Origin of the sequence: Pseudomonas sp. A-B-19, from assembly GCF_019947515.1 — a bacterium.
In the GTDB taxonomy this organism is placed as follows: domain Bacteria; phylum Pseudomonadota; class Gammaproteobacteria; order Pseudomonadales; family Pseudomonadaceae; genus Aquipseudomonas.
Map to the genome: position 1 here is coordinate 1 of NZ_JAGYGN010000039.1, position 44,144 is coordinate 44,144.

At 59.6% G+C, this 44,144-nt stretch carries 33 protein-coding genes; 19 read left to right on the forward strand and 14 right to left on the reverse strand.

What is annotated here, in order from left to right:
• Positions 1 to 659: 659 nt before the first annotated feature.
• From KGA81_RS27790 to KGA81_RS27855, 14 genes are all read right to left on the reverse strand, one after another.
• On the reverse strand, positions 660 to 1,694 hold the full coding sequence (locus KGA81_RS27790) for a hypothetical protein (protein ID WP_223550483.1): 1,035 nt from the start codon (positions 1,692 to 1,694) through the stop codon (positions 660 to 662).
• 10 nt (positions 1,695 to 1,704) lie between these two features.
• A complete protein-coding gene (tssM, locus tag KGA81_RS27795) occupies positions 1,705 to 5,325 on the reverse strand; it encodes a type VI secretion system membrane subunit TssM (protein WP_223550484.1) in 3,621 nt (1,206 codons plus the stop codon).
• Between the two features lie 88 nt (positions 5,326 to 5,413).
• A complete protein-coding gene (locus KGA81_RS27800) occupies positions 5,414 to 6,646 on the reverse strand; it encodes a T6SS immunity protein Tli4 family protein (protein ID WP_223550486.1) in 1,233 nt (410 codons plus the stop codon).
• On the reverse strand, positions 6,634 to 8,439 hold the full coding sequence (locus KGA81_RS27805; RefSeq protein ID WP_223550488.1) for an esterase/lipase family protein: 1,806 nt from the start codon (positions 8,437 to 8,439) through the stop codon (positions 6,634 to 6,636). Before KGA81_RS27805 ends, KGA81_RS27800 begins: the two co-directional genes overlap by 13 nt.
• Positions 8,436 to 8,630, reverse strand: coding sequence for a hypothetical protein (locus tag KGA81_RS27810; RefSeq protein ID WP_223550490.1), 195 nt, complete (start codon positions 8,628 to 8,630; stop codon positions 8,436 to 8,438). The genes KGA81_RS27805 and KGA81_RS27810 overlap by 4 nt, the downstream gene beginning before the upstream one ends.
• Complete coding sequence (locus tag KGA81_RS27815) at positions 8,627 to 9,784, reverse strand: T6SS immunity protein Tli4 family protein (RefSeq protein WP_223550492.1); 1,158 nt, start codon at positions 9,782 to 9,784, stop codon at positions 8,627 to 8,629. Before KGA81_RS27815 ends, KGA81_RS27810 begins: the two co-directional genes overlap by 4 nt.
• 116 nt (positions 9,785 to 9,900) lie before the next feature.
• Positions 9,901 to 11,154 (reverse strand): T6SS immunity protein Tli4 family protein, encoded by a 1,254-nt coding sequence (locus KGA81_RS27820; protein ID WP_223550495.1) that lies wholly within the window; start codon positions 11,152 to 11,154, stop codon positions 9,901 to 9,903.
• Complete coding sequence (locus KGA81_RS27825) at positions 11,142 to 12,938, reverse strand: esterase/lipase family protein (RefSeq protein ID WP_223550496.1); 1,797 nt, start codon at positions 12,936 to 12,938, stop codon at positions 11,142 to 11,144. The genes KGA81_RS27820 and KGA81_RS27825 overlap by 13 nt, the downstream gene beginning before the upstream one ends.
• Positions 12,935 to 13,129, reverse strand: a complete 195-nt coding sequence (locus KGA81_RS27830; protein WP_223463500.1) for a hypothetical protein — start codon at positions 13,127 to 13,129, stop codon at positions 12,935 to 12,937. Before KGA81_RS27830 ends, KGA81_RS27825 begins: the two co-directional genes overlap by 4 nt.
• Positions 13,126 to 14,379, reverse strand: coding sequence for a T6SS immunity protein Tli4 family protein (locus tag KGA81_RS27835; protein ID WP_223550497.1), 1,254 nt, complete (start codon positions 14,377 to 14,379; stop codon positions 13,126 to 13,128). Before KGA81_RS27835 ends, KGA81_RS27830 begins: the two co-directional genes overlap by 4 nt.
• Positions 14,367 to 16,163 carry an esterase/lipase family protein gene (locus KGA81_RS27840; protein WP_223550499.1) on the reverse strand — a complete coding sequence of 599 codons (1,797 nt, stop codon included), beginning with the start codon at positions 16,161 to 16,163 and terminating at the stop codon, positions 14,367 to 14,369. The genes KGA81_RS27835 and KGA81_RS27840 overlap by 13 nt, the downstream gene beginning before the upstream one ends.
• Positions 16,160 to 18,682, reverse strand: a complete 2,523-nt coding sequence (locus KGA81_RS27845; protein WP_223550501.1) for a type VI secretion system Vgr family protein — start codon at positions 18,680 to 18,682, stop codon at positions 16,160 to 16,162. Before KGA81_RS27845 ends, KGA81_RS27840 begins: the two co-directional genes overlap by 4 nt.
• Before the next feature lie 5 nt (positions 18,683 to 18,687).
• Positions 18,688 to 20,106: a type VI secretion system protein TssA gene (tssA, locus tag KGA81_RS27850; protein WP_223550503.1), complete on the reverse strand. Its 1,419-nt coding sequence runs from the start codon at positions 20,104 to 20,106 to the stop codon at positions 18,688 to 18,690.
• The gene (locus KGA81_RS27855) at positions 20,094 to 20,627 is read right to left on the reverse strand and encodes a type VI secretion protein (RefSeq protein WP_263293483.1); all 534 of its coding nucleotides are present in this window, start codon (positions 20,625 to 20,627) and stop codon (positions 20,094 to 20,096) included. The genes tssA and KGA81_RS27855 overlap by 13 nt, the downstream gene beginning before the upstream one ends.
• A gap of 456 nt (positions 20,628 to 21,083) precedes the next feature.
• Here KGA81_RS27855 and tssB point away from each other — a divergent pair, with 456 nt between their 5' ends.
• The 19 genes from tssB to KGA81_RS27950 form a co-directional block, all read left to right on the forward strand.
• Positions 21,084 to 21,587, forward strand: a complete 504-nt coding sequence (gene tssB, locus KGA81_RS27860) for a type VI secretion system contractile sheath small subunit (protein ID WP_223550507.1) — start codon at positions 21,084 to 21,086, stop codon at positions 21,585 to 21,587.
• Positions 21,588 to 21,624: 37 nt separating this feature from the next.
• Positions 21,625 to 23,097 (forward strand): type VI secretion system contractile sheath large subunit, encoded by a 1,473-nt coding sequence (tssC, locus tag KGA81_RS27865; protein WP_223550539.1) that lies wholly within the window; start codon positions 21,625 to 21,627, stop codon positions 23,095 to 23,097.
• The gene (gene tssE, locus KGA81_RS27870) at positions 23,098 to 23,514 is read left to right on the forward strand and encodes a type VI secretion system baseplate subunit TssE (protein ID WP_108216851.1); all 417 of its coding nucleotides are present in this window, start codon (positions 23,098 to 23,100) and stop codon (positions 23,512 to 23,514) included.
• Between the two features lie 7 nt (positions 23,515 to 23,521).
• Complete coding sequence (gene tssF / locus KGA81_RS27875; protein WP_223550510.1) at positions 23,522 to 25,288, forward strand: type VI secretion system baseplate subunit TssF; 1,767 nt, start codon at positions 23,522 to 23,524, stop codon at positions 25,286 to 25,288.
• Entirely contained in the window at positions 25,252 to 26,274 is a 1,023-nt protein-coding gene (tssG, locus tag KGA81_RS27880; protein ID WP_223550512.1) for a type VI secretion system baseplate subunit TssG, read from the forward strand. The genes tssF and tssG overlap by 37 nt, the downstream gene beginning before the upstream one ends.
• Complete coding sequence (gene tssJ / locus KGA81_RS27885; RefSeq protein ID WP_223550514.1) at positions 26,271 to 27,620, forward strand: type VI secretion system lipoprotein TssJ; 1,350 nt, start codon at positions 26,271 to 26,273, stop codon at positions 27,618 to 27,620. The genes tssG and tssJ overlap by 4 nt, the downstream gene beginning before the upstream one ends.
• Positions 27,621 to 27,657: 37 nt before the next feature.
• On the forward strand, positions 27,658 to 29,004 hold the full coding sequence (gene tssK / locus KGA81_RS27890; protein ID WP_223550516.1) for a type VI secretion system baseplate subunit TssK: 1,347 nt from the start codon (positions 27,658 to 27,660) through the stop codon (positions 29,002 to 29,004).
• A complete protein-coding gene (gene icmH, locus KGA81_RS27895; RefSeq protein ID WP_223550518.1) occupies positions 28,997 to 29,803 on the forward strand; it encodes a type IVB secretion system protein IcmH/DotU in 807 nt (268 codons plus the stop codon). The genes tssK and icmH overlap by 8 nt, the downstream gene beginning before the upstream one ends.
• Before the next feature lie 106 nt (positions 29,804 to 29,909).
• Positions 29,910 to 30,422, forward strand: coding sequence for an Hcp family type VI secretion system effector (locus KGA81_RS27900; RefSeq protein WP_223550520.1), 513 nt, complete (start codon positions 29,910 to 29,912; stop codon positions 30,420 to 30,422).
• 70 nt (positions 30,423 to 30,492) lie between these two features.
• Positions 30,493 to 30,750, forward strand: coding sequence for a PAAR domain-containing protein (locus KGA81_RS27905; protein ID WP_115948442.1), 258 nt, complete (start codon positions 30,493 to 30,495; stop codon positions 30,748 to 30,750).
• 27 nt (positions 30,751 to 30,777) lie between these two features.
• On the forward strand, positions 30,778 to 32,901 hold the full coding sequence (locus KGA81_RS27910; RefSeq protein ID WP_223550522.1) for a type VI secretion system Vgr family protein: 2,124 nt from the start codon (positions 30,778 to 30,780) through the stop codon (positions 32,899 to 32,901).
• Positions 32,898 to 33,782, forward strand: a complete 885-nt coding sequence (locus tag KGA81_RS27915) for a DUF4123 domain-containing protein (RefSeq protein WP_223550525.1) — start codon at positions 32,898 to 32,900, stop codon at positions 33,780 to 33,782. Before KGA81_RS27910 ends, KGA81_RS27915 begins: the two co-directional genes overlap by 4 nt.
• Positions 33,779 to 36,298, forward strand: coding sequence for a T6SS effector BTH_I2691 family protein (locus tag KGA81_RS27920; protein ID WP_223550527.1), 2,520 nt, complete (start codon positions 33,779 to 33,781; stop codon positions 36,296 to 36,298). Before KGA81_RS27915 ends, KGA81_RS27920 begins: the two co-directional genes overlap by 4 nt.
• Complete coding sequence (locus KGA81_RS27925) at positions 36,298 to 37,287, forward strand: DUF6708 domain-containing protein (protein WP_223550529.1); 990 nt, start codon at positions 36,298 to 36,300, stop codon at positions 37,285 to 37,287. The genes KGA81_RS27920 and KGA81_RS27925 overlap by 1 nt, the downstream gene beginning before the upstream one ends.
• A 27-nt stretch (positions 37,288 to 37,314) precedes the next feature.
• Positions 37,315 to 40,560, forward strand: coding sequence for a T6SS effector BTH_I2691 family protein (locus tag KGA81_RS27930; RefSeq protein WP_317850832.1), 3,246 nt, complete (start codon positions 37,315 to 37,317; stop codon positions 40,558 to 40,560).
• 55 nt (positions 40,561 to 40,615) lie between these two features.
• Entirely contained in the window at positions 40,616 to 41,500 is an 885-nt protein-coding gene (locus KGA81_RS27935; RefSeq protein WP_223550534.1) for a DUF6708 domain-containing protein, read from the forward strand.
• Between the two features lie 114 nt (positions 41,501 to 41,614).
• Positions 41,615 to 42,418: a DUF6708 domain-containing protein gene (locus KGA81_RS30120; RefSeq protein ID WP_317850830.1), complete on the forward strand. Its 804-nt coding sequence runs from the start codon at positions 41,615 to 41,617 to the stop codon at positions 42,416 to 42,418.
• A gap of 311 nt (positions 42,419 to 42,729) precedes the next feature.
• Entirely contained in the window at positions 42,730 to 43,335 is a 606-nt protein-coding gene (locus tag KGA81_RS27945) for a DUF6708 domain-containing protein (RefSeq protein ID WP_223550536.1), read from the forward strand.
• Between the two features lie 463 nt (positions 43,336 to 43,798).
• Positions 43,799 to 44,144: DUF6708 domain-containing protein (locus tag KGA81_RS27950; protein ID WP_317850831.1), on the forward strand; the 346-nt coding region annotated here is incomplete at its 3' end.

Consider the following 44,144-nt stretch of genomic DNA (forward strand, 5'->3'; position numbering starts at 1 on the left):
CTGCCGCCAGCGTTCAATCTGAGCCATGATCAAACTCTTCAGTTCAAACATCTTTGGGTTTTGAGAAAACCCTAAACTTGGCTCAGCAATCGTTGGTTACATCTTTGATTTCTCGCGGAGTAACTTGTGATGCTGATAATCTGTTGACTAGCAGTCTGATTCCACAAGCACCCACACGAATTGCTTGATTCAGTTGTTAAAGAGCGGTTGGTTAAGAGCTTTCGTCTCAACCGAGGCGCGCATCTTACAGCGCATCATTTCAAATTGCAACCTTAAAAGTTTCTGATTTTTCAACAAAATCAACTACTTAAGCCAAGAACAACATCAAGCTGCTCGTTAGCGGGAGGCGAATAGTACAGTATTAAAAAGCGTGGTCAACCCCCCTGCCTGAAAATTCTTTCCCCTGCCAAAGCGCCTGGGCCGCCACCATGAAAACCCCTAGCATCTACATAAAGCATCGAGGCAGCCTATGCGCGGGGAGACCTTTTCGAAGAGCGTCGGGTCATGATGGAGCATTGGGGCAGGTATTTGAGTGAAAAATCAGAATTAGCTTAAGCCCATGCTCGCAGCGCAGACTTGGGTATTCTGCTGCGCCGATCATCATGCAGCTACTATTCGAGCTGTTTCCCAAGCAAAGTGCTCTCCCCCACAACACACGCCTAGCCACCGGAAACCATGGGTGTGATGGAGTACTCTTTCTCCACCTGCCCAACCGCCGCCGCTGCCCCAGCATTAACCATCGCCGGCCGTACCCACACAGTCTTCTCCTCCAACCTTCGAACATGCCCACGCCGCAGATGCGCGCGCGGCGAAGCATGCTGTCCACCGCCACTTGAAGTGCCGGTTGCACGTGGAGCGCTGATCTGAAGTACGCGATAGCTGAAGAACGGCGGCTTTCCTTTTCCCTGGCGCTTGCGATTGATCAACTTCGGTGCGGCGATCTCTGCTGTGGTGACATTGGCGCAGTTGAGCACCACGCCTGTCTGCAACAGCATTGATACTTCATCACGGGTATCGGACAGGACTCTCGCGGCCACCTCTGCTCCGCAAGAGTGTTCCAGCGCTTCTGCTGCAATCTCCGGCAACAGCAGGAACGGCGATACGCGAAACTGGCGCAGTTTGCTTAGCGGCAACCCGGCGGCGATGTAGGGTTCGGTCAATAGCTGATTGGTCAGGCCGGCCTCGCCAGGGGAGTAGTCACTGACTTCGTTGTCATGGGGCACAAAGGCGCCGCCCATGGGCAGCTTCCAAAGCCCGGTACGATCCTCCCAGTACAGCGGGATAACGATCACCCCGCCGTGCTCTTCCTGTAGGAAGCCCCGGGTATCCGGCAACCAATTGGCGACTTCCGGGGACATGGTCAAGCACAGGGCGATACGCTTGGATGAGCGGATGCCACCGTGCTTGTTACCACCGGCTCCGTCCGGCCAGACCCAGGGGGCTTCAAGGGCTACCACTGGATACGGCAGGCGAGCCATATCGACATGCGCCTGGCGCAGCTCGCTCATGTCGACCAACTCGGCACAGTTGGGTAGCAGGAACTTCACGCTGTCATGCAGTTGCTTCGCTACAAACGTGTGGGCCATACGAATACCGGGAAGGTTCTGGCTCAGCAAAGGCAGGCACACTTCCAATTGCTCCAGGGCCTGAGTCGAATAGTTCAAGCTGCGGACTCGATCGGTCTTATCCATCATGCGGAACTCCTTACCGTTGCGTGACGCTGTCAGTAGCTTTTTTTCTGCCGCGCTCTTCCAGCAACGTCCTCGGCAACACAAATCCCTCAAAACTGCGCTGGGTAATCGGGTTGTTAGCCTTCTCCGCCCCAATCCGATAACGCATCAGTCCCTCGGCGACAGAAAAGGTCAGGTCCACGCTGGTGTCGGTTCTTCCATTGAGGTGCCCGCGACTGAGCAGGCGGAACAACGACCACGGCCCGCGATAGCTCAGGCTGGCGGTGTTGCCGGTGCTGTGCACCAGGGTCAGTTGGCTGCCATTGGTGTTGCCCAGGCTGTTGGGCCACACCAGCCCGGTGCGTTGCGGCGCGCCGTGTTGGTAAGGGATGAGTTGGCCATCAACGCTGAGCATGCTGCTCAGGCGGGTGGCGCTCAGGGCCAGGGGTTCGATGGTGAGTTGCACGGCCAGGTGGCCGCGATGGTTGAAGAAGGTGTCGCGGATGCGCTCGACCTTTTTCAGCTGTTCCAGCACGTCACTGCGCACCAGGTAGCCGCCGAGGCTGTCGGAGTACAGCACATCGAGGTTGTCCTTGAGGAACACGTTCAGGTACTGATCGTGGAATTGCTGCAGGCGCCCTTGTGGACCAAAGAACGCCTCAAAGTCCTCCAGCGAGGCGTCCTCGCCGCTGGCCTTGAACGGGTAACGGCCCGCCAGGCGGTCGCGGTAGAAGCTATAGATCTCACTGTCCCAGCGTTTCTCCAGCTCGCGCAGGGCGGCAATCACCAGCACCTGCGAGGTCTGGTCGGCGAGCTTTTTGACCTGTTGGTTCAGCGGTTCGGGCAGACCCACGGCGACGCGTTGCAGGTTGGCGATCGGGTCGGCACCGCCCAGGGAGAAGCGATTGAGCACGGTTTTAAGGGCGGCTTTACCGGGGTCGGGATTGTCGTGCACGGCCTTGGCATAGTCGTAGACGGCGCTGACTGAGCGCAGGGTTTCTTCGTAATAGGACGGCTGTTCGCCTTGCGCGGTGATCAGTTCGGCCAGGCTGGAGAACGCGCGCCGAATACCAGCGGCCTGCTGTTGGCCGTCCGATACCTTGTCCAGCGCCAGCGGTGCTTGTCCTTCGGCCAAAGGCACGGCCGGGTAAATCACGCTGTTGTCGCGCAAGGTTTCCAGTAGGCGCCGCAGCGGTGCGGCCGGGCCGGTGACTTGTTCCAACACGGCCACACCGTGGCTGAGGTCGCCGAAATCGGTGACCGCGAACTGATTCAGTGCCCGCCGCCAGCTGTCCACATAGTCGGCGCTGTACAGGGCGCGAATGCGCTGGGTCAGAATTTTGCGGTCTTCATCGGAGTAGTCCAGGCGCTGCCGTTCGCCGAGCACCCATTGGTCGATCATGGCCAGTTCGATGATGCCGTCGGTGCCGGGCTCGAAGTAGTCCTTGAAGCCCTTGGCGGTAAGCAGCGGTGGCAACTGCAGGCCGCTGCCCTCTTGATCGGTGTTCAGCGGGCGGTAAACGATATCGAACGCTGGGCCGACCTCATTGCGCAGGTCCAGCGGGCGATGCAAGCGCTCCAGAGCGTCCTGTTTCAGGCTCATGTAGACCCGTTCGGCCATGGGCAACTGGCGCAATTGCTGTTGCACCTGGGCAATGCGTTCACGGTAATGCGGCAGGTCGGCGTCGGCGTATTTCAGTGCGTAGCCCAGGTGGCCCATCAGATCGACCTGCAATTGACCCTGGCCTGGATAGGCGCGCTGCCACTGCTTGGCGACCCACTCTTCGACAATGGCCGGGCGGCGGTTTTGCCGCTCTTCAAGCATGCGGTAGACGCGCAAGGCTGCCAGTTGCTGATTGCTGCCCGCAGGCGCGGTATTGATCGCATCCAGCACACCGCTGGCAATCGCCGGCAGGAAGCGCTTGGACAGCAGATTCAGGTACGCCTTATCCACGGTGGGGCCGATCGCCCTCCCCTGATACAGCCCCATATCCGACAACAACGGCCACGCTTGGCGATAGTCGCCGTAGACCAGCACTGCATCGCGAATCTGGTCCAGCGGCACCAGCAAGTTGCGGCCGGTGGTGTCGACCTTGGCGTCGATGTCCCGCTCACTGAACTCCTGGCTCTTGGCCAATACGGTGGCCGCTTTGTCGCGGTTGATGTTGAAGTAAAACTGCCAGGTGCCGATGGTCACTAAACACCCGAGGGACGCGACGCTGAACCCTGCGATCAGCAGCCGCCGTTTGCTGCGGGCCACCTTGATGTTGTCGCCCGCCAGCCCCGCTTCGGGGTAAATCACTCGCTGGAACAGTTGCTGGGCAAAGTAAATCGCCGTGCCCCCGGCCGGTTTGACCTCGAGTGGCGGTGGCGGCAGTTGATAGGCTTGCCCCGCTTCTTTGACGAAAGCGTTGCTCAGGGTGCCCTTCTGAAGCACCGAGGAGAAATACAGCCCGCGCACCAACGCCGGGGTGGTGAAACGATCGCTGCCAAGCATTTCGCTCAAGAAGCCAAACAGCGCCGGGCGCAGGCCCGCCACCTGGTGCGCCAGCGCCTGCAAGCGATCGCGCTCAAACAATGTGCACGACTCCCTGACGCCGTCGAAAACTTGCTCGCTCAGGCAGACGACAAAGGCCTGGTATTGGCGTGTCAGTTCCGCCAGCCAAGCATCGAAATCATCCACCGCGTCCAGGCTGAAGGTGAAGCCCAACAGGTCTTCGCGCCCACTGCGCGACAAGCGGGCGAAGAACTCTTCGAAACCTTCCAGCAGGTCGAACTTGCTCAGCGTCACGTACACCGGCAGGCGCGTGCCCAATTGCCGCGTCAGCTCAAACAGCCGGGTGCGCAGCAGGTTGGCGTGGGCCTTGCGTTGTTCGGGACGTTGCGCCAACAAGGCCTGCACATCGATCACCAGCACCACGCCGTTCAATGCCCGACGGCTGCGGTTGCGCGTCAGCCAGTCGAGCAGATGCGACCAAAGGCGCGCATGGGCGCCAGTGGGCAGCACCGGTTTGACCTTGCCCTCCGCGCCCGACTGCTCCTCATCACTGGCCGTCGACTCCGGGTGGCTGAGAAATTCCCCCGGAGGATCGATCAACACCGCCTCGTCACCGATCCACCAATCCACCGGATAGGCCAGTTGCTCTTCCTGGTGCACCCTGACCCCGGCCTTGGTCACATGGGATAAAGCAAAGCTCTGGTTGGAGCGCGTGATCAGGCTGGTCTTGCCCGCGTTCTCCTCGCCCATCACCAGGTACCACGGCAGTTGATAGAGCGAACGGCGGCGCTCCATATTGTTCAGCAGGTTGCCCAGGCTGCGATCCAGAGCCCGCTCCTGCGCTTCGACATAAGGCAGGCAGGGGTCGGCTTGTAGGGCAACCTCATGTTGGCGTTCGACCTGCAAACGCTGGTAACGCTCCCGCACACGCCACGCCCAGACCAGCAGCGGCGCTACGATCACCACCACACTGGCCGAGACCCGCATCGCCAAGTCGGCCAGCGGCTGGTGCTCACGCCAGGTCCACTGTGGCCCCAGCCACCAGATGGCGATCAGCAAGAACACCACGCCCAGCAGCACCAGTACGGGTAGCGCCTGATTGAACTGGCGCAGCAGCGGCAGGCCCCAGCGTTTGAGGTAACTCCAGACCGTTTTCATGAATCGCTCCTAGCGTATTTATAGAATTCGTTGCCTACAGACGGCATGAACGTGTTCCTTTTTGCTCCCGCTAACGCCACGCCCATGGTCATGGCTTACGCTTTTCAAAGCTGGCGATGAACTCATCGAGGATGCGTTTGTTTTCGGCAGCCTCCTCGGTCGTTGGGCCACGGTCGTTCGCCCAAGGGTCCGGCTTGGGCGCGACTGAGTTGGGGCGCATGCGCACGGACTTGAGGATCGCGTCCCACACGGCCATGGCTTCGTAATCGGTGAGGGAGGGGTTGACGGGGTCTGGTGAAGCGGGTTGTTGCCAGAGCGGCAGTTCGTAGCCTTTGTTGGCGAATTGGGGGAGGGTCCAGCGAACTAAGTCCTTGGGTTTGTCAGGATTGATTGGAGTTCTTTTTATCCCACCCGCCGACATACGAAAATTCATGCTTGGACGATTCAGGGCGGGATTTTCACGATAGATTTCGGCCCCGAAGAGGATTTGACGGTGAGTGTCGTCGCTGAAGCCGATCAGGGATTCTTCCGCCGGCATTCCCGCGAGGGTGATCTTCTTCGTACGCAGGTTTTCATAGTCACCCGCGAGGAAAACCCTTGCGCCCTCCTCGGTCCGGGTCTTTATGCTTTTCGTTTGGCTAGGCGATAACGCATTGACATAAACCTCCAGCGACACATCCGAAGCAGGAGGCCGAAAATTGAATGTCGCGATCTCCTGATCGTGGTGGCTGCGGATCACAATCGGCCCAAGCGCAAACCCCGCGCCGGCATTTTCGGGGGTGACTTTGAAGATTTCCTTCGACAGCTTTAAGAGGCGCCTTTCAACAGGGGCGGTATTGCCGTTGTAGGACTCGGCACGGAGCATGACGTAGGCATCATCGACCAATAGGTGGAGTTCGTGCACGAAGGTGTCTGGGACTTCGGTGCTCTCAAAATACTGCAGGAATATCTTCTGTGGGGTTTCACGCCTTGCTGAAACCAACATCGACACATCGGAGTGATTGTAGTTTTTTACGGCCGCAATCCGACACGCCCGCTCATTCAAGGCCGCATCAAATCGCTCCCGCGTCACGCCCTCCCCCAACACCCGCACTTCAACGGATGAATGATCGGCACCCAGCCCGTAATACAGCTTCACATCCCCACCGCCACTCCAGTTGGCCGGCAGATCGATCAGGCCACGGCCCAGCGCCCAGGTGCGCATGTTGCTGGTCAGTTCGTGCACGGTTTGTTTCTCCTGTTCGGTGGGCTGTTTGAAGGCGGTGCACCCGGCGACCGCCCCCAACAGCAGGCCTGTAAAAAAAGCGGTCAACCTGCGCATAGCGGCCTCTTGGCTTTCGCTGCGATTTTGATGAGGGAGTAAAGAGTGAATTGCTGGGTTAACGGATTGGCGTACGACGCTTCATGATCGAAGCCGGGCGCCTGGACTTGCTGGCGGATCGAATCCTTGCGTGCCTGCCTGATCGGCGCACGACCAGAACTCACCGGAACGGTGCCGTCGCCCGCGCCGTCCTGCATGCGGCAGTGCAGCTCCCAATAGCTGGTCTGCACGGTTCTGACCGGCGCGTCGGGATCACCGCGCAGGGGTGGCACGGCCTCGGCTTGCCCGCCGACGTACAACGGGCTGCGTCCGTCGTCGCGCACCTCATGCATCTGCAGGCTGGACACCGTAAAGGCATCGGGGCTTGAGGCATGGGGGCCATTGAGACGAGACCCGCGTCGCATTTCCCAGGTGATGGATTCGAAGCTCGGGTGTTTGTCGTCGTTGCCGTAGTAAACATAGGTTTGAGGGTGGTATGACCCAGCAATGTGTTGATGGAAGCTGTTGGCTTTCTTTATGTTTGTCGCAAATGTCTCCCACGTGATCGGATCCCCATCCTTCGGCGCCAACCACTCTTCGCGCAGCAATCCCCACCAACGGTCGCGTCGCAGATAAATCTCTTCGTAGGGGTCTTTTTCCGGCTGGCGCGGCATGGCCGGCCCGCCTCGCTCGTCGATCAGCCGCAGCCAACCCGGGGCGTAATCCTGGGTGGGCAGCAATTGCAAGGCACCGGGCGCCTGCGCAAACACAGCGGTGACCTCCTGGCCGGTCGGGCCAATCACCGCACCGGCAATGGGGTCTTCGTCGCTCATGCCGACTTTGCAGCGGCGGTAAGCGACCGGCGCGCCGATGGCAGGCATCACCCCATGGACCACACCGGCGATTTTGTCGGCCATGCCCGGCAGTTGCGCGCATCGCCTCGCCACCAGCCCACCCATGGAATGCGTCACCAGAATCACCTGCTGGCAATTGCGACCGTACTGGTGCATCAGCTCGTCGATGCGCTTGGCCAGCCTGGACGCGGCCTGTTCGTTGGAGTCCAGCCAGTTGTAACCACAGGCATGCACCGGCATGCGGTAGCCGCCACGCGCCACCAGCTCGTCCGAAAGTATCGACGGCAACTGGCTGGCGAGGTTGGCGCCCAATCCCGGCATGGCGATGGGAATTTCAGGTTTTAACCGGGTGATGTGCGTAGGCCCAGGCTCGACGGCCACGGTGTGCAAGTGCTCCGGCCGGATGTCGAATTGCGGCCATTGGTGAGGCAGGAATTGGCTGTTCAGGGTGTCTTCCAGCCAAAGCAGAAAAGCGTGATAGCTGGTTTCGCTGACTTCGCCCCAGCCACGTTCTCGATAGCGTTTGGACAAGGCCAAGGCTGCCTTTTTCTTGTCTGGCTCTGGCTGGGTAATGACCGTACCTACGGCGCGTTTAGGCACCGCTCCTTCTCTATCAACTTCCGCACGAACCGGATGCAGAATTTTTTGACGTTCGCCTGGTGTTTTAAATATCCAGTTTTTCGCCAACCACATGTTCTTTCCCATGAACCCCGCATCCAACCGCCAGATGGGTACCCCCTCTTCTCCCTGCTCTTCGCTCTCCTGCTCAGCAGGCTTACTCTCCAAATTCGACCCCATGATCCCCGGCACAAAAATCACCGGCAGCACCCCATCCGGCGGCAATATGCAGTGCACCGGGTCGGTGATATGGCTGGGCGTGAGGGTCCAGGTGTGCACCGGGTTACCGCGCGCGTTGTAGGTCATGGGCGCAATACGCGGCGCCGTCGGGTTATCGGTCATGCGGGGTCTCCGTGTTCAAGCCATTCCAGTACAAGCCCTTCCAGCGTCATGCCCTGTTGCAGGGTGACGAAGCCTTCGCCATCGCTGCGCCCTTCGAACCGTGCGCCGTCTTTGCGGACCAAGGCGTAGGCGCGGTTGCGGATGGGTTGGCGATGAATGCGGCTACAAAAAGATCGGCAGGCGCTGATCATTGATCTTTATCCCCGGGTGACGGTTTGCGCTTTTCAAAGCTGGCGATGAACTCATCGAGGATGCGTTTGTTTTCGGCCGCCTCCTCGGCCGTTGGGCCACGGTCGTTCGCCCAAGGGTCCGGCTTGGGCGCGACTGAATTGGGGCGCATGCGCACGGACTTGAGGATCGCGTCCCACACGGCCATGGCTTCGTAATCGGTGAGGGAGGGGTTGACGGGGTCTGGTGAAGCAGGTTGTTGCCAGAGCGGCAGTTCGTAGCCTTTGTTGGCGAATTCGGGCAGGGTCCAACGAACTAAGTCCTTGGGTTTGTCAGGATTGATCGGAGTTCTTTTTATCCCACCCGCCGACAGGCGGAAGTTCATGCTTGGACGATTCAGGGCGGGGTTTTCACGATAGGTCTCGGCCCCGAAGAGGATTTGACGGTGGGTGTCGTCGCTGAAGCCGATCAGGGATTCTTCCGCCGGCATTCCCGCGAGGGTGATCTTCTTCGTACGCAGGTTTTCATAGTCACCCGCGAGGAAAACCCTTGCGCCCTCCTCGGTCCGGGTCTTTATGCTTTTCGTTTGGCTAGGCGATAACGCATTGACATAAACCTCCAGCGACACATCCGAAGCAGGAGGCCGAAAATTGAATGTCGCGATCTCCTGATCGTGGTGGCTGCGGATCACAATCGGCCCAAGCGCAAACCCCGCGCCGGCATTTTCGGGGGTGACTTTGAAGATTTCCTTCGACAGCTTTAATAGTTGGGCTTGAACGGGATCCGTATCGCCGTCGTAGGATTGAGCTCTGAGCATGACGTAGACGTCATCGATCAGCAGATGAGACTCATGAACGAATGTTTGGCGGCGTGTTGCTTGCTTGTAGTACTGCAGCAACTTTTCCCTGGGTGAGGCCATTTTCGCCGACACCAGCATCGACACATCTGAATTCTTATAGTTCTTAACCGCCGAGATCCGACGCGCCCGCTCCTGCAAGGCCGCATCAAATCGCTCCTGCGTCACGCCCTCCCCCAAGATCAAGACCTCAACGCTTGAGTGATCAGCTCCCAATCCGTAGTACAGCTTCACATCCCCGCCACCCGTCCAGTTGGCCGGCAGATCGATCAGCCCACGGCCCAACGCCCAGGTGCGCATGTTGTTGGTCAGTTCGTGCACGGTTTGTTTCTCCTGTTCGGTGGGCTGTTTGAAGGCGGTGCACCCCGTGAGCAACGCAAGCGTCAAGCATGTGAAAAACACGCGCCGCCTGCGCAGATGAGACTGGGGGGTGCTCATCATTGATCTTTGTCCCCTGGAAACGGTTTGCGCTTTTCAAAGCTGGCGATGAACTCATCGAGGATGCGTTTGTTTTCGGCAGCCTCCTCGGCCGTTGGGCCACGGTCGTTCGCCCAAGGGTCCGGCTTAGGCGCGACTGAGTTGGGGCGCATGCGCACGGACTTGAGGATCGCATCCCACACGGCCATGGCTTCGTAATCGGAGAGGGAGGGGTTGACGGGGTCTGGTGAAGCAGGTTGCTGCCAGAGCGGCAGGTCGTAGCCATTGTTGGCGAATTCGGGCAACGTCCAGCGCACCAGATCCTCTGGCTCATCAGGATCAATCGGGTCTGCTTTCATGCCTCCCGCCGACATGCGGAAGTTCATGCTTGGACGATTCAGGGCGGGGTTTTCACGATAGATTTCGGCCCCGAAGAGGATTTGACGGTGAGTGTCGTCGCTGAAGCCGATCAGGGATTCTTCCGCCGGCATTCCCGCGAGGGTGATCTTCTTCGTGCGCAGGTTTTCATAGTCACCCGCGAGGAAAACCCGTGCGCCTTCCTCGGTCCGCGTCTTTATGCTTTTCGTTTGGCTAGGCGATAGCGCGTTGACATAAACCTCCAGCGTGACATCAGAAGCAGGCGGACTGAACTCGAAGCTGGCGATCTCCTGATCGTGATGACTGCGGATCACAATCGGCCCAAGCGCAAACCCCGCGCCGGCATTTTCGGGGGTGACTTTGAAGATTTCCTTCGACAGCTTGAGCAGGCGGTTTTGTACAGGTTGGGTATTCCCATCAAATGAGTCCGCGCGAAGCATGACGTAGACATCACCAATCAGCAGATGGGACTCATGCACGAACCAGTCAGCAATCTCAACGCTCTCGTAGTACTGCAATAATTTATGTTGTGCCGTTTCAATTTTCGCCGAAACCAACATCGACACATCGGAGTGATTGTAGTTTTTTACGGCCGCAATCCGACGCGCCCGCTCATTCAAGGCCGCATCAAATCGCTCCTGCGTCACGCCCTCCCCCAACACCCGCACTTCAACGGATGAATGATCGGCCCCCAGCCCGTAATACAGCTTCACATCCCCGCCACCCGTCCAGTTGGCCGGCAGATCGATCAGGCCTCGGCCCAGGGCCCAGGTGCGCATGTTGTTGGTCAGTTCGTGCACGGTTTGTTTCTCCTGTTCACTGGGCTGTTTGAAGGCGGTGCACCCGGCGACCGCCCCCAACAGCAGGCCTGTCAAAAAAGCGGTCAACCTGCGCATAGCGGCCTCTTGGCTTTCGCTGCGATTTTGATAAGGGAATAGAGGGTGAATTGCTGGGTTAACGGATTGGCGTAGGACGCCTCATGATCGAAGCCGGGTGCCTGGACTTGCTGGCGGATCGAATCCTTGCGTGCCTGCCTGATCGGCGCACGGCCAGAACTCACCGGAACGGTGCCGTCGCCCGTGCCGTCCTGCATGCGGCAGTGCAATTCCCAATAGCTGGTCTGCACGGTTCTGACCGGCGCGTCGGGATCACCGCGCAGGGGTGGCACGGCCTCGGCTTGCCCGCCGACGTACAACGGGCTGCGTCCGTCGTCGCGCACTTCATGCATCTGCAGGCTGGACACCGTGAAGGCATCGGGGCTTGAGGCATGGGGGCCATTGAGGCGAGAGCCGCGGCGCATTTCCCAGGTGATGGATTCGAAGCTGGGGTGTTTGTCGTCGTTGCCGTAGTAAACATAGGTTTGCGGGTGGTATGACCCAGCAATGTGTTGATGGAAGCTGTTGGCTTTCTTTATGTTTGTCGCAAATGTCTCCCACGTGATCGGATCCCCATCCTTCGGCGCCAACCACTCTTCGCGCAGCAATCCCCACCAACGGTCGCGCCGCAGATAAATCTCTTCGTATGGGTCTTTTTCCGGCTGGCGCGGCATGGCCGGCCCGCCTCGCTCGTCGATCAGCCGCAGCCAACCCGGGGCGTAATCCTGGGTGGGCAGCAATTGCAAGGCTCCGGGCGCCTGCGCAAAGACAGCGGTGACCTCCTGGCCGGTCGGGCCAATCACCGCACCGGCAATGGGATCTTCGTCGCTCATGCCGACTTTGCAGCGGCGGTAAGCGACCGGCGCGCCGATGGCAGGCATCACGCCATGGACCACACCGGCGATTTTGTCGGCCATGCCCGGCAGTTGCGCGCATCGCCTCGCCACCAGCCCACCCATGGAATGCGTCACCAGAATCACCTGCTGGCAATTGCGACCGTACTGGTGCATCAGCTCGTCGATGCGCTTGGCCAGCCTGGACGCGGCCTGTTCGTTGGAGTCCAGCCAGTTGTAACCACAGGCATGCACCGGCATGCGGTAGCCGCCACGCGCTATCAGCTCGTCCGAAAGTATCGACGGCAACTGGCTGGCGAGGTTGGTGCCCAATCCCGGCATGGCGATGGGGATTTCAGGTTTTAACCGGGTGATGTGCGTAGGCCCAGGCTCGACGGCGACGGTGTGCAAGTGCTCCGGCCGGATGTCGAATTGTGGCCATTGGTGAGGCAGGAATTGGCTGTTCAGGGTGTCTTCCAGCCAAAGCAGAAAAGCGTGATAGCTGGTTTCGCTGACTTCGCCCCAGCCGCGCTCTCGATAGCGTTTGGTCAAGGCCAAGGCTGCCTTTTTCTTGTCTGGCTCTGGCTGGGTAATGACCGTACCTACGGCGCGTTTAGGCACGGCTCCTTCTTTGTCAATTTCCGCACGAACCGGATGCAGAATTTTTTGTCGTTCGCCTGGCGTTTTAAATATCCAGTTTTTCGCCAACCACATGTTCTTTCCCATAAATCCCGCATCCAACCGCCAGATGGGCCCCGCCTTTTTCTTTTTCTTCCCTTTCTCCGGCTTACTCTTCAAATTCGACCCCATGATCCCCGGCACAAAAATCACCGGTAATATCCCGTCCGGCGGCAATATGCAGTGCACCGGGTCGGTGATATGGCTGGGCGTGAGGGTCCAGGTGTGCACCGGGTTACCGCGCGCGTTGTAGGTCATGGGCGCAATACGCGGCGCCGTCGGGTTATCGGTCATGCGGGGTCTCCTTTTTCAAGCCATTCCAGTACAAGCCCTTCCAGCGTCATGCCCTGTTGCAGGGTGACGAAGCCTTCGCCATCGCTGCGCCCTTCGAACCGTGCGCCGTCTTTGCGGACCAAGGCGTAGGCGCGGTTGCGGATGGGTTGGCGATGAATGCGGCTACAAAAAGATCGGCAGGCGCTGATCATTGATCTTTATCCCCGGGTGACGGTTTGCGCTTTTCAAAACTGGCGATGAACTCATCGAGGATGCGTTTGTTTTCGGCAGCCTCCTCGGCCGTTGGGCCACGGTCGTTCGCCCAAGGGTCCGGCTTGGGCGCGACTGCGCCGTAGCGGATGCGCACGGACTTGAGGATTGCATCCCACACGGCCATGGCTTCGTAGTCGGTGAGGGACGGATTGACGGGGTCTGGTGAAGCAGGTTGTTGCCAGAGCGGCAGGTCGTAACCTTTGTTGGCGAATTGGGGCAGGGTCCAGCGGACGAGGTCTTCGGGCTCATCGGGATCATCTGGCTCTCCTTTCATGCCGCCTGCCGACAAGCGGATGCTCATACCAGGCCGAGCCAGCGAGGGATTGTCCCGGTAGTTTTCGCTCACGAAGAGTATTTGACGGTGAGTGTCATCGCTGAAGCCGATCAGGGACTCTTCGGCTTGCATGCCGGCCAACATGATTTTTCCAGCGCGCAGATTTTCGTAATCGCCGGCGAGAAATATTTGCGTGTCTTTTTGGGTGCGGACGTGCAAGCGTTCTTTGTTATCAGGTGAGAGCGCGTTGATGTAGATGTTCAGCGATACGTCAGAAGCAGGCGGGCTAAAATCGAAGCTGGCGATTTCCTGATCGTGATGACTTCGGATTACGATAGGCCCCAACGCAAAGCCTGCACCTGCACTCTCCGGTGCAACCTTGAATATTTCCTTGGAGAGTTTTAGCAGACGGTTTTCGACGGGCTGGGTCTTTCCATTGAATGAGTCGGCGCGGAGCATGACGTAGACATCATCAATCAACAGGTGAGCCTCATGAACGAACCAGTCCGGAAGCTCAGTGCTCTCGTAGTACTGTAGTAATTTACTCTGCCCATCTGCTTTTTTTACCGACACTAACATCGGGGCATTTCCCTGCTTATAATTTTTGACCGCTGCAATTCGACGGGTCCGCTCATTCAAAGCGGCATCAAAGCGCTCCTGCGTCACGCCTTCGCCCAATACACGCACCTCGACGGAGGAATGATCGGCGCCCAGACCGTAATAGAGCTTTACATCCCCGCCTCCATTCCAATTCGCAGGCAAATCAATCAAGCCTCGGCCCAGCGACCAGATGCGCATGTCGGTAGTCATTTCGCTCACGTTGTGTTTCTCCTGTTCGCTGGGTTGTTGGAAAGCTGTACAGCCGGAGAGGGAGCCCAGCACCAGGCATGCAAAAAAAACAGTCAGCTGACGCATAGGGGTCTCTTGGCTTTCGCTGCAATTTTGATGAGTGAATAGAGGGTGAATTGCTGGGTTAACGGGTTGGCATAGGACGCCTCATGATCAAAGCCGGGCGCCTTGATTTGCTGGCGAACGCCACCGTTGCGCGCCTGTTTTATCGGCGCGCTGCCCGAACTGACCGGTACGGTGCCGTCGCCGGAGCCGTCCTGCATTTTGCAATGCAGCTCCCAATAGCTGGTCTGCACGGTTTTGACGGGCGCATCGGGATCGCCACGCATGGGCGGTATGGGTTGCTCATGGCCGCCGACATACACAGGGCTGCGGCCGTCATCCCTGACCTGATGCATCTGCAGATTGGAAACCGTCAAGCTGTCGGGGCGTGACCCGTGGGGACCATTGACGTTGGCCCCACGGGTCATTTTCCAGGTGATGGACTCGAAGCTGGGGTGCTTGTCGTCGCTGCCGTAGTAGACGTAGGTTTGAGGGTGATAGGAGGCATTGATATCTTTATGAAAGGATTTTGCTTTCATAATGTTGCCTGCAAATATCTCCCATGTGATCGGATCCCCATCCTTCGGCGCCAACCATTCTTCGCGCAGCAATCCCCACCAACGGTCACGGCGCAGATAAATCTCTTCGTAAGGGTCCTTTTCCGGCTGGCGTGGCATGGCCGGCCCGCCTCGCTCGTCGATCAGCCGCAGCCAACCCGGGGCGTAATCCTGGGTGGGCAGCAATTGCAAGGCACCGGGTGCCTGCGCAAACACCGCCGTAACTTCCTGGCCGGTCGGGCCAATCACCGCACCGGCAATGGGGTCTTCGTCGCTCATGCCCACCTTGCAGCGGCGATAGGCGACCGGCGCCCCCGTAGCAGGCATCACGCCATGCACCACTCCAGCGATTTTGTCGGCCATACCAGGCAATTGGGCGCATCGACGTGCGACCAATCCACCCATGGAATGCGTCACCAGAATCACCTGCTGGCAATTGCGGCCGTACTGGTGCATCAGCTCGTCAATGCGCTTGGCCAGTCTGGACGCGGCCTGTTCGTTGGAGTCCAGCCAGTTGTAACCACAGGCATGCACCGGCATGCGGTAGCCGCCACGCGCCACCAACTCGTCCGAAAGTATCGACGGCAACTGGCTGGCGAGGTTGGCGCCCAATCCCGGCATGGCGATGGGGATTTCAGGTTTTAACCGGGTGATGTGCGTAGGCCCTGGCTCGACGGCGACGGTGTGCAAATGCTCCGGCCGGATGTCGAATTGCGGCCATTGGTGGGGCAGGAACTGGCTGTTCAGGGTGTCTTCCAGCCAAAGCAGAAAAGCGTGATAACTGGTTTCGCTGACTTCGCCCCAGCCACGTTCTTCGTAGCGTTTGGTCAGGGCCAAGATTGTTTTTTTCTTGTCCCTCTCTGGCGGCACTAAAACCGTGCCGGCAGCACGTTTCGGCACAGCACCTTTGTTGTCGACCTCCACCCTGGCCGGATGCAACAGTTGCTGTCGTATGCCAGCCTTTTTGTTCATCCAGTTCAGGGCCAACCACATATTCTTACCCATGAACCCCGCATCCAACCGCCAGACGGGACCCGCCTTCTTATTTTTCTTCCCTTTCTCCGGCTTACTCTCCAAATTCGACCCCATGATCCCCGGCACAAAAATCACCGGCAGCACCCCATCCGGCGGCAATATGCAGTGCACCGGGTCGGTGATATGGCTGGGCGTCAGGGTCCAGGTGTGCACCGGGTTACCGCGCGCGTTGTAGGTCATGGGCGCAATACGCGGCGCCGTCGGGTTATCGGTCATGCGGGGTCTCCGTGTTCAAGCCATTCCAGTACAAGCCCTTCCAGCGTCATGCCCTGTTGCAGGGTGACGAAGCCTTCGCCATCGCTGCGCCCTTCGAACCGTGCGCCGTCTTTGCGGACCAAGGCGTAGGCGCGGTTGCGGATGGGTTGACCGTCCGGGAAAAAGGTTTGGAAGCGCTCGTTGAACGAGGTGCTGGGCCAGCTATTGAATTGCGTGGAGGCATGGCTTGGGTCGAGGAAGCGCTTGTTCGCGGCCTTCACCGTGAAATCGCCGGGCATGCCCAGTTCGATATTGCCGCCCTGCATCTTGATATAAGCCCCACCGCACAACAGGGTGATGTGCTTGTCCGCCGCCACCAGCACGTGTTGCTGGCTGGCGCTGATTTCCACGCTTTGATCCGCTTGCACATGGATGCTGTTGTGCTGGGCCTGCAACAGCAGCTGGCCGTTATGGGCGATATGGCGCATGTCGCCACCCTGGGCAAACAGTCCGAGTTCATCGCCTGCATTGATCACCACTTTCCTGCCGGCGGTGAGTTGCTGATTTTGTTGCGCCACGCTGTCGATGTGCTCGCCTGCACCCATGGCAATACTGCGGGACGTCGCGGCAGCGATGCCGGCAGGCCCACTTAACGCGATGATGGGTTGCGTGCCATTGCCGGAGCTATTGGCCTGATCATTGGCACCATGGCCCAACGCATTCACGGCATCAGTCAGGGACTGTTGCGGCTGCGAATCCTGGGCAATTCCTTGGGCATTTTCGGCAGATGCTCCCAGCTGTTTGGCCAATGTCAGGGCGGCTTGCAACACCTCGATCACCTGCTGGCGTTCCAGTTGACCCGCACCGGCCTTCAGTTGAGCTTCAGCGGTCAGCAATAAACCTTTTGCTGCGCGCAATGCGCCGTGACCATCCGTACGCAACTCAAAACCTTCCCCTCTAGGTTTACCGCCGCCATAGTGGCGTGGATGAGTGAGGTAACCCAGATGTAGCGCGCTATGTTCGTGATCACTCATTAGCGCCGCGCTGATTTGCGCAGTGGTGTCGTCAATGCGCAACTCGTTGGCTCGTGTACCCTTGAACTCGCGACTTTTGGTCGTCGCTACGGCGTTGAGCTTAGGCAGTTCATAGGGCGGCAGATTGGTCTCGCGGTAGGCGCGGCCCGTGGCGATCGGCTGGTCAGGGTCGCCATCCAGGAAGCTGATGATCAGTTCCTGATTGACCCGCGGCACGGCCATGGCGCCCCAGGTCGCACCGGCCCAGCCTTGGGCCACACGGATCCAGCACGAACTTTGATCGTTGTTCTTGTCCGAACGGTCCCACGGGAACTGCACCTTGACCCGGCCCCATTCATCGCAATAAATCTCTTCCCCTGGCGGGCCGACTACCGTTGCGATCTGCGGGCCGTCGATGCAGGGTTTGTCACGCAATGGGGCTTTCCAGTCCGAGGTCCAGCGAATGGCTGTGGCCTGCATCTCGTAGGACGTGCCGCTGCCGCTGCCGAACGCTTCTTCCTCCAGGCTGCTGTGTTGTTTGCCTGCGTGGGTGATGGCGATGGTGCGCCAGCGGTCGTTGAAGTCTTCGCGGGGATGGTCGTTCAGGTCGAAGGCCAACCCCGGTTGCAGGCGGGCATCATCGCCTTCCAAATGAGCCAGCTTGGCGTCGTTGCGCAGGGCGGCCAGGCGGGTCTTGGTAAAGGGCTTGCCGGCGATGTCGCGTTTGTAGCGGCCGGGATAGTCGAAGCGTTCGTAGTCCTTGTGCTGGTTGTTCAGGTCCTGATCGCCGGTGGCGGTGTGCTGCTGGTTGTAGTACGGATGGGTGAAGGTGTAGTCGCGCTGCACCTGGCGTGCGGTGCGCACTTGTTCGGTGTAGTGGAAGCGGGTCAACGCCGGTTCCATGGAATCGCCACCACCCATGGGCTGGTAGATCACCGGGCAATCGGTGTGGGTGCCAATGGTGCCGAGGCCACCGACGCGGTCGGTAAGGACGAGGGTGTGGCCGTCGGCGCGGTGTTCGAAGGTGTAGAGCAGGCCTTCTTCGGCGGCCAGGCGGGCGATGAAGTCGAGGTCGGTTTCGCCGGCCTGTACGCAGTACTCGCGGGGTTGGTGTTCGAAGCAGATTTCGCTGCGAATGTCGGTGAGCTTTTGCTCGGTGAGCACGCTGGTGATGATGTCGGGCACGGTCTGGCCCTGGAAAATCCGCCAGTTGGAACGCAGGTCGAAACGCGCCAGGGTCGGTTCGACCACGGCGGTGTAGCGGGTGCGACGAAAGCCGGTGTCGCCCTGGGTGAACAGGCTCACCAGGCCATGGACGTAACGCACCGGAGTCTCGCCACGCCAGAGGGTGAACAGCCCCGCCAGGTCGAGCACCCGATTGAAGTCGATGGCGGCGTTGTGGCTGGCCAGTTCCAGTTCGAGTTTGAACGGCCGGGACAGGCCCTCTTCAAGCGTGAATGAAACCACGTCGAAGGCGTCGCCCTTCAAAGGCTCGAAGGTGAAACGCAAGTCAATTTGGCGGGGCATCGCAGCTAGTCCTTACTGTCACTGATAACGGTTGCAACCTTCCGGTACAACTCCGGCTCCCACCCCTGCGCCGTGGTATCGCGCATCAACCGCGCAACGCTCGCGTACAGGTCATCCGCCAGCCACGACAGGCCACGCGAGGCCAGCAAGTCGGCGGCAATCACCGTGGCATAGCTGCGCTGGCGTGGGGCGTCATGGGTGGCGTGCAGTTCTTGCAGACGCAGCAACACCACTTCCACGCCTTCGGTATTGAGCTGCGCGGCCAGTTCGTCGCGCAGGCCGGCGTATTCCTGCACCGGGCTGCCGGTGGTTTGCGCCTGGTCGGCACCGCTGATCCAGGCCTGGGTTTGCGCATCCACGAACGGCGTGCCATCGCTGAAACACAACTCCAGTAGCGCCGGCAAACGGCAGACAAAACGCTCACAGGTCTGACGAATGGCTGCGGCCACTTCCTCCATCGCCAGGCGCGAGGCGACGTGGGCGGCCAGGTAACTGCCGCGCAGCCAATACGGCGAGGCGCAGACGCTTTTTTCGATACGCAGCAGCAGGTTCGGGTCAATGGCGTTGTGGTTCAGCGCGTCCTGGTAGCCGTCGACGATGTCCTTGGGCACGGCGGTCAATTCGGTGCGACGGTCGCGGGTGATGGGCGGCGCGGTGCGCAAATGCGACCACAGGCCGAAGCGTCGCAATTGGTAGCCGGTAGGGTCGTAAGGGTCTTGCTGGTTGATCTGCTCGGCCATGTTCAACACTGCGCGGCGTTGTTCGCGCTCATTGCTCGGCGCTTGCGGTTTGGGGCTGGAAAAAAAGGCTGAATCCAGAACGCTGCCGGAGGTGGCCGCACGAGTGGGCTCAATGGCGACGACTGGCTCGCTGTATTTATCCAACTGGCGTTGCAACGCATCCAGTGGCGCGGGGTCGAGCTTGGCGCTTTCGGCACAGCGTTGCAGATTTGCCAGGGCCAGTTCCGCCGCAGCTTGATAGGCCGGTTCAAAACTGCTGCGCTCCAGGGTCGGCAACACCTGCACCATGTCGCTCAACAGACGCTGTACCTGTTTGCGTTTGTTCAGGTAGCCGGTGGGGCCGGGCTTGGGGTAGGCACTGTCCCAATACAGTTCCACCATGCCGGCCAACAAGCCCAAGGCATCGGCCCAACGTGCCCATTGCCGGGTGCGCAGCCAAACCACATGCAGATGGGCGACGATGCGCCAGTGCTTGCACTGGATCGCCAGGTATTGACGGGAGGCTTCGTCGATATACGGCCAGTCGATATCGCTCTCGCGCAAGCCGCCGAGCTTGACCATTTCCTGGTCGATGGCCTGGTAGGTTTCGTCCTCCACATCGAAATGGCCGGCGGGTTGCTCGGGCTCGATGGGTGTCAGCAACAGCTTGACGGTGTCCGCCGGCACGTCGATTACCAGCGACATACTTGACGCTCCTGCTCGATCAGTTCGCCCAGGCCTTCGGCGTCAAACACCAGGCCGTGCAGCCTGGGATAGTCGCTCTCGAGTCGAAGGCGCTGGCCGCCGCCCAAGTTGCGCAATAGGGAAATAGCCTGTAGCCCGCGTCCGGCGTCGACCACCAGGCCGGCGTCGTCCAGCACCTGCCATTGATAGGCGTCGGAGACCGGGCGCTCATCCTTGAACAGCTGGATGCGAATTCTGTTGGGCTTGGCTGGCTCATCCAGCACCAGTTGCAAGCGGGAGATTTTCGATTCGCAACTGATGGCCAGGTAAGGCCGAGGCGGCAACGCGCCCAACGCCGGGGCGGAGATCACCAGCCGTTGCTGCTGCTCATTGTCCGGCTCAGGAAACGACGACAAAAGAAAACGCTGATCCTCGGGTGGACGCTTGGCTTCATTGCGCTGTACCAGATCGACAATCGGCAGTACCCGGCCAACGGCGCGTGGTGCCGCCGGTGCGTGATGGATGGGCGTACCAGCGGCCAAATCAAAACACTCCAGGCGCTTCAAGGGGGAGACGATGGAAGGGCAATCTTGTGTCGTCGCCTGCGCATCTATTACAGCCACCACCGTTAGACAAAGTCCCCATTTCCACCCTCGCCATCCGTCGCGCATCAACATCTCCTGATATGTCTCGTCAAAATCCAAACCGGACATTTTTCTTAAGTTTTCGAACTAACGATCTTTAACTTCGAGTTCAACTATTAACTTTAAGAGCATCCCCTGAGATCAACGGCAAGGCAAGCAAAAAACGAATATCACACCACTAAAACCGAATAGAGAGAGGCATCTATCAGATGTTTCTACAACTCACGTAGGAAAATATGAAAGTACTACTACTTCCTACACCAAAACCCTACGAATCGCGTCCACGTCGTCCTACATGACAAATCTTGCAATAGCCGGTTCTAATACGCCGACCTTACGAAAAGGATTATTCCCATGTCGAAAACTCAGGGTTCTGTCGCCCCCAAAGAACGCGTCAACATCAAGTACGTCCCGGCCACGGGCGACCAACAGGCTGAAGTTGAGCTACCTCTGAAGTTGTTAATCACCGGCGACTTCAAAGGCCACGGCGAACTAACCGCCCTGGAAGACCGGCAATCCGTTCGAATAGATAAAGACACGTTCAATGAAGTACTGACCAAAGCCGAAATTTCTCTGGTCATGGCGGTTCCGTCTGTTCTCAACAACGACCAAGACACCGACTTGAACGTGCAACTCCAATTCAAAAACATCAATGACTTCGGCCCCGACGCGCTCGCCCGCCAAGTACCGGAGTTGAACAAGTTGCTGGAACTGCGTGAAGCCTTAGTTGCGCTCAAAGGCCCTATGGGCAACGTCCCCGCCTTTCGCAAACACCTGCAGAACATGCTGACCGATGAAACCGCTCGCCAACGCCTGGCCAGCGAGTTGAACCTGGTGCTCGAAGCGCCAACAAATTGACTTGAACGCCCTTCTCAACGGAGTACTCCCCATGCCTATGGAAAGCGCCGTCGCCCAAGTATTGGTGGCTGACGAACCAACGTCGTTGCTCGACCAACTGCTGGCCAATACCACCATTCGCCCCTCCCAGGAAGGCTACGCAGTCGCCCGCCAAGGCGTGGCTGTGTTCATCAGCGAAATCCTGCAAAGCGGCGACCATCAGCAGCCGGTCAACAAGCACCGGGTCGACCAGATGATTGCCGAGATCGACCGTGCGTTGAGCAAGCAGATGGACGTGATCCTGCATCAGCCGCAGTTCCAGCAACTGGAGTCGGCGTGGCGTGGGCTGAAGCTGCTGGTGGATCGCACGGATTTTCGCGAGAACATCAAGCTGGAAATGCTGCATGTCACCAAAGAAGAGCTGCTGGACGACTTCGACAACGCCGGCGATATCACCCGCAGCGGCCTGTACAAGCACGCCTACACCTCCGGTTACGGCCAGTTCGGTGGCGAGCCGATCGCGGCGATGATTGGCAACTACACCTTCGGCCCGTCATCCCCGGACATGAAGCTGTTGAGCTACGTCGCCTCCGTGGGCGCCATGGCCCATGCCCCTTTCGTCATGGCGGCCGGTCCTGAGTTCTTCAACCTCAAGAGCTATCAGGACCTGCCGTCGGTCAAGGAAGTCAGCGACATTTTTGAAGGGCCCGGCCATACCAAATGGCGCAGCCTGCGTGAGATGGAAGACTCCAAATACATCGCCGCGACGCTGCCGCGCTTCCTGCTGCGTTCGCCATACGACGGTTTGGAGAACCCGATTCGCAGCTTCGGCTATAACGAAACCGTCGACGGTAACCACGACAATTACTTGTGGGGCAACACCGCGTTCCTGATGGCCTCGCGCATCACCGACAGCTTCGCCCGCTACCGCTGGTGCCCGAACATCATCGGCCCGCAGTCCGGCGGCGCGGTGGACGATTTGCCGGTGCACCTGTACGAATCCCTCGGCCAATTGCAGGCGAAGATTCCTACCGAAGTGCTGATTTCCGATCGCAAGGAATTCGAGCTGGCCGAAGCCGGTTTTATTCCCCTGACCATGCGCAAGGACAGCGACAACGCCGCGTTCTTCTCCGCCAATTCAATACAGAAACCGAAAAACTTCCCCAAGACCCGCGAAGGCCAGGAAGCCCAGACCAACTACAAGCTCGGCACCCAGTTGCCCTACCTGTTTATCGTCAATCGCCTGGCCCACTACATCAAGGTGCTGCAACGCGAGCAGATCGGCAGTTGGAAGGAACGCCAGGACCTGGAACGTGAGTTGAACACCTGGCTCAAACAGTACATCGCCGATCAGGAAAACCCGTCGTCCGATGTGCGCAGCCGTCGCCCCTTGCGCGCCGCGCAAATCGTCGTGCAGGACGTGGCGGGCGATCCAGGCTGGTACCAGGTGTCGTTGGCGGTGCGCCCGCACTTCAAGTACATGGGCGCCAACTTCGAGATCTCCCTGGTCGGTCGGCTGGACACCCAATAGGTGCGCGGCACCAGCCTGTTCGAGCGCCTGGAAGCCGACGCACCGCGCTACCGCCCCGGCAGTGCGGATGAACAAGCGCGCCAGCGTGTCGAGGCGATCAAACGCCACCTGGAACAGGTGCTCAACTCACGCCAGGGCTGCTCGCAAAGCAGCCCTGAACTGGGCCTGCGCGATTTCAATGGGGTTACCCAGGCCAGCAGTGATTTGGTGGTGGCCATCAGTGCCGATATCCGGCGCTCGGTGGAGGCGTTTGAACCGCGCATCAAGGTCACGGGCGTGCGTTATCAGCCCGACCCGGATTTGCCGCTGGAGCTGAACTTTCGCCTGGATTGCCAGGTGCAGGTCAACCACAAGGAAGAACAGGTGCAGATCGAGGTGGCCATGCATGGCCGCGACGGCTACACCCGGGTGAAATGAGGATGCCATGGACTTGAAACAACGTTTTGCCGAGGAGTTGCGCTACCTGCGCGAGCTCGGTCGCGAGTTTGCAGAGGACAATCCACAGTTGGCGCAGTTTCTCGGCGACGAGGCCGGCGACCCGGACGTGGAGCGATTGCTGGAAGGCTTTGCCTTCCTCACCGCCAAGCTGGGGATGAAGATCGACGACGACTTGCCGGAGCTGACCCATCCGCTGCTGCAGATGCTCTGGCCCAACTACCTGCGGCCCTTGCCCAGCGCAACCATCATCCGCTTCGAGCCACGGCCCAATGCGATCAGTCATCGCAAGGTGATTCCCAAAGGGACGCGGCTGTTTGCCAAACCCGTGGACGGCATCTCCTGCGAGTTTCGCACGTGCACCGATGTCAATCTGTACCCGTTGGCGTTGCAGGCAGTCAGCGATGCCCACAGCCGCGAAGCCTCGACGCTGCGCATCGACCTCAACGTGTTGACCCCACAACCGCTCGACAGCCTCGAGTGCGATCAGTTGGATTTTCACCTCGGCGGCGACAATGCCACCGCACTGACCCTGTACCTGTGGCTGGCCCATTACCTCAAAAGCGTCACGCTGTACGTCAACAACACCCCTTATCGTCTGAACCCCGGCGAGTTGGGCTTCCCCGGTTTCACCGCCGAAGAAGCACTGCTGCCCTACCCGCGCAACGTGTTCGATGGCTACCGGATCCTGCAGGAATACTTTGTGTTCCCCCAGCGGTTCCACTTTTTCAGCCTGACCCGACTAGCCAAGGTCTGGCCGGCCGTCAGCACTGGACAGATTCGCTTCGAATTTCAGTTTTCCCGGCCGATGCCGGTCAATACGCATTTGCGCACATCAGACCTTCACCTGTTCTGTGCGCCGGCGGTCAATCTGTTCCGCCACGATGCCGAGCCCATCGCGCTGGACGGACGCAGCGTGGAACGGCGTATCTGCCCCAGTGGCAACCGCCACGATGCCTTTGAGATTTTCAGTGTCGACCAGGTGGCCGGCTGGGACGCCGCCGACAAGGAGCGCAAGGGCGATCCGTTGCGGCGCTTTACCCCGTTCGAATCGTTCCAGCATGAGATCGAACATGCCCGGGGCCGCACGGCACTGTACTTCCGCACGCATATCGAGGAATCCCACGGACGTGAAGGTTTGCGCCATCGCATCGCCTTCGTGCGTGGTGATGAAAGCCTGTACATCGGCGAGCATGAAGCGGCGTCCATCGAACTGACCTGCACCAATCGCGACCTGCCGCAGCTGCTGGGTGTGGGGGATGTGTCGCTGTCCACCGAGGTCACGCCGTCGTTTGCCACCTACACCAACCTGATCGCACCGACTCGAAGCTACCGTCCAGTGCTGGACAGCAGCCTGCACTGGACGCTGATTTCCAACCTGTCGCTGAACTACCTGTCGTTGCTGTCGGCCGAGCCGCTCAAGGCAGTGATCCGCGCCTATGACTTCGCCGCTTTGCACGACCTGCAACAGGCCCGCGCCACGCGCAAACGCCTCAACGGTATCCAGGATGCCGTGACCACCCCCGTCGACTGGCTGATGAAAGGCCTGCCCGTGCGCGGTGTGCAGACCCGGTTGCAATTGGACCAGAACGCCTTCCTCTGCGAGGGCGAGCTGTACCTGTTCGCCAGCGTGCTTTCGCACTTCTTCGCCCTCTACGCCAGCATCAACTCCTTCCACCGTTTGGAAGTGATCAATACCACCAACAACGAGTGCTATGAATGGCCACTGTTGACCGGCAGACAACCCCTGATCTAGCCGACCGGCTGCTGGCTGACGCGCGAAACTATTCGTTTCACCGTTTGCTGGAGCTTTTGCACGCCTTGCATGGCGATGACCTGGAAGCGCGGCCCCTGAGTGCGGCGGCGCGCCGTCGCGTACGCCTGCAAAGCCATGCAGGGCTGGGCTTTCCGGCCTCCGACGTGGTGTTGGCTGGCCGCGTAGAGGATGGGGGCGACGAAGTGCGCTACCGCTTGCAGACCAGCTTCTTTGGCCTGCACGGTACCGACTCGCCTTTGCCCGGTTATTACCTGGACCGCCTGGCTTACGAACAATCTCAAGAGCGCGGCATTCGTCCGGCGTTCATGGACTTTTTCAACCATCGCTTGCTGACCCTGCTGCACACCAGTTGGCGCAAGTACCGCTACTACATTCGCTTCCAGGCCGAGGCGAACGACCGTTTTTCGCGTTACGTATTCTCCATGGTCGGGCTGAACGACAACGACCTCCGTGGTACGACGCCGCTGCCGTGGGGCCGCCTGCTGAGCTTTGCCGGCTTGATCGCCAACCGCAGCCGCTCCCCCTCGGTGGTGTCCGGCATCGTCGAGCATTGCTTCGACCTGCGCGGCGTACATATCCGTGAGTTCGAGGCTCGCTCAGTGAGTTTTCCGCAACGCCAGCGCCTGGCGTTGGGCAAGGCCAACGGCACCCTGGGCAGTAACTTTGTGGTGGGTGATCGCAGCAAGACCCGCGCCAGCAAGTTCACCCTGGTGATTCCTAACTTGACTCAAGCGCGCTTTCGTCAGTTCTTGCCCAGCGGCGATCAGTTCGGGCGATTGCGCCAGTTGATGAATTTTCTGCTGCGCGATGCCACCGCCTACGACCTGGAACTGGGACTGCGCGAAGAAGACGTACCGCCGTTCAACCTGCAACGCGCCGGCGGCACCCACCTGGGCTGGACCAGTTTTATCGAACACCAGCAACAACGTCATCCCGCCGTGGTGCGGATTCGGGGGCGCGCATGAAGCTGAGCCTGGTTATCAGCAATCCTGCACAGTTGCTGCACGGCTATCTGCCCGGTCATCAATTTGGCCCACAGGGCGGAAGCATCGGCAGTGCCGCGGTGGACTGGCGCCTGGAAGATCGCCACAACAGCGTGCGGCCCAACCACTGCGACATCCGCGTCATCGAAGGGCGGTTCTGCGTGATCGACCGCAGTGGTAGAACCTACGTCAACGGTCATGATCTGCCGCTTGAGCGTCATGTTGCGATAAGCCTCAACGACGGTGATCGGTTGCAGATTGGTGCGTATCAGGTCGCGGTGCAGTTGGGTGAGCACGCCCCAGGGCAGCGTTCGCTGGATGAGCTGCTCGGCGACCACCCTGAAGGCATGCACGTGTGGCACCAGGAAGATGCGCCGAGTAGGCCACCGGCGGATAGGCGACCTGCCACTTGCCCGGAATTCGAGCGCCTTTGCCGGCCCGTGGATTTGGCAGAGCAAGGCGACCCGCTGCGAGCGATGAATGAAGCGCCGCCACCAAAGCCGCTGGCTGATATTTGCGCGCCCACACCCAAGCGCACCGTTTGCCTGTTCAGCAACCTGCGTCTGGCCACCTTGTTGCTCGCCTGCCTGACCCTGGGCGGCTGCACCATGCTCGGCAAGATCGGCCAAGTGATCTGGACCCCATCGATTTCGGTCGGCGGCCCCGACGATCAGCCCAGCCGCTACTCCCTGAGCCTGTACGCCAGCCACGACGTCAACCCGCGCCTGATCAGCACCGGCACGGCACCGAACGAGGACGCGAGCCGTTCGCCTTACACCCTCAACGTGCAGGCCACCAGCCCGCAGGCCCTGACGGATAAAGTACAAACGCTGCTCAGCCACCTTTACGAAAGCATGCCGGCCCAGTCGCCACTGAGTTTGGAGCCAGCGCCCGTCGTGCCGATGTCGCCCATCGAAGACGCGCTGCTGGGTGACTACGACGCTCAGGGTGTCAGCCTGACCACCCCGTGGGGCAACCCGGCCATGCAGCACGTCGCCACACCGATCGCCTTCAAGGTGTTGCAACTGACCGACGACTCGCTGCTGGTCAACGCCAGCCCTCAGGCCCTGGCCGACGACCTGAAAAAGACCCTGGGCAGCACCTATATCCGCGCCGACGACTACCTGCTCAACCCAGGCCAATTCAAATTCATCGACCTGCGCGCGCTTGATGAAGACACCCGTTTCATCGCGGTGATCGCCAACTACCACAGCAGTGATATCGGACAGTGGAAACAGCGCCTGCGCGTCGAGCCCAGGGGCCGGCAGTACGCGGTGCTGGTGCAGCTGGACGCAGCCCAAGTCAGCCTCAAAGGAGAAACCCGATGACGCCCTTTTCAGCCGCTTTTGCCCCGAGTAATTACCGATGAGTTCACGCAACCCCGTCATCTGGCATGAAGGTTTGTTCGTCAAGCCCCAGCACTTCCAGCAACAGGCCCGCGCCGCCGAGGCCGCCGTGCATCAGCGCCTGCACAGCCTCAACGACGCGCTCTATGGCTTCAGCGAGCTGACGCTGAACAGCGAATACCTGAGCTTCGGCAAGGTCGCCATTACCCAAGCGCGGGGGATCATGCCCGACGGCAGCGTCTTCGATATTCCCCACGACCTGGCGTCGCCCTCCCCGCTGGAAATCGCCGACAGCAGCGCAGTCAGCCAGATCGTCTACCTGGCTCTGCCGCTGCGCTCCAACGGCGCTCTCGAAGTGCGCTGGCCCGACCAGTACGGCAACAGCCGCTACATCGCCCGCCGTGAAGAAATCCGCGATACCCACAGCGATGACGGCGATCAGGTCGGCATGAACCTGGCCGTGCCCAACCTGCAACTGATGCTCGAACGCAGCGACCGCAGTGCCTTTACCGGCATCGCCTTGGGCAGGATCAAAGACAAGCGCCCGGACGGCAGCCTGGTGATGGACGAGCATTTCTATCCCACCAGCCTGTCCCTGCAAGCGGTGCCGGCGCTGCACCGCTACCTCGGTGAGGTGGCCGGGCTGATGCGCGAGCGGGCCAAAAACCTGGCCCAGCGTATCGGTTCACCGGGGCAGTCGGGGGTGGCAGATGTCACCGACTTCAACCTGCTGCAAACCCTCAACCGCTTGTTCCCGCTGTTCCAACACCTGGCTCGCCAGCGCCAAGTCCACCCGGAACGGCTGTACATCGCCCTGGCCCAGGCCTGCGGCGAACTGGTGACTTTTACCGATGAAGGCCACCTGCCCCAGGAATACCCGGCCTACCAGCACGACAACCTGCGCGAGTCGTTCCAGATTCTCGAGCACACCTTGCGCCGCGCCTTGGGCACGGTGCTGCAACCGCGTGCAGTGTCGTTGCCGATTGTCGAGCAGCGGTACGGCGTGCGCAGCGCCGCATTGAACGACAAACGCCTGCTGGACAACGCTGAATTCATCCTCGCCGTGCGCGCCGAACTGCCCGCGGAAACCCTGCGTCAGCAACTGCCCAAGCAGATCAAGATCACCTCCACCGAAGGGCTAGAGCAACTGGTCAGCCTGCAACTGCCGGGTATTCCACTGCGGCCGCTGCCGGTGGCGCCGCGACACCTGCCGTTCCATGCCGGTTTCAGCTACTTCGAACTCGACCGCCATCACCCCGCCTGGCAAAGCCTGAGCAGTGGCAGCGGGTTTGGTTTCCATATTGCCGGTGAATTCCCGAAGCTGGAATTGCAGTTCTGGGCGATCAGGAGTGAAAAAGATGATTAAAACGACACCCGACTCATGGCGTCACGAGGAGATCTCCGGCGCCATCGACATTGACGGCGAAACGATCACTGCCAGCGGCCAAACACACTTGGCCGACCCTGAATTCGACATGCGCGGCCTGGCCTGGAATCCGCTGTGCGATGCCGCCACGCCGCTGATCGGCCTGGTCATTCGTCTACGCCGCCTGGACCAGCACGATGACGTACCTGCGCTGTACCTGAGCGTCAGCAACCAGATCACCACGATCATGGAAGAAGTCAGCCAGCTCGACTACGACGCCGGCATGCTCAAGGCCTACTCCTACAGCCTGTGCCTGTTGCTCGACGAAGTGGTCATGAGCACTTCCTGGGGCAAGTCTTCCACATGGAGCGCACGCTCGCTGCTAAGCAAGTTTCATCAAGAAACCTGGGGCGGCGAAAAATTCTTCACCGTGATGAACAACATGATCCCCGAAACGGCCAGGTACCAGCATGTGCTGGAGTTCATGTACCAGTGCCTGATCTCCGGTCTCAAAGGCAAATACGGCGCCCATATCAAGGGCGATGACGAAATACAGAAGATCATCACCCAACTGCACGGCCTGTTGCGCCCCTTGCGCGGCGAGACACCCAAGCGCCTGACCGACCCGCTGAAAAACGTCGCCCCGCGCAACTACCGGATCAAACGCGCCTGGCCGTTGTGGACGCCGTGGGCCATGGCAGCCGTCGTGCTGACGGTCGCCTACACGATCTACTCGATCCGCCTGAACGCCATCACCCAGCAAGTGCTGGAGTCCCTGGAGCGGGTGCTGCACCTGTAACCGATTTTCAGCGCGCTCATCCCGAGCGCCTGTAAAGCCATGGCCGTATCGGCCATAACCTGCGGCCCCCAGGGGCCGTTCACTTGATCGCGACAAGGAGCTTGTCATGCCAACACCTGCGTACATCAGCATCCACGGCAAAACCCAGGGCCACATCACCAAGGGCGCGTTCACTGCTGAATCGGTGGGCAACGTTTATGTGGAAGGTCACGAAGACGAAATCCTCGTCCAGGAAATCGACCACGCAATCGGTACGCCCACCGACCCACAGAGTGGCCAACCGTCCGGGCAACGGGTGCACAAGCCGCTGATATTCACCAGCGCCTTGAACAAAGCCTCACCGATGCTCTATCAGGCCCTGGCCACCGGCGAAATGCTGCCGACCGTTGAAGTGAAGTGGTTCCGCACCTCGGGGGACGGCAAGCAAGAGCACTTCTTCACCACCAAACTGGAAGACGCCACGGTCGTCGACATTCACACCGTGCTGCCCCACGCACAAAACAGTAGCAACGCAAACTACACCCAACTAATCAAGACCAGCCTGGCGTATCGCAAGGTCAGCTGGACCCATGTGGTGTCCGGCACCGAAGCCTCGGATGACTGGCGCAAGCCGGCTTAATCGCCAACCGGCACGTTCCGCCGCTCAGGCGGCGGAATATTCACTGATTCGATAATTTTCAGGAGGTTCTATGCCAGCCGTCGTTCTGGTCGGACACGACCATGATTGCCCTTTGTGTGGCCCCACCACCGTCGACAGCGGTACACGCAACATGACCGTAAACGGCCGCGCCGTCGCCCGTGTCGGCGACACCCTCGGATGCGGCGCCGTGATTACCAGCGGCTCGCCCTCGATGACCGTCAACGGACAGCCGGTAGCCCGTGTCGGCGATACCACCGATCACGATGGAAAATTGGAAAACGGTGATAGCAGCTGGTTGATCGACTGACATTCACACTCTCGACAAGGAGGCCCCATGCCCCGCCAAAGCGACCTGCGTTTCACCTTCGAGCCCTTGAAAGGCGATGCCTTCGAGGTGATCTCGTTCACCCTCGAAGAAGGCCTGTCCCAGCCGTTCAAACTCGAACTGGAACTGGCCAGCCACAATGCCGCTATCGACTTCAATCGGGTGCTCGATCTGGCGGGGCTGTTCACCCTATGGCGTGGCGACACCCCTGTGCGCTACGTCCACGGTTTGGTCAGCCTGTTCTGCCAGGGTGACACCGGCTTTCGCCGCACCCGCTACACCGCCGTGGTCGAACCGACCCTGGCGCGTTTCGACCTGCGTTCCAACTGGCGGATTTTCCAGGGCCAGACCGTGCCCGACATCATCACCAGCGTGCTCACCGAGCAAAAGCTCACCGACATTCGCAGTGAAATCTGCTTCGAGCACCAACCCCGCGAATACTGCGTACAGGCCGGCGAAACCGACCTCGACTTCATCGCCCGCCTCGCCGCCGAAGAAGGCCTGCTCTACACCTTCGAACACCGCGCCGACGGCCACACCCTCGTCCTCACCGACCGCGTCGGTGGCCTCGGCACCATTGGCACCCACACCGATTGCCCGGTGCTCTACCAGCCCATGGGGGGTGGCGATTCCATGGAACCGGCATTGACCCGCTTCCACTACACCGAACAAGTGCGCACTGCACGCCAGGTACAGCGCGACTACACCTTCACCCACCCGTACTACAACCAGCAGCACACCGCCACCGGCGACCAGGACCTGAACAACCAGCACAAGGATTACGAACGTTACGACTATCCCGGCCGCTACAAACGCGACATCGCCGGCAAGCCCTTTACCAAGACCCGCCTGGCCGCCCTGCGCAACGACGCCAAGCTGGCTCATTTGGAAGGCGATGATGCGCGCCTGCAACCGGGGTTGGCCTTCGACCTGAACGACCATCCCCGCGAAGACTTCAACGACCGCTGGCGCACCATCGCCATCCAGCACGAGGGCAAACAGCACACCAGTTTGCAGGAAGAAGCCTTCGGCAGTGACAGCGGCACGTCCTACGAGATGCAGGCCACAGCCATTCGCTGGACCTCGGACTGGAAAGCCCCATTGCGTGACAAACCCTGCATCGACGGCCCGCAGATCGCCACCGTGGTCGGCCCGCCGGGGGAAGAGATTTATTGCGATGAATGGGGCCGGGTCAAGGTGCAGTTCCCGTGGGACCGTTCGGACAAGAACAACGATCAAAGTTCGTGCTGGATCCGTGTGGCCCAAGGCTGGGCCGGTGCGACCTGGGGCGCCATGGCCGTGCCGCGGGTGAATCAAGAGCTGATCATCAGCTTTTTGGATGGCGATCCTGACCAGCCGATCGCCACAGGCCGCACCTACCGCGAGACCAATCTGCCGCCCTACGAGCTGCCCAAGCACAAGACGCGGATGACCATCAAGAGCCGTACCCATAAGGGAGAGGGCTTCAATGAGCTGCGTTTTGAGGATGAGCTGGGGCAGGAAGAGGTGTACATCCATGCCGAAAAGGACAAGAACGTCTATATCAAACATGACAACACAACGTTTGTGGGTAATGACCGCAGTGAGAAAGTTGGGCATGACGAACAGATAGAGGTAGGCCACGACCGCAAGGAACAGGTGGGCAATGACGAACGGATAAGCATTGGTCAGGATCAATATCACAGCGTGGGTCGAGATCGAATGCAGAGCTTCGGACGCGACCACCAGATCACCATTGGCAAAGACCGGATCGAAAACATAGGCAATGATCGCCACGACACGATCGCGGTCAATCACCGCATGGAAATTGGCGGTAACGCCGAACAGGTCATTCAGGGTTTCCAACATATCTCTGCCGCGCAAGGCATAGGCACCAAAACCACGACCTATCAGCTGCAAACCAGCGACAGCCTCGTTCTAAAAGGCCCCGGCGGTAGCATTACCCTGGATGCCAATGGCATCACCCTCAGCGGGATTGCCATCTACCTGAATGGGCCGACGCAACTTAACGCTAAAGGCGCAGGACACTCACTCATCCTTAGTGGCGTGCCGACAACCGGCGAACCGATCTGTGTTGGCTGCTGGCTCAAGGCCGCCCGTGAGCGTAAAGCCCTCGTGAAGGTGGACGCATGATTCCCGGTGAACTGCTGACGGCACTGACCAACGACCTTTACGCGCACGACGTCCCCCGTCCGCGATATCTCGTCGCGTTGATCGATATGGCGACATTACCTCAGGAAACCCGGCAAAAACTGACGGACCATCCAGGCTTTGATCTGCAACCACTGCTTCTGGCTCCCGGCCTGGAACAGCTCAGGCCATTGGGCCCGCACTTGGCATGTCCACGTGAGGCCACTCGCAAGGGCCATGGCGCACTGATCGACAGTCTTGCGCGCTATGACAGCAATACCATCGTCGCATGGATTACCAGCACTGTGAGCGCCGATGTGCTGGCCCGACATCTAAGTCAGGCCACGTTTGTCGACACGCAAGACAGCGAGCGTTACTTGCTGCGCTACTACGACAGTCGTGTCACGCCGAAGCTCTTGCGCCATGCGCCCGAGCAGTGGAGAGAGTGGCTGCTCGCACCCGTTGTGTCCTGGTGGTGCCGTGGGGCCACTCCAAGCCAGGAACAGTGGCATCGAATCCGCGGAGGAGCACGGTCAATCCCGATCGTTGCCGCCCCGCGATTGGTGATGGACGCCGCGTTATGGCAAGCATTGGAAAGTGACCCCCTGCCTTTCCGGCTACTGGAAACACTCAACGAAACCTCACCCACTTTATTCAGTAGCCCGTGCCATGGAGTGCGTCTGGCGCTGATCGAGTCGCTGCTCAGCCAAGGAAAGAGCCTGGGATTGATTGACCATCACAACCTGACCGATTTCATCATCCTCACCCTCCAACACACCCCCCAACGCTTGCAAGGCACTGCCCACTGGCATGCCGCGCTGCAGCGTAGCGCCCGGGGCGAAGGACGCCTGGGCCAATTGTTTCTCCAGGGAGCACGACCATGACCGCCCCGACCGACCTGCTCAACTTCGTGGCCCGGCAAACGTTCAGCACCGAAGGCAACAGTCCCTGCGTCAGCTGTAAACGCTCGGTGTCCCTGCTGCCGCTGCGCTATGCCGTGATCGGGCACACCGATTCGGCCCTGCCTCCTGCCCTGGCCAGGGCGGAGCCCCTGGCCAGCCTGCCCCTGACCGCCGCACGTTACGCCGTGCGCGCACTGCGCGAGGGGTATCTTTATGTGTTCATCCACCGCACCGCGACCGACTGGGTATGCGAGGGCGCCTATCAAACCTACAGCAGCGGCTTGTGCAAGGCCGTGTGGCCCGCCACCCCGGACGACCTGGGGCTGGGCGGCCTGCCGGACTTCGGCGATCGGGTCATCCAGGTCAGCGATCCTGAAGACGTCAACGAAGCCCGGCTGCTGTTCACCCCGGACCTGCTGACGCCGCGCCTGCTCGCCGAGATCCGCACGCAACCGCGGCTGCGCAACACCCTGCGCAAGGTCGATATCCGCCAACTGATCCAAAGCTGCAGCCACACCGCACACATCATCGAGGCCCAGGCGCTGGACAGTAGCGTCGCCGACCTGCTCGGGCCGACCTCCCCCCCCTTGATGGCCCAGCTTGACGAGCAACTGTTTGCGCCCCCGGCCGGCTACTCGGCCCTGGCGGGTGTGGCTGCGCGGCTTGGCGCAACGGCGACCCAGGCGCAGGGTTTTGCCGTGGTGTTGGACGACCCGATCGGTATCACCCAGGAGCTCAATGCCTGGCGCAATCAGAGCGTGGAGACGCTCGAAACCTTCATGCGCAAAACCGACGGCGAAGGCATCGACAACCAGCGCAAACACACCATCGCCTTCGGCCTCGAAAACCTCAAGCTCACCCTCGCCGAACAAGCCGAGCAACGCTACGTCAACCACGCCAACGCGCTTGGCGTGAGGTACACCGACCGCGAGTACGCCAGCAGCAACGTCCACATGGTCACGGCGTCGATGGGCAGCTACCGCAGTTTCCGCAACCCCGCCGACCAACAGCACCAGGAGCGGCACGACATCGAGCTCGCGCGCCAGGACAGCTGGGCGAAACGCTACGCGCCGTCGGTCGACGAAGCGCGGCTGCAGGCCTTCATGGCGGAGTTTGATGCGGCCGTCACCCAGGCCGATGCGATCAAGGAGCAGCGCGCCGCCGATCATTTGCAGTGGCTCAACAGCACCGCGTTGCTCGAGGCTTTTGCCTATTACGATGCCAAAGACAGCGGCAACGGCCTGGAGTTCGAAGCGCAACTGGGCGTGGCCGTTGCCGGCATGAACAGTACCGCCCTGGGCGAGGCGCAAATCGACAGCTGGAGCGCCCTCGACGGCACGACGCCGAACAACTGGTTTTGGCGCGGGCTTGCCCAGAATCAGACCCAGGCCATCGAACAGATCAATCTGTTGCTCGCCCAACGCTCGCAACTGCCGACCCTGGACGGCACTCAGCTGCAAGCCTTGAGCAAGTCGCTGGTCGATATCTACGCCAAAGCCCACGCGCTGGTCGGCGAGGTCAGCCTCAATACGCCGCCCTCTGCCATCCGACTCAGCGGCGCGGTGCTGCTGACCAACACCTTCGGTACCCGCCTGCTGCAAAGCGGCGCGGCGTCCAGGCTGGACGGCCCGCTCAACACCGCGCTGGCCCTGGTGTTCAAGGCGAGGCTGGGCCATTTGGGAGAGCAACTGCATTTCGAAAGCAGGACCATGCCGCTCAGCCAGGGGGTCAAGGCGAAAATAGGCCTGGCCGCCCACAAGAGCTTCGGCGACTCGCTGGCCGCGGGTGCCGCCGGGCCCATGCTGGAAGTGCGCCTGGGCAGCACCCTGGCCTTGCTGGAGGTCTGGAACCTGAAACTGAAGGCAGAAAAGGCGGACAAAGGCACGCGCGAGTACATCGAGCTGACGGCCGCCATGCTCGCGGTGTCGGCGGTTGGGCTGGAGTTGGGGGCGGTGGCGGTGGGGTTGGCCGAGCGAAGTCATAACACGGCGATTCGCCAGGCCGGGCGGGTGATGGGGAGTCAGTTGAAGTTGATGGCGGGGGTGTTGGCGGGGGGAGCGGCATTTGCCGGTATGGCCTTTGATATCGCCGATGGTGTGAAAGCCTTCAATCAAAAAAAATGGTCCATCGCTGCAGTTTATTTTGTCAGAGCCACCGCTCAACTTAGCGCAGCGTTCTTCTCAGCAGCCATCGGATTGGCAGCGGCCGCCCCGTATCTGGAACGGCTAATCCAGATACATGGACGAAATCGTTTTTTGGTATTTACTCATCAAAAATCCACACAGCTTGCATTGAAAATGGCTTTTATGCTGCGTTGGTGCATACGAATCAACCTGGTGATTTTCGCAGCTTCCGTCGCGTTAGAAATGCTGCTCCCCAATGAGCTTCAGAATTACTTGAACCACTGTACTTTCCGAAAAGATCGAAGCAATGGAACCCCCAAATCCGTAGAGCAAGAGCTAAAAAACTTTCACAAAGCTATCGAGGCAACCCTCTAATGTATTTTTTTGAATGGCTCATGTATGACGGGCGTGCGACGACTGATTACGAAGCATTGGCGAAAAAAGCTGACCAGCAAATAGCGAACAAAGAAAAGCTGCCTCCCATTCGGGTAACTCAACCGGTTTCCCAAGCGATTTCGGACAACGACTCGCTGTACACCTATAATTCAACCTATATTGATGTACGCACACCAAACGATGAGAAGCGTGGGCTGATAACATTGATAGCTGGAACGGGTGGTTCACTCTTGGCATGGATGCTCGTCATGGTACTTTATTCCCTTGCGGTACATTACTGGAACGAATACCAAGGCAATACGACCCCGCTGGAAATTATTGATTATATTGCGATGAACACCATTCCATTAATCCCCATAGTTTCTTTGTATCTTTACATAAAATACGTCTTCCCCTACTTACGACTCGAAGCATTCACCGCCCGACGCCTGATCGTCCGTTTCAACCGCATCACCCGCAAGATCTACCTGCTTCGCCCCAAACACCTGGGAGGCATTGTCGCCTTGGACTGGGACACCGCCGAAGTCTGCATCAACCCGAAGATGTCCGAACTGGACGGCACGGGAGGCTTCGTCATGCTGGGATGGGACAAGGAAACCCACTCCGTCCGTGACGCCGACGGCCATCTCAAGGACGACTTCGAAATCACCTTCGTGGGCAAGCCAACCCGTAACGCCTCCGAACTGTTGGCGTTCTGGGAATACATTCGGCGCTACATGGAAGAGGGTCCGGAAGCGGCGCCCAAACCCAAAAAACTCATCGGCAAATTTCCCTGGCCGTGGCGCTCTTTCATGGCCGTGTGGCAACTGGACAGCCGGTTCGTGAAAATCCCTCAACTGTGGATCTTCGTACCGATCTATGGCCTGTTACTGCCGTTGATCCTTGTGCATGCCTGTGGCCATTGGGTGTCCCTGCTGCTGTGTTACGAGCCAAGGTTTCCTCGTTCCATTGAAGATGCAGGCCGCTGATCCCATGAAATATTGCGCCACGCGCTGGTGCCGCGCTCACCGAATGAACCCGTGCAGCCGGATACCGTGCAGATCGATACACGCCCGGGCTTACGCACGTTGCGCGCGGGTTACCTGTATGTATTGCTGGATCGCAAGATCTGGCAGGCCTATCAGGTCAGCCCGGACGGTTATCTACGTCAATTCAACCCCTACGCACCTGCGCCTGCCAACGAGACCCCGCTGTCCGATGCTTGCGTCTCGGCCAATCACGACTGCCCGGCATCATTCCTCAACATCGACACCGACAAACACACCCAAGCGTGGCTGGCCTTTGCCGGTGACCCGTGGCCGGCCAGCGTGCTGGACGCCTACAAGGCCGGTCATGCTTCAGAGCGATTCCACAAGCTCGACCTCGCCAGCGCACGCGACAACCCCGCCAGCGTTGGCCTGGCCATGACGGATGAAAACCTGCAGGTGGACAAGCAGGTTTACGAATACCAGCAGCACCAGACGCCCCAATGGCCCATCACTACCGAACCCGACTGGCGCTTTTATGAGCATCCGCCGCAGGAGTCAACGCCAGGATTCGACAGCGTGCATGGTTTCCATAGCCGTGCCCATCGCCTGAACGCGCTGAAGGGTTTCCTGCGCAACGCCATCCCACAGCATAAGCTCCAACAAGGCGTCCTGGCGTTTGTACTGGATGACACAATCGGCCTGGTGCAGGAGCTCAACGACACCCGCAACCGCTGGATCCAGCGGCGACAGACCTGGATGAACGACCCGGACCGGGCTTATCAGTACCAGACCTCTCAGCTACTGCTGGCCATTCGCGAAGTCCATCGCGAACGGGCAGAAGGCCAAACGCCCCTACCGGCGTCTGTCGAGCCCATGACCGGCGATGGCCCGCCGGTATTTTCCAGCCCTGAGGAACAGCGTGAGCGGATCGTGCAGAAACGCACCCTCGCCGCCAACCAGAATCTGGAGGAACGCTACGACGAACAGAGCCGTGCCCTGTTTCATCAACTGTATGAGCAAGAATGGGCGAACTATCAGCGTTACATCGACCAAAGCGCACACGCCTACGTGGCAGCGTGTCGCTCCCGACAGTTTGCGTGTGTCGAGCAAAATGACTACGACGGCGATGATCGCCCGTCAGGGCGGGCCTACAGCCAGACCATGGCGCTGTGCCTGGAGGGAGGCATCAGTGAGGCGCCATCGAGACAAGAGGAACACCCGCAGGAAACAAACAACGTTGAAGACACAGGTCCTACTGCCTCCCTATGGAGCGACTGGCTGAAGAACCCACAAAGTCCGGTCTACCGCGCCCTTCTCTTGCGTGACAAACGCTTGCTGGCCGACCTGTTGCCCAGTTTCAATGCGACAGGCGATACCGACTGGAACGACAGTGAAAAGCTCTATTCCGTCATTACCAAGCTCATCGACAACGACGACTTCAAGCATCATGTCCGCCCCCGTTTACAGCACGCCATGGCACAACTCCTTGGTACCCTCAACGCCGCTGCCGTCCGCTTGCAACCGTCGCTCGGCCCTGGCGTGGGACGGGTGGTTTCGCGTCTCAACAGTGCCAGTCAACTGCTCTACAACGGCATTCATCTGACCGAGCTCAAGGTGAAGATGAAACTGGGTGAATACTACGCCCTGCAATGCGAGCACCTGCGCAACCTGCAACACAAGGCCGCTGATGCCATCGACCGCACTTGGAAAGGCCTTAAGGACGAGCTGGGCAACATCGACGATGAGGCCCGCAAGGCGCGCAAACAGGTACGCCCGTTGATTCAGGGCGGCCTGCTCAGCCTGGCGGTGCTGGACCCCAAAATAGCTAACCTCAGCGTGACCATCAGCGTCTGGGTCGAAGGCCAGGTTACCGAACTGCAGGACACCCTGATGCGCCAGGCCAACCTCGGCGTGGATCAATTGGGAAAAGGTGCCCACGCTACGCTGGTCGAAATCGCCGTCGGGGTTGGCACGCTGGACCCGCAAGCGCGCAAGGTGTTGCAAGGCGTCAAGGTGTCCTCGTACCTGGCGGCGAAATGGGTGCGCAGCGGCTTTACCGGGCTGCGTGGCGCGGTCGGCAGCAGCGAGCTGTTGCTGGCGATGGGCGGGATGTACCTGCTAAGCGACTCACTGAACAAAAGTCTCAAGGATGTAGAACAGGCGATGGGGGACAAGGCTGTTGAGGCGAGGTTGGCGTTGTATGGCAGTAGTTTGGGGGTGTTGGGTGGCGGGGTGGAAATCGTTGGCATCGCACTGGAAAAAGGAGCGGAACGGGTGCAGAAGGTCAGCAGCTTGTCGACCCAGGCGATGACTGCCGCAACAGCGACTGCACGCGTAGGCAACGTATTCGTACGGGTCGGGGGGAGCATTGCCGCGGTGGCGGGACTATATGATGCGACGCGAGCGGGGTTTGCTGCTAGCCGGAGTTGGAAGAGAGGCGATACTGACGCAACACTGGGATACAGAATCTCCGCGTTACTTTCGGGCGCTGGCGCAGGGTTGGGCATCTGGGCTGCCGCTGTAGGTACCAGCACGGTGCTCGGTCCCCTTGGTATAGCCGTACTTCTTGGTATGGTGGGATATGCGTTTTACAAGTGGGCCGAAGGCGAAGAATCGACACCTCTCGACCGCTGGGCTCGCCGTTGCTTTTTCGGCAAACATAACGAAGTCCCCCCCATTCACTGGAACAAACCTGAACACGCCCACATCGCCATTGCCGAGCTGAATGCCGCAACCCTGGGCGTAGAGGCCGGCGTCAACTTCCGTCTGCGAATCGTCGGCAGCGACTCGCATGGCTGGGGTGGTCCCATGGGCAGCGTGGGCGCGCCGGTCCATGAACAGCACCTCGAATATCGTCTGGTTCTGCCGCTCTTCGACGCCAACCGGTCGGCCTATCGCTGGTCACTGACGGTTCATCGCTACGGTGATGGCTCGGCCAACCAATACACCGGCGGCGAAGTGCTGGCCGAAGGCGAGTTGAACCCGCCCACTCTGGCCACCGCCGCCAGCGAACGTCGGGTGGCGCTGGCCGTACCCAAACGCCCGAACAAGCCTGATTACCAAATCAACAGCACCACACCCATCCAGGAAATACGCACCGTCTCGTTGGCCGACGCCCGTACCTTGCAGGTCAAGGACATTAAAGGCGCCGTTGTACTGTTGCCCGACACCCGCCGGCACAACATTGAAGCGGCGACCTTATCGGTGACCTACTGGCCCGATCGAGACATTCACGACGCCTATGCGGAGCTCGAGTTAATGGACAGCTTGTAAGCCACAGCCGGCAGCGCCCTGGCGTGCTCATTTGCCACGGGTCCCGTAGCGACCATTGCTGGAACTCATCAACATGTGCTTGCCCCTCCCCCTTAAACAGGTCGCAAGCGGCTATCACACAGAACCGGAACTGCTAATCATGCTATTTACAGCACCTTTACTCGACAAACCCGCTCCTGGCTGGAAGCGCGACTTGCCAGGACCGAATGAGACGCCATCCACTGAACCTCACCCTCCAGTACTCTCGAATCCCCCCAATTATTTTGACGATGTATGCCTTGAACTGGCACGCGCCACGATGAGGATGCGTGGAGTTGGTGTTTGGTTAACTCCTTTTATGTTCTTGCTTTCCCTGATCGCCCCCTTCACTTTGATCGCCTACATATTGAAGGAGGGCACGCCCCCTCTCATTCCAAGCATTTTTTTACTCTTGGCGTTTATTGTTGCCCTGTGGGCAGGCATCTATTTCTGGCGAATGGACGTCGAAGCCCCCCGCGACGAACCCATTCGCTTCAACCGCGTCCGACGCAAAATTTATGTCTACCGTTTCCACCACGACGGGCTCAGACCCTTCAGCCGCACCGCCTGGGGCGTACGAGTCGAAGTCTATGACTGGGATGATCTGCGCGCCGAAGCCTGCAGCGTGTACGGCCCCATGGGCAGTGGCGGCCTCATCGAAACCGTCACTCTCGCCGTGGTGAAACCTGGCACCCACCACGTGATCGATCGTTTTCATTTCGCCCACGAAATTCAACAAGGCGAAATGTACTGGGCCATGGCCCAACTGTTCATGCAACAAGGCCCGCAAGCCCTGCCAACCTTCCCCCACCCGCCCCGCGACTGGAACAACGAAGACGTGACCTTCAATCTCGCCCGCCGTTTGGCGCCCAAGGTGCGGTGGCCTGCGGAAATAGACCTGGAGTCACGCACCGCACCCTGAATATGACCCCTCAACGCGGAGCCTCGACACGACGCTTGCCCTTCGTCCAACTCCCCCTATGCGACAGGCTAAAGATTACAAGCGGCGTTCACCCCCGAACTGGAATTGCTCATCATGGTATTTAAAGCACCTCTACTCGACAAACCCGCTCCTGGCTGGAAGCGCGATCTGCCGGGGCCAAATGAGTCGCCCTCCATTGAACCGTACCCTCCCGTACTATCGAATCCACCCAATCATGTTGACAATGTGTATCTCGAACTGGCGCGCGCCACGATGAGAGTTCGTGGAGTTGGTGTTTGGATGGTTCCTTTCATCTTTTTATTGTCTTTAAGCTTTCCGGCCACGCTGGTTGCTTTTGCAGTTAAAGAACATAGTGCGCCCCCCTTTTCTCTCGTTTTTGTCGGATTCTTTGGATTCATCACAGCTTTGTGGCTAGGTATTTACTTTTGGCGAATGGACGTTACCCCTGCCCTGGACGAACCCATCCGCTTCAACCGCTTTCGACGTAAAGTCTATGTCTATCGCTTTCACCGCGACGGCCTCAGGCCCTTCAGTCGTACCGCCTGGGGCATAAGAGTCGAAGTCCATGACTGGGATGATCTGCGCGCCGAAGCTTGCAGCGTGTACGGCCCCATGGGCAGTGGCGGCCTCATCGAAACCGTCACCCTCGCCGTGGTGAAACCTGGCACCCACCAGGTGATCGATCGTTTTCATTTCGCCCACGAAATTCAACAAGGCGAAATGTACTGGGCCATGGCCCAACTGTTCATGCAACAAGGCCCGCAAGCCCTGCCCACCTTCTCCCGCCCACCTCGCGACTGGAACAACGAAGACGTGACCTTCAACCTCGCACGCCGCCTGGCGCCCAAGGTGCGGTGGCCTGCGGAAATAGACCTGGAGTCACGCACCGCGCCCTGAATAGGCCCCCTCAACGTGGAGCCTCGAAACGACGCTTGCCCTTCGTCCAACGCCCCTATGCGACAGGCTAAAGATTACAAGCGGCGTTCACCCCCGAACTGGAACTGCTAATCATGCTATTTAAAACACCGTTACTCGATAAACCCGCTCCTGGCTGGAAGCGCGACCTGCCGGGGCCGAATGAGCCACAGTCCACTGAACCTTACCCCTCTGTACTTTCAAATCCCCCCAACCATATTGACGATGTATGCCTTGAACTGGCGCGCGCCACAGTTAGGACTCGTGGGATTGGTGTCTGGATGGCTCCTTGTATGTTCCTGTTTGCTCTCATTCCTCCCGTCGCTTGGATCGTTATCCTTATAGCGACTGGAGATATACCCTCGTTTGTATTTCATTTCTTCGGTCTCATCGGATTTATCACCCCCCTATGGGGAAGCGTGTTCATCTGGCGGATGGACGTCGAAGCCCCCCGCGACGAACCCATTCGCTTCAACCGCGTCCGACGCAAAGTTTATGTCTACCGTTTCCACCACGACGGGCTCAGACCCTTCAGCCGCACCGCCTGGGGCGTACGAGTCGAAGTCTATGACTGGGATGAGCTGCGCGCCGAAGCATGCAGCGTGTACGGCCCCATGGGCAGTGGCGGCCTCATCGAAACCGTCACCCTCGCCGTGGTGAAACCTGGCACCAACCAAGTGATCGATCGTTTTCATTTCGCCCACGAAATTCAACAAGGCGAAATGTACTGGGCCATGGCCCAACTGTTCATGCAGCAAGGCCCTCAGGCGCTACCCCACTTCCCTCACCCGCCACGCGACTGGAACAACGAGGACGTGAGTTTCAATCTTGCTCGCCGCCTGGCGCCCAAAGTGCAATGGCCCGCCGACATGGATTTGGAATCCAGAACGGCGCCCTGATGACGCTCATCTTCCTTGGCAAGAGCAATTGCTAATGGACCGTAATTGACCCACAAGAAAACGGGTGAAGACGTTACCGATGACGCCTTACCCTTGCCACACCTTCCGGAGTTCACTGATGTTCTTCACCGAACCTTTGCTCGACCCACCGGCCCCCGGCTGGAAGCGCGATTTACCGATGCCGGATCAGCCCCCCAGTACCGCTCCATATTCGCCGGTGCTACCCAATCCGCCCAACCATCTAGACTCCATTTACTTGGATTTGCCGCGTTCTACCGTTAGAACGCGAGGGATTGGATCATGGTTAGCAATTGCCATGATTGTCATGTCCCCATTCCCGCTCATGAATTGGTTTAGCTTTCCACCTGAAACACAGTTTCCCCTATTCTTCGCGTTCACTTTCGGCAGTCTATTGTTATTCATTACTGCACTCTGGTTCGGCATTTATGCCTGGCGAATGGACGTGCAAGCCCCCCGCGACGAACCCATCCGCTTCAACCGCCTGCGCCGCAAAGTCTACGTCTATCGCTTCCACCACGATGGGCTACGCCCCTTTAGCCGCAGTGCCTGGGGAGTGCGCACGGAAGTCTACGACTGGGATGACCTGCGCGCCGAGGTATGCAGCGTTTATGGTCCCATGGGCACCGGCGGCTTGATCGAATCGGTCAGCATTGCCGTGGTGAAACCCGGCACCCATCAGGTCATCGACCGTTTCCATTTCGCCCACGGAACCATGCAAGGCGAAATGTACTGGGCCATGGCCCAACTGTTCATGCAACAGGGCCCGCAAGCCCTGCCCACCTTCCCCC

Bases quoted from the DNA above. Each gene is read 5' to 3' on its own strand.
- icmH (WP_223550518.1), top strand. From the start codon at position 28,997: ATGATTAAAACGACACCCGACTCATGGCGTCACGAGGAGATCTCCGGC.
- tssA (WP_223550503.1), bottom strand. From the start codon at position 20,106: ATGTCGCTGGTAATCGACGTGCCGGCGGACACCGTCAAGCTGTTGCTG.
- KGA81_RS27805 (WP_223550488.1), bottom strand. From the start codon at position 8,439: ATGACCGATAACCCGACGGCGCCGCGTATTGCGCCCATGACCTACAAC.
- tssF (WP_223550510.1), top strand. From the start codon at position 23,522: ATGGACTTGAAACAACGTTTTGCCGAGGAGTTGCGCTACCTGCGCGAG.
- KGA81_RS27925 (WP_223550529.1), top strand. From the start codon at position 36,298: ATGTATTTTTTTGAATGGCTCATGTATGACGGGCGTGCGACGACTGAT.
- KGA81_RS27840 (WP_223550499.1), bottom strand. From the start codon at position 16,163: ATGACCGATAACCCGACGGCGCCGCGTATTGCGCCCATGACCTACAAC.
- KGA81_RS27790 (WP_223550483.1), bottom strand. From the start codon at position 1,694: ATGATGGATAAGACCGATCGAGTCCGCAGCTTGAACTATTCGACTCAG.
- KGA81_RS27830 (WP_223463500.1), bottom strand. From the start codon at position 13,129: ATGATCAGCGCCTGCCGATCTTTTTGTAGCCGCATTCATCGCCAACCC.
- KGA81_RS30120 (WP_317850830.1), top strand. From the start codon at position 41,615: ATGGTATTTAAAGCACCTCTACTCGACAAACCCGCTCCTGGCTGGAAG.
- KGA81_RS27910 (WP_223550522.1), top strand. From the start codon at position 30,778: ATGCCCCGCCAAAGCGACCTGCGTTTCACCTTCGAGCCCTTGAAAGGC.
- tssB (WP_223550507.1), top strand. From the start codon at position 21,084: ATGTCGAAAACTCAGGGTTCTGTCGCCCCCAAAGAACGCGTCAACATC.
- KGA81_RS27845 (WP_223550501.1), bottom strand. From the start codon at position 18,682: ATGCCCCGCCAAATTGACTTGCGTTTCACCTTCGAGCCTTTGAAGGGC.
- KGA81_RS27800 (WP_223550486.1), bottom strand. From the start codon at position 6,646: ATGCGCAGGTTGACCGCTTTTTTTACAGGCCTGCTGTTGGGGGCGGTC.
- KGA81_RS27900 (WP_223550520.1), top strand. From the start codon at position 29,910: ATGCCAACACCTGCGTACATCAGCATCCACGGCAAAACCCAGGGCCAC.
- tssG (WP_223550512.1), top strand. From the start codon at position 25,252: ATGGCCACTGTTGACCGGCAGACAACCCCTGATCTAGCCGACCGGCTG.
- KGA81_RS27825 (WP_223550496.1), bottom strand. From the start codon at position 12,938: ATGACCGATAACCCGACGGCGCCGCGTATTGCGCCCATGACCTACAAC.
- KGA81_RS27915 (WP_223550525.1), top strand. From the start codon at position 32,898: ATGATTCCCGGTGAACTGCTGACGGCACTGACCAACGACCTTTACGCG.
- tssM (WP_223550484.1), bottom strand. From the start codon at position 5,325: ATGAAAACGGTCTGGAGTTACCTCAAACGCTGGGGCCTGCCGCTGCTG.
- KGA81_RS27945 (WP_223550536.1), top strand. From the start codon at position 42,730: ATGTTCCTGTTTGCTCTCATTCCTCCCGTCGCTTGGATCGTTATCCTT.
- KGA81_RS27810 (WP_223550490.1), bottom strand. From the start codon at position 8,630: ATGATCAGCGCCTGCCGATCTTTTTGTAGCCGCATTCATCGCCAACCC.
- KGA81_RS27920 (WP_223550527.1), top strand. From the start codon at position 33,779: ATGACCGCCCCGACCGACCTGCTCAACTTCGTGGCCCGGCAAACGTTC.
- tssK (WP_223550516.1), top strand. From the start codon at position 27,658: ATGAGTTCACGCAACCCCGTCATCTGGCATGAAGGTTTGTTCGTCAAG.
- KGA81_RS27835 (WP_223550497.1), bottom strand. From the start codon at position 14,379: ATGCGTCAGCTGACTGTTTTTTTTGCATGCCTGGTGCTGGGCTCCCTC.
- KGA81_RS27820 (WP_223550495.1), bottom strand. From the start codon at position 11,154: ATGCGCAGGTTGACCGCTTTTTTGACAGGCCTGCTGTTGGGGGCGGTC.
- tssJ (WP_223550514.1), top strand. From the start codon at position 26,271: ATGAAGCTGAGCCTGGTTATCAGCAATCCTGCACAGTTGCTGCACGGC.
- tssC (WP_223550539.1), top strand. From the start codon at position 21,625: ATGGAAAGCGCCGTCGCCCAAGTATTGGTGGCTGACGAACCAACGTCG.
- KGA81_RS27905 (WP_115948442.1), top strand. From the start codon at position 30,493: ATGCCAGCCGTCGTTCTGGTCGGACACGACCATGATTGCCCTTTGTGT.